At 58.0% G+C, this 55,005-nt stretch carries 55 protein-coding genes and 3 tRNA genes (1 of these 58 only partly in view); 26 read left to right on the forward strand and 32 right to left on the reverse strand.

All coding sequences use genetic code 11. The features are described 5' to 3' along the window. The 7 genes in view from mraY to mraZ are tightly spaced (at most 36 nt apart) and all read right to left on the reverse strand, a layout consistent with a single transcriptional unit that may run on beyond the window. Nucleotides 1-872 carry the 5' portion of a phospho-N-acetylmuramoyl-pentapeptide-transferase gene (gene mraY / locus AC2FJZ_RS03185; protein WP_050602846.1) on the reverse strand. The gene continues 211 nt to the left of window position 1, outside the view, so 872 of the gene's 1,083 nt are visible here — the first part of the coding sequence; it begins with the start codon at nucleotides 870-872; the stop codon falls past the left edge of the window. 36 nt (nucleotides 873-908) lie between these two features. Further along, nucleotides 909-2,303, reverse strand: coding sequence for a UDP-N-acetylmuramoyl-tripeptide--D-alanyl-D-alanine ligase (locus AC2FJZ_RS03190; protein ID WP_496667794.1), 1,395 nt, complete (start codon nucleotides 2,301-2,303; stop codon nucleotides 909-911). Beyond that, nucleotides 2,300-3,799: a UDP-N-acetylmuramoyl-L-alanyl-D-glutamate--2,6-diaminopimelate ligase gene (locus AC2FJZ_RS03195; protein WP_496667793.1), complete on the reverse strand. Its 1,500-nt coding sequence runs from the start codon at nucleotides 3,797-3,799 to the stop codon at nucleotides 2,300-2,302. Before AC2FJZ_RS03195 ends, AC2FJZ_RS03190 begins: the two co-directional genes overlap by 4 nt. 22 nt (nucleotides 3,800-3,821) lie before the next feature. Then, on the reverse strand, nucleotides 3,822-5,609 hold the full coding sequence (locus AC2FJZ_RS03200; protein WP_496776035.1) for a peptidoglycan D,D-transpeptidase FtsI family protein: 1,788 nt from the start codon (nucleotides 5,607-5,609) through the stop codon (nucleotides 3,822-3,824). After that, on the reverse strand, nucleotides 5,606-5,974 hold the full coding sequence (gene ftsL / locus AC2FJZ_RS03205; protein ID WP_496667791.1) for a cell division protein FtsL: 369 nt from the start codon (nucleotides 5,972-5,974) through the stop codon (nucleotides 5,606-5,608). The genes AC2FJZ_RS03200 and ftsL overlap by 4 nt, the downstream gene beginning before the upstream one ends. Further along, complete coding sequence (rsmH, locus tag AC2FJZ_RS03210) at nucleotides 5,971-6,963, reverse strand: 16S rRNA (cytosine(1402)-N(4))-methyltransferase RsmH (protein ID WP_496776036.1); 993 nt, start codon at nucleotides 6,961-6,963, stop codon at nucleotides 5,971-5,973. Before rsmH ends, ftsL begins: the two co-directional genes overlap by 4 nt. Before the next feature lie 4 nt (nucleotides 6,964-6,967). Next, the gene (gene mraZ / locus AC2FJZ_RS03215; RefSeq protein ID WP_083445187.1) at nucleotides 6,968-7,471 is read right to left on the reverse strand and encodes a division/cell wall cluster transcriptional repressor MraZ; all 504 of its coding nucleotides are present in this window, start codon (nucleotides 7,469-7,471) and stop codon (nucleotides 6,968-6,970) included. Between the two features lie 990 nt (nucleotides 7,472-8,461). Here mraZ and AC2FJZ_RS03220 point away from each other — a divergent pair. Then, nucleotides 8,462-8,686 carry a DUF1127 domain-containing protein gene (locus AC2FJZ_RS03220; protein WP_050603022.1) on the forward strand — a complete coding sequence of 75 codons (225 nt, stop codon included), beginning with the start codon at nucleotides 8,462-8,464 and terminating at the stop codon, nucleotides 8,684-8,686. 370 nt (nucleotides 8,687-9,056) lie between these two features. Beyond that, complete coding sequence (locus AC2FJZ_RS03225; protein ID WP_050602854.1) at nucleotides 9,057-9,347, forward strand: DUF1330 domain-containing protein; 291 nt, start codon at nucleotides 9,057-9,059, stop codon at nucleotides 9,345-9,347. A gap of 4 nt (nucleotides 9,348-9,351) precedes the next feature. Here the strand turns inward: AC2FJZ_RS03225 and AC2FJZ_RS03230 are convergent, their stop codons facing one another. Next, nucleotides 9,352-11,751: an ATP-dependent helicase gene (locus AC2FJZ_RS03230; protein WP_496776037.1), complete on the reverse strand. Its 2,400-nt coding sequence runs from the start codon at nucleotides 11,749-11,751 to the stop codon at nucleotides 9,352-9,354. Between the two features lie 180 nt (nucleotides 11,752-11,931). Here AC2FJZ_RS03230 and AC2FJZ_RS03235 point away from each other — a divergent pair, with 180 nt between their 5' ends. The 4 genes from AC2FJZ_RS03235 to AC2FJZ_RS03250 all read left to right on the forward strand — a co-directional run bounded on the left by AC2FJZ_RS03235 (nucleotide 11,932) and on the right by AC2FJZ_RS03250 (nucleotide 18,927). Continuing rightward, a complete protein-coding gene (locus AC2FJZ_RS03235; protein ID WP_496776038.1) occupies nucleotides 11,932-13,707 on the forward strand; it encodes a sensor domain-containing diguanylate cyclase in 1,776 nt (591 codons plus the stop codon). A gap of 39 nt (nucleotides 13,708-13,746) precedes the next feature. Further along, nucleotides 13,747-14,874: an alpha-hydroxy acid oxidase gene (locus AC2FJZ_RS03240; RefSeq protein ID WP_496667786.1), complete on the forward strand. Its 1,128-nt coding sequence runs from the start codon at nucleotides 13,747-13,749 to the stop codon at nucleotides 14,872-14,874. Between the two features lie 153 nt (nucleotides 14,875-15,027). After that, nucleotides 15,028-18,465, forward strand: coding sequence for a pyruvate carboxylase (locus AC2FJZ_RS03245; RefSeq protein WP_496776039.1), 3,438 nt, complete (start codon nucleotides 15,028-15,030; stop codon nucleotides 18,463-18,465). 78 nt (nucleotides 18,466-18,543) lie between these two features. Beyond that, complete coding sequence (locus tag AC2FJZ_RS03250; protein ID WP_496776040.1) at nucleotides 18,544-18,927, forward strand: MAPEG family protein; 384 nt, start codon at nucleotides 18,544-18,546, stop codon at nucleotides 18,925-18,927. A 12-nt stretch (nucleotides 18,928-18,939) separates the two neighbouring features. Here AC2FJZ_RS03250 and AC2FJZ_RS03255 read toward each other — a convergent pair whose 3' ends face one another. Beyond that, entirely contained in the window at nucleotides 18,940-19,092 is a 153-nt protein-coding gene (locus tag AC2FJZ_RS03255) for a hypothetical protein (protein ID WP_496776041.1), read from the reverse strand. Between the two features lie 148 nt (nucleotides 19,093-19,240). Here AC2FJZ_RS03255 and AC2FJZ_RS03260 point away from each other — a divergent pair. The 3 genes from AC2FJZ_RS03260 to AC2FJZ_RS03270 all read left to right on the forward strand — a co-directional run bounded on the left by AC2FJZ_RS03260 (nucleotide 19,241) and on the right by AC2FJZ_RS03270 (nucleotide 20,371). Further along, nucleotides 19,241-19,315: transfer RNA gene (locus tag AC2FJZ_RS03260), tRNA-Gly, on the forward strand. A gap of 33 nt (nucleotides 19,316-19,348) precedes the next feature. Continuing rightward, nucleotides 19,349-19,423 (forward strand) — tRNA-Gly (locus AC2FJZ_RS03265). A gap of 81 nt (nucleotides 19,424-19,504) precedes the next feature. After that, nucleotides 19,505-20,371, forward strand: a complete 867-nt coding sequence (locus AC2FJZ_RS03270; protein WP_496776042.1) for a GNAT family N-acetyltransferase — start codon at nucleotides 19,505-19,507, stop codon at nucleotides 20,369-20,371. Here AC2FJZ_RS03270 and AC2FJZ_RS03275 read toward each other — a convergent pair. Then, nucleotides 20,368-20,607, reverse strand: coding sequence for an Lrp/AsnC family transcriptional regulator (locus AC2FJZ_RS03275; RefSeq protein ID WP_050602861.1), 240 nt, complete (start codon nucleotides 20,605-20,607; stop codon nucleotides 20,368-20,370). The genes AC2FJZ_RS03270 and AC2FJZ_RS03275 overlap by 4 nt on opposite strands. A 154-nt stretch (nucleotides 20,608-20,761) precedes the next feature. Between AC2FJZ_RS03275 and hisB the strand changes: the two genes are divergently transcribed. Continuing rightward, nucleotides 20,762-21,349 carry an imidazoleglycerol-phosphate dehydratase HisB gene (gene hisB / locus AC2FJZ_RS03280; RefSeq protein ID WP_496667783.1) on the forward strand — a complete coding sequence of 196 codons (588 nt, stop codon included), beginning with the start codon at nucleotides 20,762-20,764 and terminating at the stop codon, nucleotides 21,347-21,349. After that, nucleotides 21,350-21,988, forward strand: coding sequence for an imidazole glycerol phosphate synthase subunit HisH (hisH, locus tag AC2FJZ_RS03285; protein ID WP_496667782.1), 639 nt, complete (start codon nucleotides 21,350-21,352; stop codon nucleotides 21,986-21,988). It begins immediately after the preceding gene. 3 nt (nucleotides 21,989-21,991) lie between these two features. Here hisH and AC2FJZ_RS03290 read toward each other — a convergent pair whose 3' ends face one another. Then, a complete protein-coding gene (locus tag AC2FJZ_RS03290) occupies nucleotides 21,992-22,393 on the reverse strand; it encodes a DUF2147 domain-containing protein (RefSeq protein WP_496667781.1) in 402 nt (133 codons plus the stop codon). A 134-nt stretch (nucleotides 22,394-22,527) separates the two neighbouring features. Between AC2FJZ_RS03290 and hisA the strand changes: the two genes are divergently transcribed. Next, entirely contained in the window at nucleotides 22,528-23,247 is a 720-nt protein-coding gene (hisA, locus tag AC2FJZ_RS03295; RefSeq protein ID WP_496776043.1) for a 1-(5-phosphoribosyl)-5-[(5-phosphoribosylamino)methylideneamino]imidazole-4-carboxamide isomerase, read from the forward strand. A gap of 4 nt (nucleotides 23,248-23,251) precedes the next feature. Here the strand turns inward: hisA and AC2FJZ_RS03300 are convergent, their stop codons facing one another. Further along, entirely contained in the window at nucleotides 23,252-23,644 is a 393-nt protein-coding gene (locus AC2FJZ_RS03300; RefSeq protein WP_496776128.1) for a DUF302 domain-containing protein, read from the reverse strand. Between the two features lie 174 nt (nucleotides 23,645-23,818). On the opposite strand from AC2FJZ_RS03300, the gene hisF reads away from it, so the two are divergent. From hisF to AC2FJZ_RS03315, 3 genes are all read left to right on the forward strand, one after another. Continuing rightward, on the forward strand, nucleotides 23,819-24,580 hold the full coding sequence (gene hisF, locus AC2FJZ_RS03305; RefSeq protein WP_496776044.1) for an imidazole glycerol phosphate synthase subunit HisF: 762 nt from the start codon (nucleotides 23,819-23,821) through the stop codon (nucleotides 24,578-24,580). Continuing rightward, a complete protein-coding gene (locus AC2FJZ_RS03310) occupies nucleotides 24,577-24,894 on the forward strand; it encodes a phosphoribosyl-ATP diphosphatase (RefSeq protein WP_496776045.1) in 318 nt (105 codons plus the stop codon). The genes hisF and AC2FJZ_RS03310 overlap by 4 nt, the downstream gene beginning before the upstream one ends. Nucleotides 24,895-24,963: 69 nt before the next feature. Beyond that, nucleotides 24,964-25,536 carry a hypothetical protein gene (locus tag AC2FJZ_RS03315; RefSeq protein ID WP_496776046.1) on the forward strand — a complete coding sequence of 191 codons (573 nt, stop codon included), beginning with the start codon at nucleotides 24,964-24,966 and terminating at the stop codon, nucleotides 25,534-25,536. Here the strand turns inward: AC2FJZ_RS03315 and AC2FJZ_RS03320 are convergent. The 4 genes from AC2FJZ_RS03320 to rlmB all read right to left on the reverse strand — a co-directional run bounded on the left by AC2FJZ_RS03320 (nucleotide 25,533) and on the right by rlmB (nucleotide 27,824). Next, nucleotides 25,533-26,003, reverse strand: coding sequence for a CoA-binding protein (locus AC2FJZ_RS03320; RefSeq protein WP_496776047.1), 471 nt, complete (start codon nucleotides 26,001-26,003; stop codon nucleotides 25,533-25,535). The genes AC2FJZ_RS03315 and AC2FJZ_RS03320 overlap by 4 nt on opposite strands. Before the next feature lie 196 nt (nucleotides 26,004-26,199). Further along, nucleotides 26,200-26,658, reverse strand: coding sequence for a YHS domain-containing (seleno)protein (locus AC2FJZ_RS03325; RefSeq protein ID WP_050603023.1), 459 nt, complete (start codon nucleotides 26,656-26,658; stop codon nucleotides 26,200-26,202). A 98-nt stretch (nucleotides 26,659-26,756) separates the two neighbouring features. Further along, nucleotides 26,757-27,038, reverse strand: coding sequence for a hypothetical protein (locus AC2FJZ_RS03330; RefSeq protein ID WP_496776129.1), 282 nt, complete (start codon nucleotides 27,036-27,038; stop codon nucleotides 26,757-26,759). 15 nt (nucleotides 27,039-27,053) lie between these two features. After that, nucleotides 27,054-27,824 (reverse strand): 23S rRNA (guanosine(2251)-2'-O)-methyltransferase RlmB, encoded by a 771-nt coding sequence (rlmB, locus tag AC2FJZ_RS03335; RefSeq protein WP_496776048.1) that lies wholly within the window; start codon nucleotides 27,822-27,824, stop codon nucleotides 27,054-27,056. 116 nt (nucleotides 27,825-27,940) lie between these two features. Here rlmB and AC2FJZ_RS03340 point away from each other — a divergent pair. Continuing rightward, nucleotides 27,941-28,024: transfer RNA gene (locus AC2FJZ_RS03340), tRNA-Tyr, on the forward strand. Nucleotides 28,025-28,446: 422 nt separating this feature from the next. Here AC2FJZ_RS03340 and AC2FJZ_RS03345 read toward each other — a convergent pair. From AC2FJZ_RS03345 to AC2FJZ_RS03365, 5 genes are all read right to left on the reverse strand, one after another. After that, nucleotides 28,447-28,968 (reverse strand): DUF2478 domain-containing protein, encoded by a 522-nt coding sequence (locus AC2FJZ_RS03345; protein WP_496776049.1) that lies wholly within the window; start codon nucleotides 28,966-28,968, stop codon nucleotides 28,447-28,449. A 69-nt stretch (nucleotides 28,969-29,037) separates the two neighbouring features. Then, nucleotides 29,038-29,703: an NnrU family protein gene (locus tag AC2FJZ_RS03350; RefSeq protein ID WP_496776050.1), complete on the reverse strand. Its 666-nt coding sequence runs from the start codon at nucleotides 29,701-29,703 to the stop codon at nucleotides 29,038-29,040. A 105-nt stretch (nucleotides 29,704-29,808) separates the two neighbouring features. After that, nucleotides 29,809-31,875, reverse strand: coding sequence for an ABC transporter permease (locus tag AC2FJZ_RS03355; protein WP_496776051.1), 2,067 nt, complete (start codon nucleotides 31,873-31,875; stop codon nucleotides 29,809-29,811). Beyond that, on the reverse strand, nucleotides 31,872-32,921 hold the full coding sequence (locus AC2FJZ_RS03360) for a quaternary amine ABC transporter ATP-binding protein (protein ID WP_050602877.1): 1,050 nt from the start codon (nucleotides 32,919-32,921) through the stop codon (nucleotides 31,872-31,874). Before AC2FJZ_RS03360 ends, AC2FJZ_RS03355 begins: the two co-directional genes overlap by 4 nt. A 10-nt stretch (nucleotides 32,922-32,931) precedes the next feature. Next, on the reverse strand, nucleotides 32,932-33,882 hold the full coding sequence (locus AC2FJZ_RS03365; RefSeq protein WP_050602878.1) for an ABC transporter substrate-binding protein: 951 nt from the start codon (nucleotides 33,880-33,882) through the stop codon (nucleotides 32,932-32,934). Nucleotides 33,883-34,300: 418 nt separating this feature from the next. Here AC2FJZ_RS03365 and AC2FJZ_RS03370 point away from each other — a divergent pair, with 418 nt between their 5' ends. Together AC2FJZ_RS03370 and AC2FJZ_RS03375 are read left to right on the forward strand one after the other, a co-directional pair. Next, entirely contained in the window at nucleotides 34,301-34,963 is a 663-nt protein-coding gene (locus AC2FJZ_RS03370; RefSeq protein WP_496776052.1) for a DNA-3-methyladenine glycosylase I, read from the forward strand. Between the two features lie 42 nt (nucleotides 34,964-35,005). Continuing rightward, nucleotides 35,006-35,698: a hypothetical protein gene (locus AC2FJZ_RS03375; RefSeq protein ID WP_496776053.1), complete on the forward strand. Its 693-nt coding sequence runs from the start codon at nucleotides 35,006-35,008 to the stop codon at nucleotides 35,696-35,698. Here AC2FJZ_RS03375 and AC2FJZ_RS03380 read toward each other — a convergent pair. After that, nucleotides 35,689-36,093, reverse strand: coding sequence for a c-type cytochrome (locus tag AC2FJZ_RS03380; RefSeq protein WP_496667769.1), 405 nt, complete (start codon nucleotides 36,091-36,093; stop codon nucleotides 35,689-35,691). The genes AC2FJZ_RS03375 and AC2FJZ_RS03380 overlap by 10 nt on opposite strands. 92 nt (nucleotides 36,094-36,185) lie before the next feature. Here AC2FJZ_RS03380 and AC2FJZ_RS03385 point away from each other — a divergent pair, with 92 nt between their 5' ends. Continuing rightward, complete coding sequence (locus AC2FJZ_RS03385) at nucleotides 36,186-36,623, forward strand: DMT family transporter (protein ID WP_496667768.1); 438 nt, start codon at nucleotides 36,186-36,188, stop codon at nucleotides 36,621-36,623. Here AC2FJZ_RS03385 and AC2FJZ_RS03390 read toward each other — a convergent pair. Next, complete coding sequence (locus AC2FJZ_RS03390; RefSeq protein ID WP_496776054.1) at nucleotides 36,607-37,293, reverse strand: ABC transporter ATP-binding protein; 687 nt, start codon at nucleotides 37,291-37,293, stop codon at nucleotides 36,607-36,609. The genes AC2FJZ_RS03385 and AC2FJZ_RS03390 overlap by 17 nt on opposite strands. After that, nucleotides 37,286-38,581 (reverse strand): lipoprotein-releasing ABC transporter permease subunit, encoded by a 1,296-nt coding sequence (locus AC2FJZ_RS03395; protein ID WP_496776055.1) that lies wholly within the window; start codon nucleotides 38,579-38,581, stop codon nucleotides 37,286-37,288. Before AC2FJZ_RS03395 ends, AC2FJZ_RS03390 begins: the two co-directional genes overlap by 8 nt. A 356-nt stretch (nucleotides 38,582-38,937) precedes the next feature. Here AC2FJZ_RS03395 and AC2FJZ_RS03400 point away from each other — a divergent pair, with 356 nt between their 5' ends. Next, complete coding sequence (locus AC2FJZ_RS03400; RefSeq protein ID WP_496667765.1) at nucleotides 38,938-39,297, forward strand: hypothetical protein; 360 nt, start codon at nucleotides 38,938-38,940, stop codon at nucleotides 39,295-39,297. 116 nt (nucleotides 39,298-39,413) lie between these two features. Here AC2FJZ_RS03400 and proS read toward each other — a convergent pair whose 3' ends face one another. Next, nucleotides 39,414-40,754, reverse strand: coding sequence for a proline--tRNA ligase (gene proS / locus AC2FJZ_RS03405; RefSeq protein ID WP_496776056.1), 1,341 nt, complete (start codon nucleotides 40,752-40,754; stop codon nucleotides 39,414-39,416). A 169-nt stretch (nucleotides 40,755-40,923) separates the two neighbouring features. On the opposite strand from proS, the gene AC2FJZ_RS03410 reads away from it, so the two are divergent. The 5 genes from AC2FJZ_RS03410 (at nucleotide 40,924) to AC2FJZ_RS03430 (ending at nucleotide 46,709) form a co-directional block, all read left to right on the forward strand. After that, nucleotides 40,924-42,288 (forward strand): FAD-dependent oxidoreductase, encoded by a 1,365-nt coding sequence (locus AC2FJZ_RS03410; RefSeq protein WP_496776057.1) that lies wholly within the window; start codon nucleotides 40,924-40,926, stop codon nucleotides 42,286-42,288. Then, nucleotides 42,288-43,262, forward strand: a complete 975-nt coding sequence (locus tag AC2FJZ_RS03415; protein ID WP_496776058.1) for an isopenicillin N synthase family dioxygenase — start codon at nucleotides 42,288-42,290, stop codon at nucleotides 43,260-43,262. Before AC2FJZ_RS03410 ends, AC2FJZ_RS03415 begins: the two co-directional genes overlap by 1 nt. A gap of 89 nt (nucleotides 43,263-43,351) precedes the next feature. Next, entirely contained in the window at nucleotides 43,352-44,425 is a 1,074-nt protein-coding gene (locus AC2FJZ_RS03420; RefSeq protein WP_050602888.1) for an AI-2E family transporter, read from the forward strand. Beyond that, nucleotides 44,426-45,115 carry a P-loop NTPase family protein gene (locus AC2FJZ_RS03425; RefSeq protein WP_496776059.1) on the forward strand — a complete coding sequence of 230 codons (690 nt, stop codon included), beginning with the start codon at nucleotides 44,426-44,428 and terminating at the stop codon, nucleotides 45,113-45,115. It begins immediately after the preceding gene. A 49-nt stretch (nucleotides 45,116-45,164) separates the two neighbouring features. Next, the gene (locus AC2FJZ_RS03430; protein ID WP_496776060.1) at nucleotides 45,165-46,709 is read left to right on the forward strand and encodes a Ppx/GppA family phosphatase; all 1,545 of its coding nucleotides are present in this window, start codon (nucleotides 45,165-45,167) and stop codon (nucleotides 46,707-46,709) included. A gap of 7 nt (nucleotides 46,710-46,716) precedes the next feature. Here AC2FJZ_RS03430 and AC2FJZ_RS03435 read toward each other — a convergent pair whose 3' ends face one another. The 6 genes from AC2FJZ_RS03435 to scpA form a co-directional block, all read right to left on the reverse strand. Continuing rightward, nucleotides 46,717-47,094, reverse strand: a complete 378-nt coding sequence (locus AC2FJZ_RS03435) for a hypothetical protein (RefSeq protein WP_496776061.1) — start codon at nucleotides 47,092-47,094, stop codon at nucleotides 46,717-46,719. 37 nt (nucleotides 47,095-47,131) lie between these two features. Beyond that, complete coding sequence (locus AC2FJZ_RS03440; protein ID WP_496776062.1) at nucleotides 47,132-48,133, reverse strand: endonuclease/exonuclease/phosphatase family protein; 1,002 nt, start codon at nucleotides 48,131-48,133, stop codon at nucleotides 47,132-47,134. Nucleotides 48,134-48,137: 4 nt separating this feature from the next. Continuing rightward, nucleotides 48,138-48,818: a TerB family tellurite resistance protein gene (locus AC2FJZ_RS03445; RefSeq protein WP_496667758.1), complete on the reverse strand. Its 681-nt coding sequence runs from the start codon at nucleotides 48,816-48,818 to the stop codon at nucleotides 48,138-48,140. A 45-nt stretch (nucleotides 48,819-48,863) separates the two neighbouring features. Further along, on the reverse strand, nucleotides 48,864-49,352 hold the full coding sequence (locus tag AC2FJZ_RS03450; RefSeq protein WP_496776063.1) for a GNAT family N-acetyltransferase: 489 nt from the start codon (nucleotides 49,350-49,352) through the stop codon (nucleotides 48,864-48,866). After that, entirely contained in the window at nucleotides 49,349-49,951 is a 603-nt protein-coding gene (locus AC2FJZ_RS03455; protein WP_496776064.1) for a VOC family protein, read from the reverse strand. The genes AC2FJZ_RS03450 and AC2FJZ_RS03455 overlap by 4 nt, the downstream gene beginning before the upstream one ends. A 107-nt stretch (nucleotides 49,952-50,058) precedes the next feature. Continuing rightward, complete coding sequence (gene scpA, locus AC2FJZ_RS03460; RefSeq protein ID WP_496776065.1) at nucleotides 50,059-52,185, reverse strand: methylmalonyl-CoA mutase; 2,127 nt, start codon at nucleotides 52,183-52,185, stop codon at nucleotides 50,059-50,061. A gap of 165 nt (nucleotides 52,186-52,350) precedes the next feature. Here scpA and AC2FJZ_RS03465 point away from each other — a divergent pair, with 165 nt between their 5' ends. Further along, on the forward strand, nucleotides 52,351-52,797 hold the full coding sequence (locus tag AC2FJZ_RS03465) for a DUF4174 domain-containing protein (protein WP_050602896.1): 447 nt from the start codon (nucleotides 52,351-52,353) through the stop codon (nucleotides 52,795-52,797). Nucleotides 52,798-52,873: 76 nt separating this feature from the next. On the opposite strand, the gene AC2FJZ_RS03470 is transcribed toward AC2FJZ_RS03465, so the two are convergent. Beyond that, nucleotides 52,874-54,919 carry an acetyl-CoA carboxylase biotin carboxylase subunit gene (locus tag AC2FJZ_RS03470; protein WP_496776066.1) on the reverse strand — a complete coding sequence of 682 codons (2,046 nt, stop codon included), beginning with the start codon at nucleotides 54,917-54,919 and terminating at the stop codon, nucleotides 52,874-52,876. Between the last annotated feature and the right edge of the window lie 86 nt (nucleotides 54,920-55,005).

Consider the following 55,005-nt stretch of genomic DNA (forward strand, 5'->3'; position numbering starts at 1 on the left):
GCCAGAACCAGCTCGTGCTTGGTGGCCACGGCGATTGCGCCCAGCGCGCCGCCCAAGGCCAGCGATCCGGTGTCGCCCATGAACACCGCCGCGGGTGGGGCGTTGTACCACAAAAAGCCCAAACCGCCTCCGAACAGGGCAGCCGTGAAAATTAGAATTTCGCCGGTTCCGGGCACGTAGTGCACGTCCAGATATTCGGTGAAGTCAACGCGCCCGACCGCATAAGCGATGATCCCAAGGGTCGTCGCGGCAATCATCGCGGGCATGATGGCCAGCCCATCCAGACCGTCGGTCAGGTTCACCGCATTGGCGGCCCCCACGATCACGACGACCGTGAACGGGATGTAGAAAAGCCCCAGATTGACCAGAGTGTCCTTGAACACCGGTACCGCCAGCTGGTTCTGAAGTGCTTCAGGATGATGCAGCGACGCCCAGAGCGAGGCCAGAACTGCAATAATGACGCCCAGCGCCAGGCGCATCTTGCCCGAAACGCCCTTGGTATTCTGTTTCGACACCTTGGCGTAGTCATCCGCAAATCCGATAGCCGCATAAGCCAAGGTCACAAACAGCACCATCCAGACATAAGGATTGTCCCACCGCGCCCAGATCAGGGTCGACGTCACCAGCGCGCCGACAATCAGCAGCCCGCCCATGGTTGGCGTACCTGCCTTGGAAAAATGCCCTTCGGGACCGTCGTCGCGGATCGGCTGTCCTTTGCCTTGTTTCTTGCGCAGCACATTGATCAGGGGTTTTCCGAACAGGAACCCAAAGATCAGCGCCGTCATGAAGGCACCGCCAGCGCGGAAGGTGATATAGCGGAAGAGGTTCCAGAAATCCCCACCGTCCGACAGGGCGGTCAACCAATACAGCATGACAATACCTTTCTCACACGCGGCGTCTGGGCGCGATCACCCATCAAGCGCGCTCCCTTGCCCCATTTTGCGCAGACCGTCAACAATCGCAGCCAATGTCATGCTGAGAGAGCCTTTTGCCAGCACCGTGTCGCCATCGCGGATCAGTGCGGGCAAGTGTTCGGTCATCTCAGCACTGGTTTCGAACCAGAGCCCGCGTTTGTCATCGGGTAGCGCTTGGTGCAGGGCCTGCATCAGCGGTCCAATGCAATGTACCTGATCCACCTGTGCCATGGCTGCAGCGTCCGCCATCGCGGCGTGCATCACCTCTTCTTGCGGGCCCAGTTCTTTCATATCGCCCAGAAATGCGATGCGACGGGTACCTTGCGAGGCGGCCAAGACATCCAGCGCGGCCTCCATCGAGGTTGGGTTGGCGTTATAGCTGTCATCCAGAAGTTCGATCTGACCACCCCCGGACAGCGGCAAGCTTTCGCGCACACCGCGACCCTTGACCGGCGACCACGCACGCAGACCCGAGATGGCTTGATCCAGATCGACACCCAGTTCCACGCATGCCGCCAGAGCCCCAAGCGCGTTCATGGCAAAATGGGTACCGGCAGAGTTGACCTCAAAGCGGATGAGTTGATCGCCGACCACTGCCTGGGCGTTCACTGTGTTGGCCCCTTGCTGCACATCAGTCAGCCGGTATTCTGCTGCATTGCAGCCGAAATCGACGATCCCGGCCCCGTGATCCTGCGCAGTCTGACGCAGGATGTCAGCGTGTTCTATATCTGCGTTGACGATCGCGGCTCCGCCGGGTTCCAACCCCTCGAAGATCGCCGCTTTCTCATGAGCGATGCCTGCGACGGACTCGAAGGCTTCCAAGTGCACCGCAGCCACGGTTGTGACCAGCGCCACGTGCGGTCGGGCCTGTTTTGCCAGCGGGGCAATCTCGCCTGGGTGGTTCATGCCGATCTCGATCACGGCAAACTCAGTATCACGCGGCATCCGCGCCAAAGTCAGCGGTACGCCCCAATGGTTGTTATAGCTGTCCACGCTGGCGTGGGTTTTGCTTTGTGTTTCGAGGATCGTCGCCAGCATTTCCTTGGTCGAGGTCTTGCCGACGCTGCCCGTCACACCCAAAACGCGCGCATCAGTTCTAGCTCGTGCCGCCTGCCCCAACGCTTCAAGACCGGCCTGCACGTCATCAACCTTCAGCAGAGGCGCCCCATCCGGGACATCTTTGGGAATGTGAGAAACCAGCGCCGCCCCTGCGCCTTTTTCCAGTGCCTGCGCCACAAAATCATGACCGTCCCGCGCGGCTTTCAGCGCCACGAACAAATCGCCGGGCTGGATTGTGCGCGTATCAATGGACACACCATTGGCAATCCAGTCACTTGTAGCCTGACCGCCAGTAGCCTCAGCGGCCTCGGATGCTGTCCAGAGCGTCATGCGACCCTCCCGTCCAGCGCGGCGACCGAGATGCTGGCCTGTTCAACGTCATCAAAAGGCAGAACCTGATCCCCGACGATCTGGCCGGTTTCATGTCCCTTACCAGCAATCAGCAGCGCATCGCCCGGTTGCAGCGCGTCGATGCCGCGTAAAATAGCCTCGGCGCGGTCGCCAACCTCAGTCACACTGGCCTGATCTGCGGCCTCAAGCGCACCTTCCATGACGGCCGCACGGATGGCGGCAGGGTCTTCACTGCGCGGGTTGTCATCGGTGACAAACACCACATCAGCATGGTTGGCCGCCGCCTTGCCCATCAAAGGTCGTTTCGTGGCGTCTCGATCCCCGCCTGCCCCGACTATAGCGATCAGTCGCCCCATCACATGCGGGCGCAGCGCCTTGAGGGCGGTGGCCACGGCGTCGGGCGTGTGGGCGTAATCCACAAAAACCGTTGCACCATTATCGCGCGTTGCGGCCAGTTGCATCCGCCCCCGCACGGTCGTCAGATGCGGCAGGGTTTCAAAAACCTGCTCTGGGCTGTCGCCTGCGGCGATGACCAGCGCGCAGGCCAGCAGGATGTTTTCCGCCTGGAACCCACCGATCAGGTTCAGGCGGGTCTGGAACGTTCGGCCCTGCCAGGAAAACCGCAGGTCCTGCCCGGTGGCGTCAAACCGTTGATTGATCAGGCATAAATCGGCGTCACCCAAACCAACGGTCAGAACCGATTGACCCCGAGATTTTGCGACCCGCTGGACTTGAGCGCCTTTGGGGTCGCTCAGATTGATCACCGCTGTACCATCTTGCGACAACACACGGTCGAACAGACCGGCCTTGGCGGCGAAATACGCCTCGAAGGTTTCGTGATAGTCCAGATGGTCTTGAGTGAAGTTGGAAAACCCTGCGGCTGTCAGGTGCACACCATCCAGACGGCGCTGTTCCAGACCATGGGACGAAGCCTCCATCGCGGCGTGGGTCACGCCATTCTCAGCCGCCTCTGCCAGACAGCGATGCAGGGTGATCGGCTCGGGTGTGGTGTGGGCCAGCGGCGCGGTCCAGGCTCCCTCGACCCCGGTGGTGCCAAGATTCACGGCGGCATGGCCCAGCTCGGCCCAGATTTGGCGCACAAACGTGGAAACAGAGGTTTTACCATTGGTCCCGGTAACAGCGACGATGGTCCGCGGTTGTGCGCCAAACCACAATGCGGCTGCCCCGGCCAGCGCTTGACGCGGGTCTTCAACCACTACCAGTGCCGCGCCTGATTCATCCAGCTCGGCCTCAGCTATCGCGGCCCCTTCGGCATCGGTCAGGATCGCAGCGGCCCCCATGCGCAGGGCAAACTGGATGAACTCGCCGCCATGAACGCGCGTGCCGGGAAGGGCCGCAAACAGGAAGCCGTCTTTCACCTCGCGGCTGTCGACGGCCAGACCTGTAATGCCGGGGTTTGCGCCCCCGCGTGCAGTCAGGGCCAGTTGGTTAAGTTTCTTTGTCCTTGTGCCCATGACCCACCTCTTGCCGGACAGCCTAGTTTGAGGTCAGCGTTATAGCAGCGCCCGCCTCAGGCTCAAGCCGGGGACGCAGGCCCAGCAACGGCGCGACGCGACTAATAAGTTCGGCGGCGACCGGCACGGCAGTCCAGCCCGCAGTGCGGCGCTTTTCGCCATATGCCACGATCGAAGGCTCGTCCAACGTGACGATCAGAACGTATTTCGGATCATAGGCCGGGAAGATTGTCGCAAAGGTCGCGATGACCTTGTCATCGTAATACCCGCCGCGCGGCTTGGGCTTGTCCGCCGTACCAGTTTTGCCGGCCACATCGTAACCCTTAACCTCGGCAAAGCTGGCGGTGCCGTCTGTTACCACTTTGCGCAGCATTTTCTGTGCCTGGCGCGCGGTGTTTTCCGACAATACGCGAGGGCCGTATTGCGGGCCGTTTTTGCGCAGAATGGTCGGGCTGACATAGTGCCCGCCATTGGCAATGGCAGCGTACCCGGCGGCCAGATGCATTGGGCTGGTCGATAGACCATGGCCGTAGGAAATGGTCACTGTGCTCAGCTCACCCCATTTCTTGGGCTTGAGCGGCACCCCACCCTTGGCCTCGACAATTTCAAACGGCGTCGGGTCGAACATGCCCAGCGTATTCAGGAATTCCTGCTGCCGCTGCGCACCGATCTGCAATGCAAGACGGCCCGTGCCCCGGTTCGAGCTGTGTACGATCACATCCGCAACGCTGATTTTGCCGTAATTCTTGCCGTTGAACTCTCCAATGGGAAAGCGACCGATCTTCATCGGACCCGATGTGTCGATGATGGTATTGGAATTCACCAGTCCCAGTTGAACAGCCTGCGCCGCAGTGAAAATCTTGAAGACCGAACCCAGTTCGTACACACCTTGCACGTACCGGTTGAACAGCGGGCTGTCTGATGGATCAAAACCCGAAGTCGGCGGGCGCGGGCGGTCGTTCGGATCAAATGAAGGCAGAGACGCAGCCGACACGACCTCGCCCGTATGCGCGTTCATCAAAACAGCCGACGCGCCCTTGGCGTTCATGATCTTCATGCCGCCATACAGCACCTGTTCAACAGCCGCCTGAATTGTCAGGTCCAGCGACAATTGCAGCGGCTTGTTGCCGTTGGCCGGGTCACGCAGATAGTCGTCGAACTGTTTCTCTACACCTGCCACACCGATCACTTCGGCAGCGCTGACGCCTTCACGACCAAAACCGGACCCGCCCAGAATATGCGCGGCAAGCCTGCCGTTGGGATAAAGACGCATTTCGCGCGGACCAAACAGAATGCCCGGATCGCCGATGTCATGGACGGCCTGCTTCTGCTCGGGCGAGATACGTTTTTTGATCCAGAGAAACTTGCGCTTACTGGTGAAATCCTTGACCAAACGCTTTTTGTCCAGATCAGGGAAGATTGCCACCAGCTGATCTGCAGCGGCAATCGGGTCGATCATCAATGGCGGCTGCGCGTAGACCGAATAAGTGTCCAGATTGGTCGCCAGAATACGCCCTTCGCGGTCAACTATATTGGCACGCTGCATGGCAATTGCCGCACCCGGCGCACTTGCCACGGGCTCTTGCGCCTCGGACGTGGCCAGCATTCCCATGCGCACGCCAACAACCGAGAAGGCGCAGAAGAAGAATAACCCCAGCACCAATAGGCGCCCTTCGGCGCGGGCACGGGCGCGGTCTTTCATGTCTTCGTGGCGTTTACGGATGTTTTCCCGCTCGATCGCCTTGGGGTTTTCGCCCCGGGCGCGAGCGTCGAGGATTCGGGCCAGCGGGCGCAACGGCGTGCGAGTCATGGAATCTGCACCTCGCCCAAAGCCTGAATGTCTGTGATGGCCTGCAGTTCAATCGGATCCACGATGGGCAGATCGGGGTCTTCGGCATAGGCAATCTGGTCGGCACGCCCGAATTGTTCTGCCCGCAGCGGCAGCAGAGCCAGGCGTTCAAAGTTCAAATCTGCCAATTCACGCAGCCGGTCGGGGCGGTTCAGATAGGCCCATTCGGCGTTCAGGACAGCCAACCGAACCTGCGCCATACCGATCTCGCGCTGTAGTTTCTGTGTTTCCTTCACCACCTGCTGGGTGCGGTAGTTTTCCTGATAGGCCCAAAGCGCCAATCCAAAAACGGACAGAGCGGTCAACACATACAAAATACTCTTCATCTTGCCCTTCCCCCCAGTTGCGGCATTCCAATCGTACGGGCCTCAATTTCCCCTGATGGTGCCTCGGTTCGGATCGCCACGCGCAGCTTGGCCGAGCGCGCGCGGGGGTTTTCCTGTAGTTCCTGCTCATCCGGCCCTACGGCCTTACGGGTTTTCAGCGTGAATTGCGGCTGGTCCTGCTCGATTTCGGGCGCATATCGGTTCGCACGCCCTGTCTTGCCCGCGCGGGACTGAAAGAACCGCTTTACCATCCGATCCTCGATGGAATGGAAGGTCACCACGGCCAGTTGCCCGCCAGGCTTCAACGCTCTCTCCGCCGCCATTAATCCCTGAAACAGCTCTTCATATTCGGCATTCACAGCGATCCGCAGCCCTTGAAAGCTGCGCGTCGCCGGGTGAGATTGCCCCGGCTTGGGTCGCGGCAAGCAGGATTCGATGATCCCGGTCAGGCGCAAGGTCGTGGTGATTGGGTCTTCGGCCCGCGCCTTGACGATGGCTTTGGCGATTCGACGACTTGCGCGCTCCTCGCCGAAATGGAACAGGATATCAGCCAGTTGCACCTCACTCGCCGCGTTGATCAAATCCGCTGCGCTTTCACCCTCCTGGCTCATCCGCATGTCCAATGGGCCGTCCTTCATGAAGGAAAAGCCACGTTCGGCCTGATCCAGCTGCATCGAAGACACACCAAGATCCAGCACAACGCCGTCCAGATCCTGTGCGTATTCGTCCATCCGCGAGAACACACCGGGCTGCATCACCAGCCTGTCGCCATACTCTCCGGCCCAATCCGTGGCCATTTCAAAGGCTAGTGGGTCACGGTCCACGCCGATGACTTTGTCAGCCCCCGCATCTAACAACCCGCGCGTGTACCCGCCTGCCCCAAAGGTGCCGTCCAACCAAACGCCGGACACCGGAGACACCGCGGCCAGCAATGGACGCAGCAAAACAGGAATATGAGGTTTATCGGAGGGAGGGACAGCGCCGGACATGCCGTTACGCGTCCCCGACGCCATCGAGATAGACCATCGGGTCGAAATCGTCGGGCAGATCGTCCATCCATTCTTCGGCTTTGGCCAGTTCCTCGACCTCGTAGGTCTCGGGCTTCCAAATCTGGAACGTGTCACCGGCAGCAATAAAGAAGGCCTCACTCTCCAGATCGATCTTGGTGCGTAGCTTGGCGGGCAGAACCAGACGCCCGGTTTCATCCACGTTTGTCGGGAAAGACTGACCGTGGAACATGCGTTGCAACATCTTGCGCTCCATCGAGCCACGCGGAAGCGCGTCGATTTTGGCATCGACCTCGTCAATCGCCTGCATGGTATAACATTCAAGGTATTTGCGACGGTGATCGCCGTACACAATCACGAGTTCAGGATTGTCACCAGGCTGCCAGTTGGGATCGGAAGCTTCAAGCACACGGCGAAACGAGGCCGGGATCGAGACCCTGCCCTTCGTGTCCACCTTATGGTGGCTTTCACCTCTAAACCTGCGCGCCAAGACGACTGTCCCTTTCGCTTGCGCCCCATTTAAAATTCACGTCCCCAGAAGGTAAAAACGGCGGGTTGATCTGCTGCCACTGATCAACCCGCCGCATTGACCCGCTTTGCGGGATGTCCAGCTGCACGCGCCACCTGGGGGGATGTCTGCTCGCCCGCGCGCCGGATCTCTTGATTGATGAAAGCGAGATGCCTGTATGAAACCTGATTAGTATTTTTGGTTCGGGGTCGTTTGGTGCCCCTGCTGCCTCGTCCTCATCGGATGTACAAGGGATGCCATGGGAATTCATGGAAATCAATAGGAAATTTTTTGATCGTGTCGCTTGAAGCACGGCATATCTATACTGAAACGGAAGAAATTCGGCATCAAGACACCATAATTAGAAGCGAACTGCCCAACAATATCAACATATAGAAAAAACGTACCGGCGAAAATTTCCCACGTTTTCCCAAAAAAATTTGAGATTTCTTATTCGGACTGGATTTTCTGGCCCACTGCAAGCAACCGGCCCATAGAATCGACTAAAGCAAAAGGGGGTTATAGGTGTCATTTCCCCACCTACACCAACACCGCCCACGATTTCCCATACGCAGTCACTTGCGACCGCAAAAGCGAGTCCCCGACCTGACTCCACCCCGAAAAACTGGAATCAACGAGACGATGCTACGCCTCCAAACGGCCAGTCGTTGGTGTCCTCCGGCACTTCAATGATCTGATGTCAGCATTTCACGTCGCACAAATTCACGCCGAACATGCTCAATTCAAAGGCACACCGCCGCGTGGCGTTTTTCCAGGCCCTGAGGGCGCCTCAGACAATACCTATATTTCAAAGGCGTATTTCACCGCTACGAAAAACCCGAACCAATCTATGCATTTGCTGCATGGCAGCATTGACGATGTGACCTATTGTGCAATCGCAGCATTTGCCTATTTTCAGTCTCAAGCAAGGGCCGAGTGATATCGGTAACACAAGACAGACGGATGATGAAAATGGCAGTCGCAGGCACACATACAGCACATAAAAGCACAACGGCGTTTGGATTGGCCGCATTGGTTGAGACCGCCAAGACCCGTTTTGTGCGCTATCGCATGTATCGCCAGACAGTTAACGAACTGTCCGGGCTGTCAAATCGTGAACTGACCGATCTGGGCCTGCACCGCTCGATGATCCGCCGGGTCGCGTTGCAGGCCGCAGAAGACCACACCGCGCGTTAAGCGCAAACAGATACAGAGATCAGGCCCTTCCTCCTCCCTTTGGGTCTGTAATCAGCGGCAACGTCTTTCCTCCTCCCTGACGTTGCCGCACCTTATACCGGCCTCAAGATGCCGGAACCTGATACATCAGGGCTCTCCTCCTCCCTGCCTTGATGTTGAAAGCGCGCGGCGACGCATTCCTCCTCCCTAGCGTCGCCGCGTCTTCCTCATACCGGGCTCAGACCCGGGTTCGCATACGTCAGGGCTCTCCTCCTCCCTGCTCTGATGTTGACAAGACGGCGGTTCCCTTCCTCCTCCCTGGGAACCGCCGTTTTTTGTTTTTTCGACACTGGTGTAAGATGGCCTTCTGATTTCTGATCCGGAGGACGCCATGGCAGCCTATTTCATCGCGCAGATCGACATCCACGACCCTGACGGGTATCAGGATTATCTGGCGGGCTTCATGCCAATCTTTGACCGCCACGGAGGCCGTTTGCTGACGGTCTCGTCGAAATCGGTCGAACAGATTGAAGGCGGTTGGCCGGAAGGTGGAATTGTGCTGATGGAGTTTCCAGACCTTGCTGCGGCGAAAGCCTGGAAAGACGACCCCGATTACATCGAGCTAGCGAAGATCCGGCAAGCCACCGCCTCGACCAACCTAGTTCTGGTCGAAGGAATCTGACGCCTCAGAACGGGACGTCATCCTTGTTGGTCAGGAAACGCGAGACCACTTTCTTGGTTCCCGCCTTGTCAAAATCGACCTCGACCTTGTCGCCCTCGATCCCGATCACCGCGCCGTAGCCGAATTTCTGATGGAAAACACGCTCACCCAGCGTGAAACTGGCCAATGCGGTGGCGTCAATCACCGTGCTCCGGCTTTCTTTCGGCTGCGACATGCCATATTGACCTTGCCGCGCCTGCAACCGTTTCCAGCCTGGTGAGTTGTAGACATTGGCTTCGGCTGCGCGGGTTTCGATTCCCGCGGTCCGGTGCCCGCCGCCATAAAGACCAGGGGGCGTCAGCACCTCAACGTGGTCTTCCGGCAATTCATCGATGAAGCGCGAAGGCATGGAGTTCTGCCATTGCCCGAACACCCGCCGATTGGCAGCAAAGGAAATCGTACATACCTCTTCAGCGCGGGTGATGCCGACATAGGCCAGACGGCGCTCTTCCTCGAGCCCTTTGAGGCCGGATTCGTCCATTGACCGTTGCGACGGGAACAAGCCGTCCTCCCACCCCGGCAGGAAGACAACTGGGAATTCAAGCCCCTTGGCTGCGTGCAGGGTCATGATCGACACCTTCGCTCCGTCGCTGTCTTGTTCGTTGTCCATGACAAGGCTGACATGTTCCAGAAACCCTTGCAGGTTTTCGAAATTGTCCAGCTGGTTGACCAGCTCTTTCAGGTTTTCCAGACGCCCCGGCGCTTCGGGGGTCTTGTCGTTCTGCCAATGAGAGGTATAGCCGGATTCATCGAGGATGATCTGCGCCAGTTCGATATGCGTATGTTCGGGGACTTCTGACTGGATTGAGGTCATTCCAATGTCCTCAATCACCAAATCTTCATCTGAAGCGACTTTTGGTCCCCGAGAAAATTCATTCCAGCGCGCCAATCCATCGATCAGTTCCCTTAGCGCTTTAGCGCCTTTGCCTTTGATCTGGCCACTGTCTACAGCAATCCGCGCTCCGTTAACTAAAGAGACACCATACTCCCGGGCCACAACCTGAATCGTCTGCTGGGCCTTGTCGCCAAGGCCGCGTTTCGGGGTGTTTACGATGCGCTCAAAGGCAAGATCATCCTCAGGGCTGACGACCAGCCGGAAATAGGCCATGGCATCGCGGATCTCCATCCGCTCATAGAATCGCGGGCCGCCGATCACCTTGTAGGGCAGACCGATGGTCAGGAACCGATCCTCGAAAGCGCGCATCTGGTGCGAGGCACGGACCAGAATAGCCATCTCATCAAGGTTCACAGGGCGTATACCGCGTGTCCCGCCCTGCATCGCGTCGATTTCTTCGCCGATCCAGCGGGCCTCTTCCTCGCCATCCCAATGGCCGATCAGGTTGACCTTGTGGCCATCATCCGCATCAGTCCAAAGCTCTTTGCCCAGACGGTTTTCATTGCCCCGAATAACGTTCGATGCAGCCGCCAGAATATGCGGGGTCGAGCGATAGTTCTGCTCCAGCCGCACCACATATGCGCCAGGGAAGTCCTTTTCGAACCGCAGGATGTTGCCTACCTCGGCCCCGCGCCAGCCATAGATCGACTGATCGTCATCACCCACGCAGCAAATGTTTTTGTGCCCCCCGGCCAGCAACCGCAGCCACAGGTATTGGGCGACGTTTGTGTCCTGATACTCATCCACAAGGATGTAGCGGAACCAGCGCTGGTATTGCTCCAACACGTCCGGGTGGGTCTGGAAGATCGTGACCACGTGCAGCAGCAGGTCGCCGAAATCCACCGCGTTCAACTCACGCAGACGGGTCTGGTATTGAGCATAAAGCTCAATGCCTTTGTTGTTGTAGGCCCCGGCATCTGCGGTTGGCACCTTCTCCGGTGTCAGCGCGCGGTTCTTCCAATCGTCGATGATCCCCAGCAGCATCCGCGCTGGCCAACGTTTGTCATCGATATTGGCGGCCTGTACCAGTTGTTTGAGCAGGCGAAGCTGATCATCAGTGTCCAGAATGGTGAAATTCGACTTCAAGCCAGCCAGCTCCGCATGGCGGCGCAACAGCTTGACGCAGATCGAATGAAACGTGCCCAGCCACGGCATCCCTTCGGCAGGCTGACCCAGCAGGCGACCGACCCGTTCTTTCATCTCGCGCGCGGCCTTGTTGGTAAACGTCACCGACAGAATCTCATTCGGACGGGCCCGCGCCGTATTGAGCAAATGCGCGATCCGGGCTGTGAGGGCCTTGGTCTTGCCCGTCCCTGCCCCGGCCAGCATCAGAACCGGACCGTCCAGACGCTCAACTGCGTCCCGCTGCGCCGGGTTCAACTCATCCAGGTAGGGCGAAGGGCGCACGGCCATTGCCCGCGCCGACAGCGATGCGCCTTCGAAGGCGTCCATTTCGTCAAAACTGCTCATGAATCCAAACTACGCCGGATGCGCGCCAAGGGAAAGAGTTTGTTCACGGCTTGTTCACAAGCTTTTCGCACTTCTTTTTCCATTCAATCCTAAACAAATACGCCGCTGCCCTGAGCGCCTGTTAACCCTCTGTCAAATCTTGGATCGGATGCTTGTCTGAGTGTTGTGGGAGCGGAAAAAATGGAACAGGTGGAACCGACAGGTCAGTCATCAAGGCTGAAAATGGTGGGTGTGACCGTAATGATGCTTGCGCTGACGGCAGCAGCAGGCTGGGGAATCTATGCCGTTCCCGCACCGGTGGTTGATCGCATGCTGGAATCCGACCTGCGAAAAAGGGCAATGCAGATGAGCCGTCAGGTCGAAAGCCACCTGAGCGATCTGAATGCTACTTTCCGTTTTCACGCATTGACCGAGCATGATGAAGAATTTCTGGAGCTGTTGCCCGAAACCTCGGACATTTATCGCTTCAAGCTGTTTGATGCTTCGGGGCACGTTTTCTGGTCGACACGTACAAATGATATTGGAACCGTGAACACACAACCGTTCTTCCAGTTGGTCGTCGCGGCCGGCGGTCTCTATTACAAACACGAAGAGAAACCGATCACGGAAATAGATTCGTTTGATCCCGATCATGCCGGAGATACAGGCCTAAGCAGTCGTCACGTGGCCGAGGTTCACACACCGATCATCAAGGATGCGGTGTTTCTGGGGGCTATAGAATTCTATTCGGATATTACAGACCTGAGGAACCTGTTTATCTCCCGCGTCCGCATTTCTCTGGCGTTTTTGAGCGGAGTCGCCTTGCTGGCACTGACCACCGTCATCCTGATTGTCCACCGCACCAACCGCCGTCAGGTGCGTGATCTGCGCAAACGTGCCGAAAAAGAACGTGAGCTGATGGATGAACAACTGCGCCTGGCTCGAGAGGTTCGCCTGCTCGGGGAATTGAACGAATGGTTGCAATCAAGTCGATCACTGGACGAGCTTTTCGAAATGGTCTCACGCTTTATGACCCACATTTTGCCTGAGTCGGAAGGCAGTGTTTATGTCTATTCGAACTCTCGCGATGTGCTGGATGGCTGCGCCAGCTGGAATGGCGGCGCGCACAAGGCGCATATCCATCCTGAAGGATGCTGGGGCTTGCGGCGCGGCAGGACCTATGAGTTCGGCGCATCCGAGATCGATTTTGTCTGCGAACATGCCGAACCGCATGACGGCCGACCCTATTTCTGCTTTCCCATTCTGGCACATGGCGAAACAGTTGGTCTTCTGCACCTTAGGGCAATCGAAGGGCGTGAGGATTGTTTCAACAAAAGCCGTAAATTGGCTCAATTATGCGCCGAACAGATCAGCATGGCGATTGCCAATGTCCGCATGCGGGATCAGCTTCATGACCAATCGGTACGCGACCCGCTGACCGGATTGTTCAATCGCCGCCACATGACCGAAACGCTGCGCAAATCCATCAGCCGCTGCCAACAGACGGGCGCTGCGCTGAGCCTGATTGCGGTGGACGTCGATCACTTCAAGAAGTTCAACGATACACATGGGCATGATGCCGGTGACATGGTCTTGCGCGCGGTCGGCGCCGCGCTGGAGCAAGGCTGCGACAGGGACGAAATCGCCTGCCGCATCGGCGGCGAAGAATTCATGCTGATTCTGCCCGACAACAGCCCCGAAGACGCCGTAACTCGTGCCGAACAGTTGCGTCAGGCGGTCGAAGCCGTAGCTGTACGCTATGGCGAGAAGGCTCTGCCCCGCATCACGATGTCGGTTGGGGTCGCGCATTACCCGGCCCATGGCACCATTCCACAGGACCTGATGCGTGCTGCCGACGACGCACTGTATGTTGCCAAGGATAAGGGTCGCAATCAGGTTCAGGTTGCCTGCGGAACCACGGATCCGGCTAAACGCGCAGGGCCTGAAAGCAAGCATCCCTCGACAGATGCAGCATAAAAACCTTGCCGAATCGCGTGGCGGATCGGATCAATCTGCATGGATCTGCACAGCACCTATCCCGGCATTCCGGACCTGAAACGACGCGCGCGCCGCCGCCTGCCGCATTTCGTGTGGGAGTATATCGACAGCGGAACCGGTATTGAAACGACGTTAAACCGCAACCGCATAGCGCTGGATGATGTCCGCCTTTCCCCCTCGATCCTGCACGGTGAGCTGGAGTTCGACACATCAAGGACGTGTCTGAGTACCGCTTGCCCATTGCCCTTCGGAATCGCCCCCATCGGGATGTCTGGACTGGTCTGGCCCGATGCGGAACGGCTGTTGGCGCAGGCCGCCGCGCAGGCGGGTATTCCCTATACCCTGTCCACCGTTGCCAGCCAAAGCCCCGAAGATTTGGCCCCGCATTTGGGACCAAACGCGTGGTTTCAGCTTTATCCACCGCGGGACCCCGAAATTCGCAAGGATATGCTGGATCGGGCGCGCCGGGCCGGATTTCGAACTCTGGTGCTGACCGTGGACGTCCCTGTTGCCTCGCGCAGGGAACGGCAAACCCGCTCAGGTCTCAGGCAGCCGCCAAAGCTGACGCCGCGCTTGCTGGCACAGATTGCGGCAAGACCCGCCTGGGCTATGGGGATGTTGCGCAACGGCGTGCCGCACATGCGCACTCTGGACAAGTACATCGAAAATCCCGGAGATCTGCCTCCGACAGCCCATGTCGGATACCTGTTAAGGACCTCGCCAGGGTTGGACTATGTCTCTTGGCTGCGCGATCATTGGGACGGACCTTTTGTGATAAAAGGCATCCTGCGCGCCGAAGACACAGAGCGTCTGGAACAGATCGGGGTGGACGCCCTTTGGGTCTCGAATCACGGTGGGCGTCAGTTTGACGCCGCTCCTGCCAGCATTGAGGTTCTTCCCTCGATCCGCAACACAACCCGCCTGCCCCTGATCTTTGACAGCGGTGTCGAAGGCGGGCTGGATATTCTGCGTGCGCTGACTCTGGGAGCGGATTTCGTCATGCTTGGGCGCGCATTCTTGTACGGATTGGCGGCACTTGGCGCGCGCGGACCCGCCCATGTCATCGATATTCTAAGACAGGATCTGCACGCAAATATGGGTCAGATGGGCCTGGCAGATTTGTCTCAATTTGAGAGAAAACGCTAAGTATTTGATGCTGCGGCGCGGCATAAGTATAAGAGCGCAGCGACCAAGGGCGTTTGCGAGCGGTAACATGCCGGTTCTACCCAGAAGAACGGATATACCTGCGCGTATTGTTCGCCCAAAGAGACGCCCAACCACAAAAGACCGGGACCTATTATGACAGACTTCTCCAAGATCCTGATCGCCAACCGCGGCGAGATTGCCATCCGCGTTATGCGCGCAGCAAATGAGATGGGAAAACGAACCGTCGCCGTTTACGCCGAAGAGGACAAACTGGGCTTGCACCGGTTCAAGGCGGACGAGGCGTATCAGATCGGTGAGGGCATGGGGCCGGTCGCGGCCTATCTGTCGATCGATGAGATAATCCGTGTTGCCAAGCAATGCGGCGCAGACGCGATCCACCCAGGCTATGGCCTGCTGTCCGAGAACCCGGATTTCGTAGATGCATGCGTCAAGAATGGCATCACTTTCATCGGCCCCAAGGCGGAAACCATGCGTGCACTAGGCGACAAGGCCAGCGCGCGGCGTGTCGCAATCGCGGCGGGTGTACCGGTCATTCCGGCAACCGAAGTGCTGGGCGATGACATGGATACCATCCGCAAAGAGGCCGCCGAGATCGGCTATCCGCTGATGCTCAAAGCCAGCTGGGGCGGTGGTGGTCGGGGAATGCGCCCGATCCAGTCGGAAGATGAGCTGGAAGAAAAAGTTCTGGAAGGTCGCCGCGAGGCCGAAGCCGCCTTTGGCAACGGCGAGGGATATCTGGAAAAGATGATCATCCACGCCCGCCATGTCGAGGTACAGATCCTGGGCGACAAGCATGGTGAGATCTATCACCTCTATGAACGCGACTGCTCGGTCCAGCGCCGGAACCAGAAAGTGGTCGAACGCGCCCCCGCCCCATACTTGAGCGAAGAGCAACGCGCCGAGATCTGCGAGCTGGGCCGCAAGATTTGTGCCCATGTGAACTATGAATGCGCTGGCACGGTCGAATTCCTGATGGATATGGAAACCGGCAAGTTCTACTTCATCGAAGTGAACCCGCGCGTACAGGTGGAACACACCGTGACAGAAGAAGTCACCGGCATCGACATTGTGCAGGCGCAGATCCTGATTGCGGAAGGCAAAACACTGGCCGAGGCCACCGGTGCAGCAAGTCAGGCAGACGTACATTTGACCGGTCATGCTCTGCAGACCCGGATCACGACCGAAGACCCGCAGAACAACTTCATCCCCGATTACGGCCGCATCACCGCCTATCGCTCGGCCACCGGCATGGGCATTCGTCTGGACGGCGGCACGGCGTATGCAGGCGGTGTGATTACGCGTTATTATGATTCGCTGCTGACCAAGGTAACGGCCAAAGCGCCGACCCCCGAGGCAGCGATTGCCCGCATGGACCGTGCGCTGCGCGAGTTCCGTATTCGTGGCGTCAGCACCAATATCGACTTCGTCATCAACCTGCTGAAACACCCGACCTTCCTGTCGAATGAATACACCACCAAGTTCATTGACACGACGCCGGACCTGTTTGCCTTCAAGCGCCGCCGCGATCGGGGCACCAAGGTTCTGACTTATATCGCCGACATCACGGTGAACGGTCACCCCGAAACAAAGGATCGGCCAGAGCCGCGCGCCGATCTGAAAGAGGCCAAGCCCCCCGCGCAGAAGGCAGAGCCGCAAATGGGCACTCGCAACCTGCTGGAGCAGAAGGGCCCGCAGGCCGTGGCCGACTGGATGAAAGCGCAACGTCAGCTGCTGATCACCGATACCACCATGCGCGACGGGCACCAGTCGCTGCTGGCAACCCGTATGCGCTCGATCGACATGATCAAGGTGGCACCCACCTATGCCGCAAACCTGCCGCAGCTGTTCTCGGTCGAATGCTGGGGTGGCGCGACCTTCGACGTGGCCTATCGCTTCCTGCAGGAATGCCCGTGGCAGCGCTTGCGTGACCTGCGCGAAGCGATGCCGAACCTGATGACCCAGATGTTGCTGCGCGGCGCGAACGGTGTGGGGTACACCAACTATCCCGACAACGTAGTGCAGGAATTTGTGCATCAGGCGTCCAAAAATATCGACGTGTTCCGTGTGTTCGACTCGTTGAACTGGGTCGAGAACATGCGTGTGGCGATGGACGCCGTGGTAGAAAACGGCAAAATCTGCGAAGGTACCGTCTGTTACACCGGTGACATTCTGGACCCGGATCGCGCCAAATATGACCTGAAATATTATGTCGGCATGGCGAAAGAGCTGCGCGATGCCGGTGCGCATATTCTGGGCCTGAAGGACATGGCTGGCTTGCTGAAACCGGCCTCAGCCAAGATCCTGATCCGCGCGTTGAAGGAAGAGGTCGGTCTGCCGATCCACTTCCACACCCATGACACTGCAGGTATTGCCAGCGCGACCATTCTGGCGGCGTCCGAGGCGGGCGTCGACGCGGTGGATTGCGCGATGGACAGCTTCTCGGGCAACACCAGCCAGGCAACGCTGGGCACCGTAGTCGAGGCGCTGCGCCATACCGACCGCGACACCGGGTTGGACATCAAAGCGATCCGCGAAATCAGCGATTACTTCGAGGTTGTACGCGGCCAGTACGCGGCCTTTGAATCCAGTCTCCAGGCTCCGGCATCGGAAGTCTATCTGCACGAGATGCCCGGAGGCCAGTTCACCAACCTCAAGGCGCAGGCGCGCAGCCTGGGGCTGGAAGAGCGCTGGCATGAGGTGGCGCAGATGTATGCGGACGTGAACCGGATGTTCGGCGATATCGTGAAGGTGACACCGTCGTCCAAGGTTGTTGGCGACATGGCACTGATGATGGTCAGCCAAAACATGACCCGCGAACAGGTCGAGGACCCGGGCACCGATGTGGCCTTCCCTGACTCGGTCGTAGACATGATGCGCGGCAATCTGGGCCAGCCTCCGGGCGGGTTCCCCGACACTATCATAAAGAAGGTGCTCAAGGACGAAGCCCCCAACACCAAACGCCCCGGCAAGGACGTTCCTGCGGTTGATCTTGAGGCCACCCGCGAAGAGCTGTCCAAGCAATTGGAAGGCAAAGAGGTCGATGACGAGGACCTGAACGGATACCTGATGTATCCCAAGGTCTTTTTGGACTACATCGGCCGTCACCGGGTTTATGGCCCGGTCCGTACCCTGCCCACGCGCACCTTCTTCTACGGCATGGAGCCGGGCGAAGAGATCACGGCGGAAATCGACCCGGGCAAGACGCTGGAAATACGCTGCCAGGCCATTGGCGAAACGGATGAAAAGGGCGAGGTTAAAGTGTTCTTTGAACTCAACGGCCAGCCGCGTGTCATCCGGGTTCCGAACCGGATGGTCACATCGACCACGCAGGCTCGGCCCAAGGCCGAGGTCGGCAACCCAGATCATGTCGGAGCCCCCATGCCGGGTGTTGTGGCCACTGTCGCCGTTACTGCGGGCCAACAGGTCAAGGAAGGCGACATGCTGCTGACCATCGAGGCGATGAAGATGGAAACCGGTATCCACGCCGAGCGCGACGCGACGGTCAAAGCCGTTCATGTGCAGCCCGGCGGCCAGATTGACGCAAAGGACCTTCTGGTCGAGCTGGAATAAGCTGCAGAACCTTCTAAAGTTCAAAGGGCCGCGCGGGAAACTGCGTGGCCCTTTTCTATAATGGAACGGAGATACACCATGCTTGCAATCACCCCGATCTACGCGGCCCTGATCGCACTGCTTTATGTGACGCTCAGCGTCAAAGTGATCCTGCAGCGCCGCAGCGACAAGATCTCAGTCGGGGATGGCGGCAGCAAAATGATGATCAAAGCGATACGGACGCATTCCAACTGCGCCGAATACGCACCCATCGGCCTATTGCTGATCGCAATGGTGGAGTTGCAGGGCGCAGGTGGCGTGCTTTTGCATGTGCTGGGCTTGTTGTTGCTGGCTGGACGTTTGCTGCACGCTTATGGGTTTGGCAGAACGCCACAGATCGTCATCCTGCGACAGATTGGTATGGGGCTGACTTTCACGGCGATATTGGTCGCTGCCATTGCGAATCTGGTTTTGGCGCTCTGACCGATTGCGGGTTTAACCCGCCAAAACCCGCGTTTCGATCAGCGGGGCTTGCATCAGGGTTGGCTCGACTTCTGCCACCCTGTCTTCGCCGCGCGCGCAGATCAGTGTTGTAAGCGTAATCAAGGCAGCCAACACCGCCATTTTCAGGTCCGCTGTATTTGTCATTTTCTTCTCTCAGCCCCTCTTGTTTTGTGATGCTCTGGATTTAGAACGCTTCAACCCTAGATTTCCGTCGAAAGATTTTTCCGCTTTTTTGCGTTTTTCCGCTTGCAGCCCCGCGTGGGAATTTATACATCCCTCCTCACTCAACGGCGCGGGCGTAGCTCAGGGGTAGAGCATAACCTTGCCAAGGTTAGGGTCGGGCGTTCGAATCGCCTCGCCCGCTCCATTGAGAGGTCTTTGGACCACATATGTATCTGATGCGGGCGTAGCTCAGGGGTAGAGCATAACCTTGCCAAGGTTAGGGTCGGGCGTTCGAATCGCCTCGCCCGCTCCAGATACCAAACTCTCCAAACATGCTGGTTCTTTGCTGGGCGTTGCGCCATTCTGGCCGCATTACGCAATGCAGGATTACCCTATGTCTGATTACATCATCCGCCCGCTCACTGCCGCCGAAGTTCAGCACGCCGTCGATTGGGCCGGGCGCGAGGGCTGGAACCCGGGGGTTCATGATGCCGAGTGCTTTCGTCCGACGGACCCCGACGGCTTCTTGGGAGGTTTTCTGAACGGAGAGATGATCGCATCAGTTTCAGCGGTAAATTATGACGATCACTTTGCTTTCCTGGGCTTCTACATCGTCAAACCCGAATTCAGACACCATGGCCACGGGCTTGAGATCGCGCAGCATGCGCTGGCCCATTGCACCGGGCGCAACATGGGTCTGGACGGCGTGGTCGAGCAACAGGACAATTATCGCAAGTCCGGGTTCACCTTCGCCTATAACAACTATCGGTTTGCCGGAACGAAAACTCGGATGTTGGCGAAACTGGACACATCTCCGAATGATCGCATCGCGGATCTGAACAACGCATACGTCGCATTGAAGGCTTATGACCGCAAACTGTTCCCTGCGCCACGTGACCTTTTTTTGGATAGTTGGCTGAGCGCTTACAGCCATGTCTCGAAGGTTTATACTGAGAATGGCGAGATCAGAGGCTACGCTACGCTGCGCCCTTGCCTCACGGGCTATAAAGTAGGGCCTCTGTTTGCGGACACCACCGATATCGCAAAGGCGTTGTTGAACGCTGTCTTGTCCTCGATCCCCGAGGACCACAATGAACACGAGGTTTTCGTAGATATGCCTCAGCCCAACGCATCAGCCTTCGCATTGGCCGACGAGCTTGGGCTGGATAAAGTCTTTGAAACGGCCCGGATGTATTCCGACCACGAGCCGGATATCGATCTGAACCGCATCTTTGGCGTCACCACGTTCGAACTCGGTTAAAACGCCTTGAACGTCATCGTCGTCAGCGAACGTTCGATGTTGGGAATCACCAACAAATGTTCGTTGATGAAATGACCTACATCCTCGGTTTCGGGGATGTAGAGTTTGAGCAGCAGGTCGTATTCACCGCTGGTGGAATAAAGTTCCGAATGAATTTCGCGCAGAGCGATTTCCTCGGCCACCTTATACGTGGTGCCGGGTTTGCAGCGGATCTGGATGAAAACGCAGGTGGACATGGTGTAACCCTATCGGTTCGTGTTGCTTGCAAGCTGACACGGGGCACAGCCGGGTGCAATCCCCTGCAACAGTTTGCCGTGAAAGCCACCTATGGTCTGGATAAGGCAACCCAACCCCGTCTATAAGCGCGCCTGTAGCAAAAGGAATTCGCCCATGCGCAGCGCTTCGATCAGCCGCAAGACCGCCGAGACCGAAATTTCGGTTCAGGTCAATCTGGACGGCACCGGCACCTATGACAACCAGACCGGCGTCGGGTTCTTTGACCATATGCTGGATCAGCTGGCGCGCCATTCGCTGATCGACATGACGATCAACGCCAAGGGCGATTATCACATCGACGACCACCACACGGTCGAGGATACCGGTATTGCGCTGGGTCAGGCACTGGCGCAGGCTTTGGGCGACAAGAAAGGCATCCGTCGTTATGGCGAATGTCACCTGCCCATGGACGACGCACAGGTACGCTGTGCGCTGGACCTTTCGGGCCGTCCCTTCCTGATCTGGAACGTTGATCTGCCGACACAGAAGATCGGTACATTCGATACCGAGTTGGTGCGCGAGTTCTTTCAGGCGCTCAGCACCCATGGCGGCATCACGCTGCATATCGATCAACTGCACGGTTTCAACAGCCACCACATCGCCGAAGCTGCCTTCAAGGCCGTTGCACGCGCCCTGCGGGATGCGGTTGAGACCGACCCCCGCAAGGCGGACGCTATTCCGTCAACCAAAGGCGCGCTGTAAATGCTGACCGCAATTATTGATTACGAAAGCGGTAACCTGCATTCGGCCGAGAAAGCGTTTCAGCGCATGGCGCGCGAGGTGAACGCGGGCGAGGTTGTTGTAACCTCGGACGCGGATGTTGTCGCGCGAGCGGATCGTCTGGTTCTGCCCGGTGACGGGGCATTTCCGGCCTGTGCTGCCGAGCTACGCGGCCACAAAGGTATCTATGATGCGATGGTCGAGGCAGTCGAGCAGAAAGGCCGCCCGTTTCTGGGTATCTGCGTCGGCATGCAACTCATGGCAACAACAGGCCATGAATATACTGATACGGATGGTCTGGACTGGGTTGCCGGTGATGTGGTCAGGATCGAGCCTTCGGATTCAACTCTGAAAGTACCCCATATGGGCTGGAACAATCTGGTTCTGGAAAGCGATCACCCCGTGTTCAACGGGGTGAAATCGGGGGATCACACCTATTTCGTGCACTCCTATCACTTCCGCGTCACAGATCCGGCGCAGCGGCTGGCTTATGTGGAGTATGGTCAGGAAGTAACGGCCATGATCGGCCGCGACACGATGGTTGGGATGCAGTTCCACCCCGAGAAAAGCCAGGACGTTGGCCTGCGTCTGTTGGGCAATTTCCTGACCTGGAAACCCTGACGCTTACTGGACCCTTGTCCAGGTCTGACCCCGGCAGATCAAACCGCCCGCCACACAGCCTTTGACAGTCAGATTGTTCTGGCCGTCCAACGACATTTTCGAGTTATAGGTCTTGTCGCGGTCCGGGGCCCAGATCTTGCCGCTGTCATAACTGCCGCCACCCTCGGGCACCATGTCCCAGATGATCTGTTTACCCAGATTTTCATATTCCAGCTGCTGGTTGCCATCCGCGTCGAACGCACTGTCGATGGTACCGCAAATCGCGCTGCCGCATTCTGAAATTGTTACGTGCAGATATCCGCCTGTATCACCCGGTGCGGTCTTCCACAGACCATCGACGGGATCAGCGGCCATTGCCCCGGTTGCAAGAAGCGTCAAACCCGCTGCAAAAGTAAATCTCTTCATGGTTTTCTCCCTGTTTTGAGGACAGTCTGACCCGCCAATGGGCGACGGGCAAGAATGACCCAGCGTCGCGTTGCATCCCCTGCCCTGCTTGTGCGATATCCCGCGCGTGTAACAGTGATATAGGGCCGCCCGAAATGATCCTCTACCCCGCCATCGACCTCAAAGACGGCAACGCCGTCCGCCTTCTGCGCGGAGAAATGGACAAGGCGACCGTTTTCAACGAAGACCCCGCCGCACAGGCCCGCGCCTTTGTCGAGGCGGGATGCGAGTGGCTGCATCTGGTCGATCTGAACGGCGCATTCGCGGGTGAGCCAGTCAACGCAGCCCCCGTCGAGGCGATTTTGAAAGCGTGCAATGTGCCCGCTCAGCTGGGCGGTGGCATCCGCGACATGGCCACCATCGAGACCTGGATAGACAAGGGTCTGGCCCGGGTCATTCTGGGCACGGTTGCTGTCGAAAACCCCGATCTGGTGCGGGAAGCCGCCAAAGCCTTTCCCGGTAAGGTCGCTGTGGGTATCGACGCGCGCAACGGGATGGTTGCCACCAAAGGTTGGGCCGAAGAAACCGACGTACAAGTCACCGACCTTGCCCGCAGCTTTGAGGATGCCGGTGTCGCCGCAATCATCTATACCGATATCAACCGCGACGGCGCCATGCAGGGTCCGAACATCGAGGCCACCGCCGCGCTGGCACAGGCTGTATCAATCCCGGTCATCGCCTCGGGCGGTGTCAGCTCTTTAGAAGACCTGATTGCCCTGCGCGACTGTGGTGTCGAACTGGACGGCGCGATCTCGGGTCGGGCGCTGTATGATGGCGCGATTGACCTGGCCGAGGCCATTCGCGCCCTGTCTTGATAGGTTACTGCGCGGCAGCGGCGGTCAGTTTGGCCAAAGCGCCGCGCATCTTTTCGATGACGGGTGACTTTTCGACTTCATCCAGCTCATCCATTGTCTCTTTGGGGTCTTCATAAGCCAGCCAGACCTGACCGTTGGCATCTTCATAGGCCTGAACCTTGAGCGGCAGGAACAGCCCGGAACGTGGATCAATCTGCATGGCTGGTGTGCCCAGCGCAGGATTGCCGAAAATCAGCACCTGATTGGCGGGAATGGGTGTGCCGACCTTTTCCGCCCCGGCCGCATGGTCGATACGTGCAAACACGGTGGCCCCGGCGTTGCCGACCGCTGCTTCCAACGCGTCCAGCGCCTCAGCCACGGATTTATTTGTTTGAACTTTGATAATGTCGTCAGCCATGGCGGATAGTGCGCCCCCGAATGTTAGAATTGAAGCCAGAAGAAGATGTTTCATCTCGATAATCCTTTTCATGAATTTCACCTCTAATTTCCATGGCTTCACGATGGATCGCAATCACAAGTCTGGCATCGGCGGGGCTTTGCCGCTAAAGGTCCGGCAACGAAGGACGCCCAGATGCTAAAAACCCGGATCATTCCTTGTCTTGATGTTGCTGATGGCCGCGTGGTCAAAGGTGTAAATTTCGTCGGTCTGCGCGATGCAGGCGACCCGGTGGAATCGGCCAAAGCCTATGACGCTGCCGGTGCAGATGAGATCTGTTTTCTGGATATTCACGCGACCCATGAGAACCGAGGGACCATGTTCGATGTGGTGCGACGCACGGCCGAGCAGTGCTTTGTGCCGCTGACAGTGGGCGGTGGCGTACGCACCAAGGATGATGTCCGTGCCTTGCTTTTGGCAGGGGCGGACAAGGTCAGCTTCAACTCGGCCGCCGTTGCCAACCCGGATGTGATCGCGCAAGCAGCGGACCAGTTCGGAGGCCAGTGCATTGTCTGCGCCATCGACGCCAAGACGGTCAGCCCCGGCAAGTGGGAAATCTTTACCCATGGCGGACGCAAGCCCACCGGCATTGATGCTGTGGAATTTGCAAAAACTGTCGTTGCCAAAGGGGCCGGAGAAATCCTGCTGACCTCGATGGATCGTGACGGCACAAAGGCTGGGTTCAACCTGCCCCTGACCCGCGCAATTTCCGGTGCAGTGGACGTGCCGGTGATCGCCAGCGGCGGTGTCGGCAATCTGGACCATCTGGTGGAAGGCGTCACGAAAGGCCGGGCGAGTGCGGTACTCGCTGCTTCAATTTTCCACTTCGGCGAATACACCATCCGCGAAGCCAAGGAACACATGTCCGCCGCTGGTATCCCGATGAGGCTGACATGAACATTCTGCACGACCTGGCCAATACAATTGAGGCTCGGAAGGGTTCTGACCCGGACGCGAGCTGGACGGCCAAGCTTCTAGCCAAAGGCCCAGAAAAATGCGCCGAGAAATTCGGCGAGGAAGCCATTGAGGCGATCATCGAGGCTGTTAAAGGTGACAAAGCCAAGCTGACCTCTGAGGCGGCGGATGTTCTGTATCACCTTCTGGTCATGTTGGCCGCACGGGACGTGGCGCTGGATGATGTCTTGGCCGAACTGGCCCGTCGTCAGGGCGTCAGCGGCATCGCGGAAAAGGCATCCCGCTCCGACGGGTAACGCCTGGGTTCCGCGCCGCTGTTTTGACCGCTATACTCGGGCGTCAGATTGGCAGGCCGAGGGCGCGATATGATCCGAGTTTTGATGCTTGTGGCAACGCTTGCCATTGCTGCGGCCTGCTCTGCGCCACCTGCCTCGACCGGGGACGAGGTTCAACGACTGTCAGCCGAAATTCAGGCGCTGGGTCCTGATATCGACCCAGAAGAAGCCCGACGGGCTGCGCAAGTCGCTTATGCCTACACCGCGCAGCTTGTCGATGAATACCAGATCACGGATCCGCCATTGATCCACAACGCAAAAGTCAACAAGGGCCTGCGCCCGCGCGGGCTGTGCTGGCACTGGGCCGAAGACATTGAGCGTCGCCTAAAGCAGGAAAACTTCCAAACGCTGGAGATGCACCGCGCCATCGCCAATGCAGACAACCCGCTGAGGATCGACCACAGCACTGCAATCATCAGCCGTAAGGGGGAATCGTTGTATGACGGCGTTGTACTGGATCCGTGGCGCTACGGCGGGATTTTGTTCTGGTCTCCGTTGGTTGAGGACACCCGGTACGAATGGGTGCCGCGCGACGTGGTTTTGGAGAAGCGGCGTCAGGAACAAGTGGCCCGGCTGAAACCGTATCAGCCGACAACGCCTTAAAGCTTGGATGAGATGATTCCGGTCGAAAACCCACCCATGCGCAGCTCGCCAAACAGGCGTTGATACTCGATCTTGGGACAGCGGTTCATCACGACGTCCACACCTCGCGCTTCAGCCTTTGCGGCTGCTTCGGGATGTTCAACCCCGATTTGCATCCAGATTGTACTGAGTGAAGGGAAGGCCGCTAACGCTTCGTCAACGATGGGCGGCACAGCTTCGGACCACCGGAAAATGTCGACCATGTCCACCGGCTCGGATAACTCCGACAAGCTGCCACGCACCGTCTGGCCAAACAGTTCCTTACCCGCATGTCCCGGATTGACCGGGATCACATCGAATCCTTTCAGCGACAGATAACGCGCCACGTAATAGCTGGGTCGCACCGGGTTCATGGATACCCCAACAACGGCGACCGTCTTGGTCCGTTGCAGAATGGCTTTCAGATATGGGTCAGAATACTGAGGCATGCCTCATCCTTAACAGGGTTCCAAAAAGAAAAAAGCGCCCAAGAAACCTTGGGCGCCAGTTGTTGGAACGAGGGACAGTGAAATGACCCGCGGCAGTTCCGTTCCGCGGTCACTGTGACATTTAGGCATAAGTTTGGGGAAAAAAAGAGGGGGCGCGCATTTTTGTGATGACTTTTCACAATCAGCTGATTCCCGCCTAATCCTGATACAGGACAATCGGCCAGTTTTTTTCTGCCATTTCAATGTATTCGGCCCTGTCCTGCCGCCACATCGCCTCGATCTGTGGGGAATGCGTCAAATACAGGCGACCATCGACCAACTGCCACGCATTGGGATCGGTGCTTTTCAGGACCCCCTTGGCCATCGCATAAGAACAATACCCGCCAAACTGCGGGGCAAAGGCGCGTGGGTTGCTTTCAAAGCGCTCACGGTTTTCCGCAGATGAGAAATGCCACTTGGCCCCTTTCCACATCACCGCATTTTCAGCTGCGCCCATGACAGGCGTCGAACCTTCAAAATAGGTCACGGGATCGTACCCGGCCAATGCCACGCCTTCGGTGACAAAATAGACCGGTTTGTCCTGCGCGAATGCCGCAGAAGTCAGGAAAACGGCACTCAGCACGCCAAGGATGGTACGTCGGATCAACATCGTCATTTCAGAATCTGCAATCTTGAAGGTATCAAGATGCAAGTTTTTTCCGGCAACGGAAGCCCTGTTGACATGGATGTGATCAGGGTTCAGCGCCGCTGCCCTTAGTCAAAGATGTCCTCGATCACATCCCAGGCTTCGTCAAACACCCGCGAGAGCATAGTTTTCTTCTTCTTTTTGCGTTTCGCCTTAGTTGGTGACACATGAGAACCGGCCGATCGTGCTTTTGCGGTTTTCCCGGTCTTTCGCTTGGGCAGCATCTTCAAATCATGCAACGGCGCCCCGCAGTTTGAACAGCTGAGCTCGTGTCGCTCTTTGCCCTTCAGGACCAGGGCCGCGCGAGTCCCGCAATAACAGCAGGTGGCGATTTTGGATGGACCGGAAATGGCGCTCTCCTTTGCTCAGGGGCGAGATGCATATAAGGCGATTGCCGCCGCGTTTGAGACATTCAGTGACCCAAACCCACCTGCTGCGTCAATTTTCACCAACTGATCCACGGTTTCCTTGGTCTTCTGCCGCAAACCCGGGCCTTCCGCACCAAGCACAAGCGCCACGGGGCGAGCACGTCCCTCGCCCAGCGCGCCTTCGATTGTCACCTCGGCTTCGCCGTCCAGTCCAAGAACCAGAAAGCCCATGCCCTGAAGTTCAATGATCGCGTCCGCAAGGTTGCGCACCCGCAGATATGGTTGGCGCTCTAGCGCGCCGCTGGCAGTTTTGGCCAGCGCTCCCGTTTCGGGTGCAGAATGATGGCGCGTACCAATCACGGCGCTGGTCCCAAGAACTTCGGCCGAGCGCAGAATCGCCCCGACGTTATGCGGATCGGTCACACGGTCCAACAGAATGACTCTCGGGTTTTCCCGTCCAATACAGTTTTCGGCCAAACCACCCCAATCCAACGGCTTGACCTCAAGCGCAGCACCCTGGTGAACCGATCCCGCATCGATGGGAGCGGTAAATTTGCGCGGATCAACCATGTCGACCTCGATCCCTGCAAATTCAATCGCTTCGGCCAGTTTGTCACGCGCGTTGCGTGTCACGATCAGGTGCAGTTTCTGACGATTTGGGTTCATCAGAGCGTCGCGCACCGCGTGCAGGCCAAACAGCCAGACGGTTTCGGCCGCAGCAGCTTTGCGCGCCTGTTCCTTTTCGACGACCCATTTGGGTTTCTTCATTTTAAGGGCCTCCGGGCCGAGATTTCGGTTTCCTGCGTCAAAGCGAAATTTTCCTGTTGACGCTCCTTTGGTGCGCTAGTAATCACGCCTCCACGTCAGGTGCAACGCCTGACAGTGGGCGACAGGCCGCAAGGTGTGGCAGGGGACTGTAACTCCCTCGCGGAGACGCACGCCTGGTTCGATTCCAGGGTCGCCCACCATCTTCCAAAGTATCTGAAATCATGTTGAAAATCCTTTTTTTCAGAGATTTCCATTCAGAGCTCGTCGCAAACCCGGGCACTTTCAAGCGGGTTCAGTGCTATCGCACCAGTTGGTTCTGACCGTCAACAATCCACTACAAGGGCAAACGTTCTGGAACGACCTTTATCACCCGTTTGGCCCCAACACGGTTTGGCGTAAAGATTGGGGCCCTGGTTATCGGATAGACAACCTGAACGTCACCCTGGCACCTGTTCCCTTGCCCGCCAGCGGCCAGTTGTTGTTGGGTGCCGTGATGGCACTTGGCGGATATTGCAGACTTAGGGCATCGTAGTTGCAACCAATACCCAAAAAGGCCGCGCTGATTGATTATCAGCACGATCTTGTTTGCGTTTGCCACTGTGTGTCTTGCGATTTGACGCGCCTATTCCGCCGCCGTACGCAGCTCTGAGACCCTTTCGAACCAGGCCTCAATCGCATCCAGATCGGCAGGCAAGACCTCGGCAGCACCGTCTGCGAAGGCCTGGAACTTCTCCTCGTTCAATCCGTTCACACCGACCAGAACCGGGATGTCCATCGTCAGTGCTTCACCGATCACAGGGCGGAATCCGCGCCCATCGGATTCATGCTTTCCGAATTTGTTGATGATCAACAGTTGGGGCGCATCTTCAAGCGAGGCTGTCACATATCCCACGGCCTGTTCCAGCGCCGCCGGATCCAGACGGCAGCCGCGCGACTGGGTTCCCAGCGATTGCGAGATGCGGATGGTTTCACCCTCTGGCAGCACGCGTACATCCATATCGCATTTGCTGCTGTCGGCGCATTCGGTGTTGGTCTGAACAACGCCCGCCAATTTAACGCCCGAGGCCAGTAGACGTTCTGCGACAGCGCTCAGCAGGCGGTCGGTGGCGCCGCGATCGGTGGTGGTGACGTAGGCCAGATTCATCTTGGACCTCTTGTTTTTCATTGCGACATTTCAAATAGCACGCCAAGGCGCATCCGACCACTCCCCTAGCTACGGAAGCGTAGACAGGCCGATCACAGGTGCGTGCAGGTGAAGAAGTACTGCGTATACGGCAATCGCCGTCAGCCAGGCCCCGGGACGCGGCCAGGGACGCGGCGCGCGGAGTGAAAACCGTGCAGTGTTTCGAGACAAGCGGACCCACTCAAAACCCATTTCGCGGGATTTGCGCCGGTCGATCAGGCCCATGCCCATTGCCGCGAACCCGGCAAAAAGACCGAACAGGATCACATGAGAAAGGCTGCCATTGGCCAGCAAATGCGCCACCGCCCACAGCATAAGCGCGGCAAGAATGGGATGGCGGGTTGTGCGTAGAATACCGGGCTGTTCTGGATCAAACCGTCGGTTGCCCAGCCCACCAAACGAGAACGGGTTTTGGATGGCCAGCCCCACAACTGCCAGCCAGCAGACAACCGGCATGATCAGGATCGGAACCCAGCGCAGAACCGCAAACGGTGGAATGACCTCCACATACGGTGCGTTTGCGGCAGCAATGATCAGCCAGGCCAGCACAGCCAGCGACAGGATGGAATACCCTGCAAAATACCCGCGATGCCCCAGCGTTCCGATCAGCCACCCGCGCACTGCGGGCCGCACGGGAATCACGTGGCTGAGGAGGAATGTGATAAGCGCTGCAAGGAATAGGCCCCAACCGGTCATGGTGATCTCCGAATGTATTAGGATCGGTCTAGTTCAGGACGGCGGCGGCTTCCTTGTCCGAAATCAAGTTTGGAACAGGGGCAGATGAAATGCCCCTGCCCTGTTTTATAACCCAAGTGCAGCGCGGCGTTCTTCGGCAAAACCTTGCACGATGCGATCAGCAATCAGTGCCAGAATCGCCATCGCCGCGCCCGCCGAGATACCAAGCCCCACATCCGCCTGACCCAACGCCAGATAGATCGACTGACCCAGACCTGTGGTCCCGATCAGGGCGGCAATCACCAACATTGCGAAGGCATAAAGGATGGTCTGGTTCAGCCCCAGCAGTATGGTCGGCGCTGCATAGGGTGCTCGCACGTCCCGCATGATCTGCCACTCGGTCGCACCGCTGGAGATCGCGGCCTCCATCATTTCCTCTGGCGTGTTGACCAGCCCGTGCCGGGTGTAGCGGATCATTGGGACGATCGCGTAGGCGCATATTGCTAGGAAGGCCGAGAATTCGCCGATTTGAAACACCATCAGGACCGGGATCAGGAACACGAACAGCGGGATCGTCTGCAGCATATCGCAGATCGGGCGGACCACTTTCCACACTGGTTCCCATACCGCGCTGGCAAGACCGATCAGGCCGCCAAGCACGGCGCAGGAAAACACTGCCGCGCCGCTGAGGTAGAGTGACAGAAGCGCTCTTTCCCAAAGGCCCGAAACAAGGATGGTGCACAGCAGACCCACACAGAGCGCGGCCAGACGCCAACCGCCCGCGACCCAGCTCAGCGCGGCAACACTGGTCAGGACAAAAGGCCACGGCAGGTTGGCGACGCCAGTTTCCAGCATTCCAATCAGGATCAGAACGATCAAGCCACCCGTCAACCGTCCGCGCCAAGCCATCAGCAGGGCAATCGCGGCACCAGCGGCGAACAAGCCAGCGCTCATGGTCGACGTCCACTGAAAGCCCCAAGTGAAGGGCAGCACCGCCTGATCCAGACCGATCCGTAACGGCAGCAGCACATAGAACAACGAGTTGTTCTTGAACGCATCCAGCCAAGGGCCGTTGGCTTGTGTGAACGCGGTCAAGCCGCTGTCGACAGCCTCGGCCATCGGGTCCAACAGGGTCAGTTCGGACGGATTCGGCAACCAATTGCGGAATGCCAAAGTAAACAACACGGCAAAGCCCAGCATCGCCCAGACAACACGGCTGTCATAACGTTTGCGTTCGGTTGCAAGGGTGCCACTCATTCGGTCGATCACCACGGCAAAGACCACGATGACCAGACCGGCCATCAGCGATTCACCGAACTGAGCTTTGCGCATGGTCAGCAAAACCTCCCAGCCGATATCGTTGAAGCCACCGATAACGGCGGCGATGATCACCATCGACAAGGCGGCCATAAGGCATTGGTTTACACCGACCATGATCTGCGTTGTGGCGGCGGGGATTTCGACCTGAAACAGTTGCTGGAACCGTGTGCCGCCAGACATGATAGCGGCCTCTTTGATCTCGGGCTCCACGCGCTCCAACCCCAGCATCACGTTGCGCGCCATAGGTGGCGCTGCGTAGATGGCCGAGGCGATCAGGCCGACAACGGGTCCAAAGCCAAAAAGCAGCAACAGAGGCGTTAGATAAGCGAAGGTTGGCACTGTCTGCATGACATCCAGAACAGCCTGTACCAAGGATTTTACCTTGGGCACCTCATTAGCGAGAATGCCGATACCGCCGCCCATGATCAACGCCACAGGGACGGAAACGGCAACAAGAGCCAAGGTGTTCATGCTCTCGGCCCAATAGCCCGACGCCAGTACAAAGCTGAGACCCAAAAAACCCAGTGCTGCCATCGGCAAGCCGCCAAGGTACCAGCCTAGTGCGGTCACGATTCCAATCAGGATGGGCCATGGCGTATTGCCCAGCACGTAATTGGCCCAGTCCATCGGATAGGTCATCAGGTCTGAAAACAACCGCATCGCCGGTTTGATCAGGTTCAGAAACCAGTCCAGAAACGCGCCAACCCATTGGGTTGCAGGCAATTCCCACGCAGTTGGCCATTTCACCAGCCATGGGGCGATACCTTCAAGCACAAGGCAAACGGCGCCGACGATGACCGTGATAAGGGCGGCCTTTGCCCCCGCCGTCAACTGCGCGCTGTTTTGCGTCGGCAGGTCGGTTACAGCCGTCATGATTCGTCCACCTGCAACGCGGCAGCAAGATCAGATGGATGCACCGTACCGACGACATTGCCGTCGGCATCCCGCACCGGCACGGGCTCATACAACTCCATGCAATGCGCAAGGGCCGCGTCCAACGTCATCGAAGTGGTCAGGCCAGGATCGTCCGGACCACAGTCCGCCTCGCTCCGCATAACCGAGGCGACCTTGGCGTGCTGACCCTTGGCCACGTCTTTCGAAAATTCGCGAACGTAGTCATCTACGGGGCGCAATACGATATCTGTCGGCGTTCCGATCTGGACGATCTTGCCATCGCGCATGATGGCGATGCGGTCGGCCAGTTTCAGTGCTTCTTGGATATCGTGGGTAATAAACACGATTGATTTCTTCAGCGTCGCCTGAATGCGCAGAAACTCGTCCTGCAGCTGTCGGCGGATCAGTGGATCAAGGGCCGAGAACGGTTCATCCAGAAACCAGATATCGGGGTTCACGGCGAGGCTGCGTGCGATGCCCACACGCTGACGCTGACCACCAGAAAGCTGACGAGGAAAGCTGTCTTCGCGCCCGTCAAGACCGACCAGTGAGATTACTTCCTGCGCGCGGTCCAGCCGTTCCCTTTTGCTCACGCCTTGAACACGCAACGGATAGGCCACGTTTTCGGCCACGGTCATATGCGGGAACAGACCGAAATGCTGGAACACCATACCCAGCTTTTTGCGGCGCAGGTCCGTCATCACCTTCTTCGAAGCACCAATGACGTTTTGATCATCCACACGAATCTCGCCGCCCGTGCCGGGCAGCAGTTGCGAGATACAGCGGATCAACGTGGATTTACCCGAGCCTGACAGGCCCATAATGACGAACAGCTCGCCCTCTTTGACCTCGAAATTGGCGTCTTGCACCGCCGGGATGAACCCGTTTTCCCGCAGGTCGGTGGCGGCTTTGTCAGCGTCATTCCCTGACCGAGACAGCGCGTCGGTCAGGGCTTTGTCAGCGCCGGGGCCAAACACCTGCCAGAGATTCCGGCAGGCGATGGCTGGCATAGTCGCGTCAGTCACTTACGCGCGCTCACTGCGTTGCTGCGTCAACAACCGGACGCCACTTGCCTTCGTTTTCGGCCATCCATGCGGCAACGACCTCTTCGACCTGTCCGCCATCAACATCGATCGCGCCCATCATCGGCTGCTGGTCTTCGACCGCCAATTGGTAGTTCGACAGGATCTCATAGGCAGCGGGCCACTTGTCTTCCATGCCGCTCCAGCTGGCTTTGAAGATGCGCGACGGCGAGAAGTCGCAATCGTTGATCGCATTGGGGTTCGGACCCCATGCCGGATCGTTGAAGCACGCCTCTTCACCCGCTGGCAGGTCGACGAACTGGACGTCATAGGCCGACATCGCCCAGTGCGGCTGCCAGAAGGTGATCAGCAGCGGCGACTTACGCTCAGTCGAGGCGCGCAGTTCAGCGATCAGAGCACCTTCGGAACCCGCAGGCACAGCTTTGAACGGCAGTTCCAGACCGGTCATACGATCTGCGCCAGGCGTCCCCCAGTCGGCCGGATAGTCAACCAGACGGCCACCGGGCAGAGTTTCGGCGGTTGCGAAGACCTGCGCGCAGTCTTTCAGCGCCTCCCAGGCGGGAAGGCCCGGGCACAGATCAGCGACGTGCGCCGGGTATGCGATGCCTTCCTTGGCAGCCAGGCCCAGATCGCCGATTTCGACAACCGTGCCTTCGTCGATCTTCTTGGCATATTCGTCTGATACGTTGGACGACCAGATTTCCAGCGTCGCGTCGATGTCGCCATCGGCCAGCGCCTGGAACTGGTTCATCATGCCCGCAGTCACAAACTCGACGTTATAGCCTGCGGCCTTGAGCATCTCACCCGCCACATGCGTGGTCACGTGCTGACCAGTCCATTCATTGATCGCCAGCTTGATCGGTTCGTCCACGGCACCCATATCCGCCGCTTGCGCCGCACCAGCAACGGTTAGGGCCATAAGGCTTACACTTAGTTTTTTCATGGATTTTCTCCCTGTCTTATTTGTTTTGCCCACCCCGGCGGACTTGTTTCCGCCGGCATACTTGTCTGACGACAATACCATGTCGCAACATGCACAAATTTAGCCGGAAAAGGAAAGTAATCAGTTTGTAACAGACGACGTTAATCGTACGGCAAACCGTGGATATTTCCTTTCAAGTACCCCTAACGCACCCGGCATGGCCAATCATTAACCCTTGTACAAAACGCGGATCGTTGACTGACGAGTCAATCACAAACTATTTTGCCCCCGTTTGTCGAGGATTTCTTTAACACTTCTGCCCTTTTTTCACTCGGGTCAGAAATGTCAGCACAACAGCTAAGAAGCACTATTTCAAGTTTGCCATTGCCAAACCGGAACAAAAGACAAACATTCGAGGAGTGATTTTGAGGTTTGGCTTATGCGTACATTTGACGAAATCTTCGACATTTCAGCAGCACGACATGGCGGGCCGGATGCGTTGGAGGCGATGCTGCACAAACCCAAGAGCCCTGAGGAACTGGCCGCAATGCCGGAAGATCGCTGGCTGGCCATTATCACGAAATGCGTTTTTCAGGCCGGGTTTAACTGGAAGGTCATCGAAAACAAATGGGACGGCTTCGAGGTCGCGTTTGATAGTTTTGATGTAGGTCGATGTGCCTTTATGGATGACGATAAATTCGATGCGTTGCTGCAGGATACGCGAATCGTGCGCAATGGAACCAAGATCGCGGCAGTGCGGGACAACGCTGCGTTTCTGATGGAGCTGCGTGAAGAAGGTGGTGCGGGCAAAGTACTGGGGGGGTGGCCCTCGACGGATTACATCAACTTGCTTGCACTGCTGGCCAAGCGTGGGTCACGTCTGGGTGGCGCTTCAGCCCAATACGCGATGCGATTTTCCGGACGGGACAGTTTCATTCTGTCCCAAGACGTTACAGCGCGACTGATCGCAGAAGGTGTGGTCGACAAACCCGCCACGTCCAAGAAAGCTATGCTGGCCGTTCAACATGCCTTTAATACTTGGATGGACCAATCCGGGCGATCCCTGAGTGAAATCAGCCGGGTTCTGGCCATGAGCCTGTGAAAACGGTTTGCGGAACAGGCGCAGCGGACTAGGATTCAACTCATGGTTCTGCGTGTATTTCTTGTTACACTCTTGTTTCTGTCTTCCTGCGGTCGCCCACTGACCGAACCGGAACGCGTGTTTGCAGAGAGCATTCAAGGCGACACACTGAACTTGAATAATGTGCGATTGGTCGAAGGTGCCCCGGTGGCAACGGTCACGTATTTCCGCGAGGAACGCCCGCGTCTGGCCTGCCGCGAGCTTATTCTGCCGCCAGTCGAGGCCGGGCATGTGACAGGCAAGCCCGCGGCCGTAGCCCTTTTCAACAAGGTCTATTTCGCGCGCGACTGGTATTTAGAAGACTATATGACCGACTTCCCCGATCAGATGAACCTGATTGCCGCTATGTTGTTGGCTCATGAACTGACACATGTCTGGCAATGGCAGAATCGCGCAACCACCGGCTATCACCCTCTGCGGGCGGCAGCAGAGCATGGCGGACGGAGAGATCCGTATCTGTTCAATCTGGACACCTCGCCTGACTTTTTATCCTACGGCTTCGAACAGCAGGGCGCGATTGTCGAGGAATACGTGTGCTGTCGCGCGCTGGACCCTCAGGCCAAGCGCACCAAGAGGCTGCACACCATGCTGGGCGAAAATTTCGACTTGTCACCCTTGCCGGAAAACGGACGTGAACGGGCGGTTCTTTTGCCTTGGAGCGAGGCGGAAGTAGACGGAATTTGCAGTCAGTCCTGAAGCGTTTCCAGATAGGCCACCAGATCCACAATAGGCTGGCTGGTCAGGATAGGCTGACCCCGAGGTGTTTTCATGGACGTGTCCTGCCCGTCAAAAAACGGTCCATAAACCGGCATAGGGCTGCCGTGGCTGACCAATGGATCTCTGCCATCGATCCGGGCGACCACACGAGCGGTCGGGAACAGGCCATCCTCATCGGTCAAATTGGTCAAATCGGTTGGCTGTACAACCAAAACGCTGGCCATAGGCCCCTGCCCGGTTGCATCAATCCCATGACAGGTTGCGCAATAATGCATGTAAAGCTCCTCTCCGGTCTTGGCATCCTGCGCCGAAACCGCCTGTGAGGTGGCGACCGAAAACCCAAACACCAGCATCCTAAGAGTTGCCCTGAACATCATATCCTCCTGCCACGATAGACATTTGCAGGGTTGCCCGGTCGACGTCTTGGCGCAATGATCCAGATCAACGCAGGCGGAGGGTACGGGCAATGACACAATACGCAGCCATTATGCTGGCGGCAGGGATCGGCGTCCCTATTCTTGCGGCTTTGAACGCGGCCCTGGGCAAGCTGATCGGATCGCCAACCACGGCCGCCGTGATTCTGTTCGCGATCGCCTTCGCGGCGTCGGTCCTGGTGATGCTGCTATTTCCGGGTTTCGAAGCGCTTTCCAAGGTGGCCGCAGCGCCGAAACATCTGTTACTGGCCGGTGTCCTGATCGCATTCTACGTTCTGTCAATCACCCACGTCGCCCCTCATTTCGGGGTTGGCAACGCCGTGTTCTTTGTATTGCTGGGGCAATTGATCAGCACGGCGGCTATTGACCATTTCGGCCTGTTTGGCGCTCAGATCACGCCACTGACTTGGATACGGGCCGGTGGTATTGCCGTGATGGCCATTGGTGTCGCGATCACTCAACTGGCCTGAGCACCCCGCCCTCAAGCCTGACCATCCGGTCCATACGCGCCGCAAGATTCAGGTTGTGGGTCGCGATCAAGGCCGACAGCCCTTCGTCGCGTACCAGAGCCATCAGCGCATCAAACACCTGATCCGAGGTTTCGGGATCCAGATTGCCGGTCGGCTCATCCGCCAATAATACACGCGGTTCGTTGGCCAGAGCCCTGCAAAAGGCGACACGCTGCTGTTCGCCGCCGGACAATGCTGCGGGCCGGTGGCTGGCGCGCGGGGCAACGCCGACCCGATCCAACAAATCCATGGCCCGTACCTGCGCGGCCTTTTCTGAAATGCCGTTCGCCAGTTGCGGCAGGGTGATGTTTTCCAGTGCCGTAAACTCAGGCAACAGGTGGTGGAACTGATAAACGAACCCGACATCCTGACGGCGCAGCGCGGTTCTGGTGCGATCGCCCTTGCCGGTCACGCTCTGCCCGCCAATCTCGACCGAGCCTTCATCGGGCTTGTCCAACAAACCGGCAATGTGCAGAAGCGTTGATTTGCCCGCGCCTGACGGGGCAACCATCGCCACGGCCTCCCCCGTGCGCAGGTCCAGATCGACACCGCGCAGAACCTGTACTTCGCCTGGCGTACCTTTGAGGTAAGTCTTTGTCAGACCATTCAGACGCAATGTGACATCATTCATAGCGCAGCGCCTCGACCGGGTTCAGCCGCGCCGCGCGGCGAGCTGGAAAATAAGTGACGATGAAGGACAGGCCAAGCGACAGGCCGATGGCTTTGAGTACATCGCTCAGATGCAATTCGGCCGGCAAAGCATAGATGCCCCGGATCGACGGGTCCCATACGCCGCCGCCCATCACGTAATTCACGAACGAGAAAATCGGATCGATATAGATGGCAAAGAGGCATCCCAGAATAACACCCATCGCCGTTCCGATCAGGCCGGTGAAAGCCCCGCATATGAAAAAGATACGCAGAACTGACCCCTCGCTCAGCCCGATGGTGCGCAGGATGCCGATATCGCGCCCCTTGTTTTTAACCAGCATGATCAGGCCGGAAACGATATTCATGGCGGCAATGAGAACCAGGATCGAGAGGATGATAAACATCACGTTGTCCTCAACCTCCAAGGCCCGCAGAAAGCCACCGGATGCGTCCTGCCATGTCCAGATCTGGCTGCGTTCACCCGAGGCCTCAATGATCGAAATCAGGATTGGACCCAGACTTTCGGGTTGCTGCACCATCACTTCGATCTCATCCGCCACACCTTCGCGGTTGAAAAAACTCTGGGCCTGCGAAAACGGCATATAGACGCGGGTTCGGTCGATGTCATAGCGACCCGCCGAGAACACATAGACGACACGATACGCGTTTACACGCGGCGAGGTACCAAAGGCGGTTTTGACCCCATTGGGCGACGTCAACTTGACGACATCGCCCACGGTGGCCCCGATACTGCGTGCAACGCCAGATCCGATGGCGATGACATCTTCACCGGTTTGAAACTCTGTCAGGTCGCCTGCGGCCTGCTCCGCATGCGCAACACCCGGCAAATCAAAAAGATCATAGGGGTGGATGCCGAACACCTCAACTCCGCTGCTGCGGTCGCGATTTGTGATCAAAACCTGCCCTTTGACCAAAGGCGCAGCTCGCTCAACTCCGGCGACCTGCGCGATCCGGGCCGCACGATCTTCATAATCAGCTATCGTTCGGTCGACCCGACCCTGATCATCAATTTCCCCCGACGAATAGACCGTCACATGTGCGTTGGCACCCAGAATGGTGCCCACAAATTCCGAGCGGAAGCCGGACCGGACCGCCAGTGTCGCAATCAGTGCAAACACTGCCAGGGTGATCCCGATCAAGGAAATCCACGTCATCACACTGACACCACCTTCGGCCCGGCGGGCCCGCAGGTAACGCCAGGCGATTTTCCATTCAAATTGGGCAAAGGGCGGGGGTGTTTTGGCCATGCCTGCTCCGGGGTGTTCTTGTTTGCGGGGACAGTTTCGGCATTTCACCCAATGGTCAAGCCGGTTGTCACTTTGACCCGGTTCCTCAGCCCGAATGAGCCGAATCAATACGGCGGACAACTGTAGCGTTACGGCCAAACAGATGACTTGGATATCAAGCGCTACACCATGAGTTGTGAACCGCATCACAGACAAAGCCGGATTGTTTCATCTATGAAGTTAATCATCGCGCTTCGTGATGTCCTGAATCCAAAAGGCAACAATAAGTGCGAAATATTATTACTCTTTTTGATTATTTTCAGAAACTTTGTCACCCTGACTGTGGGGGAACACATTTAAAGAGCGGGGGTCGCTCAATGAATTTTCAAATCTCAACCAATGGAGCGGGGGTTATTCCGTCCCGCCAAGCATCAACAGAACTGGATTGCGAAACAGCGGCACTGCTGCGCGCGGCCATTCGACCGATCTTTGCCAGCGCAGCAAGCTGGAGCAACCTGACAGATATCCTGAAAGAAAAAGGATACCGGCTGGTGTTCCGTCAGGGCCGTTTGTGCATCACGGATCGGACAACCGACGCACGTGTTTGCGGGCTGCGGTTTCTGGGTCTTGAGTTTCGTGAACTGGTCAGCCGTCTGGGCCGACCGATCGTGGTCGCACGCGGCGACGACGCCAATGGCGATATTTTGGCCGAGCGCCCGACGCCAGACCGAAACTAAAGGCTAAGCCAAGCGCCTTGCTCCGGCCGCAGACGGCGGCCAGTTCAAGATTCTGTCCGTCAAACTCGTTCAGATCAGTTTCAGGTGCCGGTCAGCGCGGCACCCGACAATCGTGATCAGGCGATCTGCTCATAGATTTCAGCAACTTTGGTGACAGCCGCTTCCGGGCTCAGCTCATCGCTTTCACCAGTGCGGCGGCAAGTCAGTTCAACAACACCGTTCTTCAAACCACGCGGGCCCACGGTGATGCGCCAGGGCAGACCGATCAGGTCCATGGTTGCAAACTTGCCCCCTGCACGTTCGTTGCGATCATCATATAGCGGCTCCAGACCCAAGGCGGTCAACGCCGCATAGATCTTGTCACAGGCCGCATCGGCTTCCTCATCACCCTGCTTCAGGTTCACGATACCGCAATGGAACGGTGTCACGCCCTCTGGCCAGATGATGCCTTTGTCGTCATGGCTGGCCTCGATGATCGCGCCAATCAGGCGGCTGACACCGATACCGTGGCTGCCCATGTGAACCGGAACCGGTTTGCCGTCGGGGCCCTGTACAGTCGCGCCCAATGGTTCGGAGTACTTGGTGCCGAAATAGAAAATCTGCCCAACTTCGATACCACGTGCCACGCGACGGCGCTCATCCGGGATCTGGTTGAACAGCACTTCGTCATGAGTTTCGTCAGTCCGCGCGTATTTCGAAGTAAACTCTTCCAGAATAGCCTGACACTGTCCGTGGCTGTCATAGTCGATCTCACGGTCACCGAAGGTAAGATCAGTGACGGCACTGTCATAGAAGACCTCGGATTCACCAGTATCAGCCAGCACCAGGAACTCATGGGTATCATCGCCGCCGATGGGGCCTGAATCGGCGCGCATCGGAATCGCCTGCAAACCCATGCGTTCGTAGGTGCGCAAGTAGCTGACCAGATGGCGGTTATACGCGTGCAACGCATCTTCCTTGGTCAGGTCGAAATTGTAGCCATCCTTCATATAGAACTCGCGTCCCCGCATCACGCCGAAGCGGGGGCGGATTTCATCGCGAAACTTCCACTGGATCTGATACAGCGTCAGCGGCAGATCTTTGTAGCTGTTCACGTGACCACGGAAGATATCAGTCACCAGTTCTTCTGCCGTCGGCGTAAACAACATGTCCCGGTCATGCCGGTCCTTCATGCGCAGCATTTCCTGACCATAATCATCATAACGACCGGATTCGCGCCACAGATCCGCCGATTGGATTATGGGCATCTGGATTGCGATGTGTCCCGCGCGCGCCTGCTCCTCATGCACAATGTTTTCCAACTTGCGCAGCACTTTGAAGCCCAGCGGCAGCCATGAATAAATCCCGGCGGCGGCTTGTTTGATCATGCCCGCGCGCAGCATCAGCCGGTGGCTGACGATCTGGGCCTCGGAGGGGTTTTCCTTGAGAACGGGCAGAAAGTAACGGCTGAGGCGCATGGGTGGACCTTCAAAGGTAAGAATTCGACTGCACAGGTGATTATTCCAAAGCCCCGCCGGGGGCAATCGGACATTGGTGATTTTACGACTTCACGTCAGTCGGTTTTTTGATTGACCCGCCAATCGAGAGTTTCAATTGTAACAGAATTGCTAAATCCAAGAGGCGCCAATGCAAACGATTCAGGAACCAGCCCGCCAAGTCCCTGTGATCCATCAGACCGATGTTTTGGTTGTGGGTTCCGGCCCCGCCGGGCTGGCCGCTGCACTGGCCGCTGCACGAGCCGGGGCCGAGGTGTCTCTGGTTGACCGGTTCGGCTGCATGGGCGGCAACATCACAGCGGTCGGCGTCGAAGGATTCGCCTGGTACCGGCACGAGAAAACCGTTGAAGCAGGCGGTATCGGGATGGAGTTCGAAACCCGGGCCAAAGACATGGGGGCTGCTGTCCCGGAGAGTCAATCCCTGAGTTATGAGCTGGACAGCGAAGGGTTCAAACTGGTCGCCGACAAACTGGTCGAAGAGGCGGGCGTGCATCCCATGCTGCACCGTCAATTCGTTGCCCCCATCATGGAGGGCGATCGGATCACCGGCATCATCACCGAATCCAAGGCGGGGCGCGAGGCAATCCTTGCCAAGGTTGTGATCGACGCCACCGGTGATGCGGATGTGGCCCATCGCGCGGGGGCGCCGACCTACAAAACCCCACGTGAAGACATGATGGCCGCCTCGGTCATGTTCCATCTGGCAGGTGTCGACAAACGCGCCTTTATGGAAGGCGTGAAAGCAGACCCGCAGACCTACAAGGATTGGGGCGGTGGCGGTGAGTGGAACATCGAAACCAGCGGAAAAGAGGACAACATGTTCTCGCCCTTCGTAAAAAAGCCGTTCCAGCAAGCGATAGACGAAGGTCTGATCCCCCCGCATCTGAACACGATCGCGGGCACTTGGGGCGCGATGCATGACACGGGTGAGCTGACCTATATGAACCTCATCCACCTGGCCGAGATCGACGGGACCGATCCTGACAGCCTGACGCGCGGTGAAATCGAGGGGCGGCGCCAGTCGATGTTGGCCATCGATGCCCTACGAAGGTTCATGCCCGGATGCGAGAACGCGCGGTTGCGGAATTTCGGGATGACCATCGGTATTCGTGACACCCGCAAGATCGATGCCGTGTACACCATGACCGAAAACGACGCCCGCCATCAGGGCCGGTTCGAGGATACGATCGGCATCTACCCCGAATTCATCGACGGCTATGGCATTCTGATCCTGCCCACCACGGGGCGATACATGCAGGTTCCCTATCGCTCGATGCTGCCGAAGGGGATCAAGGGCCTGCTGGTCGCAGGTCGGTCCCATGGCGCGGACCGCGTGGCCCATGCCGCCACGCGCAACATGGCCTGCTGCGCCGTCATGGGTCAGGGCGCAGGCGTTGCGGCAGCCCTGTCTTTGAAAAGCAATCAGGACCTGGACCAGTTGAATCTGACACCTGTTCACACGGAACTACGGCGTCAGGGGGTCAGGATTCACTGATGGACAGCATTCCGACCATCGACATCTCGCCATTGGCTGAGCCGAATACTGCGGCGTACGATGCGACTGTACAGCGCATCATTGAGGCTTGTACCGGGATCGGGTTCATGTCCATCACCGGGACAGGCGTGCCTCGGCAAACCGTTGATATGGTCCGGCAGGCGACCCGAGAGATTTTTGCCATCGAAGAGACCCGCAAATGGGAACAGGCCATCACCCGTGAGAACTATCGCGGTTATATTCCCATGGGGTTCTTCACGCCCAATGATGGGTCAGGCAAGGCCGACAAGTATGAAGGCTACAAACTGCATCACGAGGTCGCGGAAGACGCGCCGGTACGCGCAGATTGTACTTTGTACGGACCGAACCTGTGGCCAGATGAGGTGCCCGGCGCCAAAGAGATCATTCTGGGCTATTGGGCCCAACTGGATCGCGTAGCCGATCTTTTGCTGGGCGCCTTAGAGGCTGGCCTGAACCTGAAACCTGACACGCTGCACAGTGCCTTTCGGGACCCGATGACCAACATGACCCTGCTGCACTACCCTCCGCAGGAGGAGGATGAGGCAGGCTATGGCATCCACCCGCACAAGGACACGGACGCGCTGACCATCATCGCCCCCGATCCGGTTGGCGGGCTTGAGGTGCAAACCCGCACCGGCGGATGGATCACACCGGACTGCCCGCCCGGCGGCTTTGTGGTCAATATCGGCGACATGCTGGAGCTTTGGTCCGGTGGACGATTGAAGTCCACACCACATCGTGTGGTCAACCGGTCAGGCAAGGAACGATACTCCTTCCCTTACTTCGCCGTCCCCCGCCATGACGTCATTGTTGAACCGATGTTGCCTGCCCTGCCCGGTTTTGACCGCCCTGCCGTCCATTGCGGCCATTGGTCAGCGGAAATCTGGCGTACCAACTGGCCAGATGAAGCCGCAGACGTGAACACTCCGGAACTCGGGACACTGCACGTCTGAACGCTGCAAAGCCCGGTCAAATGAAGCGCTTGCATCATGGGCTTTGATACGCCAAGAACACCAGCAACGGCCTGAACAAGGGGATCGCCATGGCTTTGCCGGTTAAGGATCAACTGAGATACTGGAGCGTCGCCGCTGCGGTTTTTGTGCTGATCCTCTGGGCTTTGGGGGATGTCCTGCTGCCCTTCGTCATTGGTGGGGCCATTGCCTATTTCCTTGATCCTGTTGCAGACCGACTTGAGCGGATTGGCCTGTCGCGCATGGCGGCCACGGCCATCATCACGGTGGTGGGCGTGCTGGGATTTGTGCTGGCAATTCTGATGGTAGTACCCGCTCTGATCACTCAGTTGCTGGACCTAATTGATGTCCTACCCGACCTGTTCAAACAATTGCGCGGCTTTATCGAAAAACAGTTTCCCTCCCTATTGGACCGGGAATCAAGCACACACCAAATGCTGGTGTCTTTCGGTGAAACGCTGAAATCCAAGACTGGGGATGTCTTGCAAACGGTGCTGACCTCATTGGGTTCAGCACTCAACATCGTGGTGCTTCTGGTGATCGTACCAGTTGTGGCTGTCTACCTGCTGCTGGATTGGGATCGCATGATCGCCCGCATCGGAGAGTTGCTGCCGCGCGACCATGCCCCCGCCATCAAGCGACTGGCGGGCGAGATCAACGTGGTGCTAGCCTCTTTTGTGCGTGGGATGGGAACCGTCTGTTTGATCCTCGGCACCTACTACGCGGTTGCCCTCATGCTGGCCGGTCTGCAATTCGGGCTGATCGTGGGTTTCATCGCCGGACTGGTCACGTTCATTCCCTATCTGGGTGCTTTGATCGGTGGCTCGCTGGCCATTGGGCTGGCGCTGTTTCAATTTTGGGGCGATTGGGCACATATCGGCTTGATCGCGGGCATCTTTGCTATTGGCCAAGTCACCGAAGGCAATTTCCTGACGCCCAAGCTGGTAGGCAACTCTGTTGGGCTGCACCCGGTCTGGCTGCTGCTGGCGTTATCGGTCTTTGGTGCGCTTTTCGGCTTTGTCGGTATGCTGATCGCCGTTCCGGTCGCCGCCGCGTTGGGTGTGCTGGCCCGGTTTGGTACATCACTGTATCTGGACAGCAGACTTTACACCGGTCTTGAAAGCCAGGATCAGGAAACCGACTAAATGGCCCAACAACTCAGCTTTGACCTGCCCGCCAAAACTGCGCTTGGGCGTGAGGATTTCTTTGTCTCGCCTTCTAATGCTCTGGCCGTTGCAATGATCTCGGCCACGTCCTGGCCCGGCAACAAGCTGGTGCTGAGTGGCCCGGCGGGCGCGGGCAAAACTCATCTGGCGCATGTATGGGCCGCCGAAACCGGCGGTCGGATCATTCAGGCGGCAGACCTGCATTATGACGACGTGCCTGATCTGGCGCGCAAGCCGATCGCTGTTGAAGACGTGCCCATGGTTGCGGGGGACTTGGAACAGCAGAAAACACTGTTTCACCTGCACAATCTGGTTCTGGCCGAAGGGCATGCCCTGCTTATGACCGGCAGGCTTGCGCCGAAGTTCTGGGAACTGCCGCTGGCGGATCTGCAAAGCCGCGTGGAAGGGGCCCATCACGTCGCGTTGGATCCACCTGATGACGCGTTGCTGGGCGCGGTGCTGGCCAAACTGTTTGTGGACCGGCAGCTGAATCCCGGCCCCGAGGTCATCGCCTATCTCGTCAAGCACATGGATCGACGGTTTGAAACCGCCGCAAACGTTGTCGCGCAACTTGACCATTTGGCGTTGGCAGAAAAGCGTGACATCACACGCGCCTTGGCGGTCCGGGTCTTGAACACACACCCGGATGAGATCGAGACGGATGATTGACCCGCAAGCCCCAATTTCGCATCCTCTGACTGCAGTATCTGGAAGACACATGGATCAGACCGTCGAAACCGACATCCCGGACTGGGGACCTTTCGGAAAACCTCTGTTCGACGACCCTGGCACACGGGCCCTGTCGCGGGTCGGGGTGGTCGATGTGGGGTCGAACTCGGTTCGGATGGTGATCTTCGACGGGGCGGCTCGGTCGCCCGCTTATTTCTACAACGAAAAGGTGATGTGCGAACTGGGCGCGGGCCTGTCCGAGACAGGTCGGCTGAACCCGCGCGGGCGCGACCGCGCGCTGGCGGCGCTGCAGCGGTTCCAGCATTTGGCAATGGACCTGGATTTGCCCGGGCTGCACGTGGTGGCCACGGCTGCGGTGCGCGAGGCCGAAGACGGCCCGGATTTCTGCGCGCAGGTCAAGGCAGAAACCGGATTGCATGTGGCTGTGATCGACGGGGCCGAAGAGGCGCGTCTGTCAGCGCAAGGCGTGTTGTTGGGCTGGCCCGGCGCTTATGGCCTGATCTGCGACATTGGCGGCTCATCCATGGAGTTGGCGGAAATCGGCGATGGTCAGGTCGGTCGTCGCGTGACATCAGCCCTCGGGCCACTGAAGCTGCGCGACATCAAGGGCGGGCGGCGCGCGCGCAAAGCGCACATCAAGTCAACTATGGAAGACCTGCGCGATCAGATGGGTCCGCAGCGCGATCGCCTGTTTCTGGTCGGAGGCAGCTGGCGTGCCTTTGCCCGGCTGGACATGCTGCGACGGGGTTATCCGCTGAACGTGCTGCACGAATACCGCATGACCACCAAACAGGTGCGCGAGACGATCAAGTTCATAGAAAAGAGCGACTATGAAAAACTGCGCAGCGAGGCCGGGGTCTCAAGCTCGCGTATGTCGCTGATCCCTTATGCGATGGATGTTCTGGCCCGGCTGATCCGTACGTTCAAACCAAAGGATATCGCGATCTCAAGCTACGGCATCCGCGAGGGGTTGCTGTATGAACAGATGCCGCAGGAACTGCGCGACCGCGACCCGTTGATCGAAGCCAGCCGTTTTTCCGAAGCCAAAGACGCGCGTATACCCGGTTTTGGCCGCAGTTTGTATGACTTTGTAATGCCGCTGTTCAATTCAGCCCCCCCAAGTCGAGTGCGCTTGATCCAGGCGGCGTGCCTGTTGCATGACGTCAGTTGGCGCGCCCATCCCGACTATCGGGCCGAGGTCTGCTTTGACAATGTCACCCGCGCCAACCTTGGGGGTCTGAAACACTCGGAACGTGTCTTTATCGGGCTGGCACTGCAACATCGCTACAAGAACAAGCGCGAGGGCAACAGGTTTGCACCCCTATATGCGTTGCTGGACGAAAAAGACCAGAAACAAGCCGAGATTCTTGGCAAGGCCATGCGTTTTGGCGCGATGCTGTGGATGCATAACGACGCCAGTATGGGACGTCTGAAATTCTATCCCAAAAAGCGCGAACTTGAGCTGTATCTGCCCCAGGCTGCGGCCCCTTTGTTCAGCGAAGTGGCCGAAGCCCGCCTGAATTCGCTGGCAAGCGCGCTGAAATCCGAGGCGCAGGTGATCATCAAGAGCTGAGGCGGGCTCAGATGTCGGTTGTGCCCTCGGGGATCTCTTCGTCGTCCTTGTCTTCAGGTTGAGGCAGCTCTTCAACCGGCTTTTTGCGGATGATGATGTCGCCATTGGGCAGGACTTCAGGCGCTTCATAGGCGCTCCAATCCTTGACCTGAGCCGCCAGCTCCGCCAACGCAGGGCCCATTTCCTGCAAAAAGGACTGCATGGCGGGACCAAACTCATCCGCCAGCCCCAGCAAGTCATCCAGCGCCGGTTCCATTTCCTTGCGCAGCCCTTCGAAAAACAGCTCGGCCCCCTGCTCCATCAGGGATTTGTCCGTGTCTTCTTGCGCCGAAGATGGCATCGCAATAGACGCCGATAAGATGCTGATCAGAACAATCTGTTTCATAGCCTTGATATAACCTCTCGAGCACAGGCTGCAAAGGTCACAGGTCAATATCCAAAGTGACCGGAAAATGATCCGAAGCTGTCAACAGCGCCTGCCGCAATTCGGGTTCAGACCAGCAGGCGACATCCCGAAACGGGTGCCATATGCGCCAGGTGGGATCATAGGTACGCAGATCGTCGGATATCATGATGTAATCCAATAGCGCCTCAAGATACCGGCCTTCGTCTGGGCGCGCAAATCGCGCGGTAGCAGGTAGAGATCCCGGCCGGAATTCATGAGCCCTGACCGCGTGCGGATCAAACAGCCCCGCTTGCAGCAAGATCTCAACCGACGAGCGGCCAAAGAGGTGTTCGAACTCATCCAGCCCCGGACCGTCATTCAGATCCCCCAGCAAAATGACAGACTCGTCCTGCGCCAAATGCCCCTCGACCCTTCGGGCCAACCAGACCGCCTGCGCAAGCTGCTTGCGGCGATTGGCAATCGAAATGCGGATCGCCTCGTCCCTGGACCCTGCCCCATGCGGCGCTTTGGACTTTAGATGCGCCCCAATAAGCCTGATGTCCTTGCCAGCTTGTGTTGTCAGCGCCAATTCCAATGGCGGTTTAGAAAACCGAACGATGTCCTCGGTCGCATCAACATCCAGGTCGATTCTGAATTCGCCATCGAACCGGGGGGCAGACCTGTCTGCGATGTCCCCTTGCGGATCGTGACGCGTGCTCAGAACAGATCTGTCATATAGCAACGCGAGTTCCTGATGCGTGTCATTGGCAAAGCCCATCACTGCGTCAGTGGTGCGCAGATCAAATGCCTCGGCAAAGGCCTGCAACGCACGAACCGTGTTCTGGCGTTTGCCGGTGTTCGGGGCCTCGACAATCAGCACCGCATCGGCATCCATCGCGGTCAAAACCTTGGCAATAGCCTCGACTTGCTGAGCTTTGGTGACGTCGTGCCGGCCCGACCAACTGCCATCGACAATGAGGGCGTCATTTTTGTCGAAGAGATTGGCAAACCATTCGATATTGTAGGTCGCCAGCCGCATCTCCTTAGGCCGCCGCGCCGTTGATCTCGTCCCAGGCGCGATTGATGTCGATCATCTTCTTTTCTGCCAACCGGATCGCTTCTTCCGGGACCCCGCGCGCCATCATGGCGTCCGGGTGAGTCTCACGAACCAACTGACGCCAGACTTTGCGAATCTCAGCCATGGGCATATCCCGAGACACACCCAGCACCACATATGGGTCGTTGGGCGCATCCGTTACAAACCGTGCGCGCAAGGCCAGAAACTGCGCATCTGTCTGGCCAAAAATGCGACTGACGTCTTCCAAAAACTCATTTTCGTTGGGATGATAGAAACCGTCGGCCATCGCAATGTGGAACAACCCCTCCATCAGGTCGCAAAGCGTGGTGCTGTCTTCGGAAAACATCCGCGCGATCTTGCGGGCATAGTCCTGATACCCGGCGACATCCGTGCGCGCCATATTGAAAACCCGCGCCGCGCCCTCTTCATCCTCGCGGGCGATCTGGAACACGTCGCGGAAGGCCGTGACCTCATCCCGCGTCACTTGCCCATCGGCCTTGGCCATTTTTGCACCCAGTGCAATCACGGCAATCGTGAACGCCACCGAGCGTTCAGGTGGTGAGCGCAGTTTTTCAAAAACGGCGGTCAGGCTTTCGCCTTGGGCAAGGGCGCTGAGCGCGTCGGATATGCGAGTCCAAATCGACATGGGCGTACCCTAGCGCCACAATAAGGGACTGTCAGGTGCGATAGATCATCCCGGTGAAAGAATTTTCTGCATCAGCACAAGATCCAGCCATTGCCCCCATTTGTAACCAACCTGAGGCAAATGCCCGACCTGTTCGAAGCCCAGCGCCGCGTGGAATGCAACAGCAGCAGGGTTTGCGGACGAGATACCCGCAACCAGCACGTGGATGCCCTTGGCCCGCGCTGCCTGCTCAAGCGCGGTCATTAAGGCGCGGCCCGCGCCTTTGCCGCGCGCGTCGCGTGCCAATTGGATCGAGTGTTCGCAACTGTGGGCATAACCGGGGCCAGAGCGGAAAGGTCCAAAGGTTGCAAACCCGACCACGTGATTGTCAACTTCTGCAACCAGAAACCCCGGACCTCGGGCGTGGATATCTTGGGCGATACTCTCAGCGCTGCGGGTATCGGTTGTAAACGTCACCAGCGTCTCGCGAATGATCTGATTGGTAATCTCGGCAATCGCGGGCGCATCTGCTGGCTGAGCAGGGCGAACCTTCATTCCAACACGCGCAGACCGTGCGGGGTTTCAACCTCGGCCCGCAGGGCGGCTGGGCCAGTGTCAAAAACCACCCCGTCGAGCGCGCCAAGATGCGTGGCCAATGTCAGCGCATCCGGGTGGTACACAACCAACCTGCGCAGGCGGCAACCGCTGTCTTGCAACATCTGTGCTGGGTGCAGATCACCCTGCCACTGGATCAGTGCAGGAAACAGGTTATCAAAAGGAAGACGACCAGTCGGTGGCACGGCCATGCGCCAACTCAGGGCCCCGCGGTTCAGATCGACAGGCGTTCCGACACCATCGGGAAATACTGACAGCGAAGCTTCGATATCGGGCACGCGGCAAATCCAGTTGGTCAAGCGAGGGTTGCCTGTAAACCGGTCCAGATCGAACCAGCGGGTCCGTTCCGGTGTCGGCGCGTCGGGGTCAATTGCAATCGCCTCAAGATACAATCCATCTTTGAGGCCCAATAATCGGTTATAGGTGCCAAACTTCTCGTGCTTGCCGCCCGCCTGCAGCGCCACGCCCAATGCCTGTTCGATATGCGCGGACGCTTCCTCCAGCGTTTCGCCAGCGACAGCCAGATGATCGAGCAACATGCGCCCCTCCTGAAAAAATTACGACCAGACCCAAGCAGGTCTGGTCGCATGTTTCCGACATTAGCGCAGGATCACAAGATTTTTCGACGGAAAATCTTGGCCAATGGTTAGTCGCGAGCTTCGCTGATCAGGCGCAGGATGTCCTGGGCCGCTTCGGGGATATTGGTGCCCGGACCAAAGATCGCTTTCACACCGTGGTCGTACAAGAACTGGTAATCCTGCTGCGGGATCACGCCGCCGCAGATCACGATAATGTCCTCGGCCCCGGCCTTTTTCAGTTCTTCCACCAACTGCGGGGCCAGCGTCTTGTGCCCCGCAGCCTGCGAAGAAATCCCGACCACATGCACGTCATTGTCCACTGCGTCCTGCGCGGCTTCGGCAGGTGTCTGGAACAAAGGCCCGACATCGACGTCAAATCCAATGTCCGCAAAGGCCGTCGCAATAACCTTGGCACCCCGGTCGTGACCATCCTGGCCCATTTTCACCACCAACAGGCGGGGGCGTCGTCCTTCAGCTTCGGCAAAGTCTTCAATGGATTTCTGGATCGCGGCAAAGCCTTCGTCACCTTCATAAGCCGCGCCATAAACACCGGCCAGCGTTTTCACTTCGGCGCGGTGACGGCCGAATTCTTTCTCCATTGCCATGCTGATCTCTCCTACGGATGCGCGGGCACGGGCGGCCTCAACCGCGGCAGCCAGCAGGTTGCCACCTTCGCGGGCGGTTTGGGTCAGATTGTCCAGTGCCGCTTGGCACGCACCCTCGTCACGGGTTGCACGGATACGTTCCAGTCGCGCGACCTGCGCTTCGCGCACGGCGACGTTGTCGACGTCCAGAATGTCGATTGGGTCTTCCTGTTCCTTGCGGTACTTGTTGACACCGACGATCACCTCATCACCACGGTCGATCATGGCCTGACGGCGCGCGGCGCTTTCCTCGATCCGTAGCTTGGGCATACCTGAAGCGACGGCCTTGGTCATGCCGCCCATCTCCTCGACCTCTTCCATCAGGGCCCAGGCCTTTTCGACCAGCTCGTTGGTCAGGCTTTCGATGTAATAAGAACCGGCCAGAGGGTCGACCACATCGGTCACGCCGGTCTCTTCCTGCAAAACCAATTGGGTGTTGCGCGCAATGCGGGCCGAAAAGTCAGTCGGCAGCGCAATCGCCTCGTCCAAAGCGTTGGTGTGCAGCGACTGGGTGCCGCCCAATACCGCGCTCATCGCCTCATAGGCTGTGCGGATCACGTTGTTATAGGGGTCCTGCTCTTGCAGCGACACGCCAGACGTCTGGCAGTGCGTGCGCAGCATCTTTGAACGGTCGGATTTAGCGCCGAACTCGGTCATCACGCGATGCCACAGGGTCCGCGCGGCGCGCAGTTTGGCAATCTCCATGAAGAAGTTCATGCCGATGGCAAAGAAGAACGACAGACGGCCCGCAAACTTATCCACGTCCATACCAGACTGTGTCGCGGCGCGTACATATTCGCGCCCGTCGGCCAGGGTATAGGCCAGTTCCTGCACCAGGTTCGCCCCGGCCTCTTGCATGTGATAGCCTGAGATCGAGATCGAGTTGAACTTGGGCATTTCGTTCGAGGTGTACTCGATAATGTCCGAGATGATCCGCATCGATGGCTCGGGCGGATAGATATAGGTGTTGCGCACCATGAACTCTTTCAGAATGTCGTTCTGAATGGTGCCGGACAGCACGGATTTGTCATGACCCTGCTCTTCGCCTGCTACAATGAAGCTGGCAAGGATCGGGACCACCGCCCCGTTCATGGTCATCGAAACCGAGACCTTGTCCAGCGGGATACCATCGAACAGGATTTTCATGTCCTCGACGCTGTCGATGGCCACACCCGCCTTGCCCACGTCGCCGACAACGCGAGGATGGTCGCTGTCATATCCGCGATGCGTGGCCAGATCGAAGGCGACCGAGACACCTTGCTGACCCGCAGCGAGGTTGCGGCGGTAGAAGGCGTTCGATTCCTCGGCAGTCGAAAAGCCTGCATATTGACGGATCGTCCAAGGGCGACCGGCATACATCGTTGCCTTCACCCCGCGCGTAAACGGACCAAACCCGGGCAGAGAGCCCATGTGCGGCAGATCAGCCGTATCTTCCTGCGTATAAAGCGGTTTAACGTCGATGCCTTCCAGCGTTTCTTTCGTTAGATCATCCAATGGTCGTCCGCGCAGCTCTTTCTCTGCCAGCGCACGCCAGTCCTTTGTGTCGGTCATTGAGGGGTCCTCTTGTCAATTCGGATCGCAGGCAACTGTAATCCGTGCGTATGGTTGATCAGCGTCGGGTCCACGGGGGCAACGCGCGACAAATTGAGCAGCTTGTGCAATTCGTCAGTCGCATTCGCGCGCGCAAGGGTTATATTCAACGGAACAGGAGGCCCTATGAACAAAACGCTTGCCTTTGTTTTCTCGGCACTAATACCGCTGGCAGCGATGGCCGCCGATGGGTCCGCGCCCGCTGATGATGAATTTGTCCGCCCTGTAGGCGACAGTGAGTTAAGCGATTTTTTGTGGACGCACCGGCCCATAGTCGTTTTTGCAGACACACCTGCCGATCCCAGGTTCCAGCAACAGATAGATATGCTTCTGGACGGGGAGGCGACCATGCGAGACCGGGATGTGGTGGTCCTGACCGATACCGACCCGTCGGCGCGATCCCCGATCCGGGCGCAACTACGCCCGCGCGGGTTCCAGATGGTGTTTGTCGACAAGGACGGTGTGGTCAAACTGCGCAAACCAAGCCCTTGGAGCGTGCGAGAGATCGGCCGGTCCATCGACAAGACCCCCCTGCGTGAGCGTGAAATCCGCGACCGACGCGAAGGCGGTTGAGCGCTTTCACAGCACCCCGTAGCCCCGGCGCAGAACGCCGGAGACTTTTGGAGATATGTTGAAAGCGCAGTCATGATCACTCGAACTCGATGATCACTTCGTCCACGGCGAGGCTGTCGCCGGGACCCGCATTGATCTTGGCAACCGTGCCTTTCTTCTCGGCGCGCAGGATGTTTTCCATCTTCATCGCCTCGATGGTGCAAAGCGCCTGACCTTCCTGCACCTCCTGTCCCACTTCGACATCGATTTTAACGACCAGGCCAGGCATCGGGCAGAGCAGCATTTTCGAAGTATCCGGCGGCAGTTTTTCCGGCATAAGCTTGGCCAGCTCGGCCTGGCGCGGACGCCGCACCCGCACCTTCATATCGGCACCGCGGTTGCGGATGCGGAACCCGCCCGAAATCTTGCCGACTTTCAGAACCAGCGGGCTGCCGTCAACGTCCAACATCGCCAGTTGATCACCCGGCGTCCAATCAGAAGAAACGCGAATGGTTGTATCATCTTCGAACTTGACCGTTGCGCCTTCTTTGTCAGCGTTAACCTGAACCGGAAACTCGAGACCTTCCAGCGAAACGACCCAGCGCTTACCGACTTTGCGTTCATGGTTGTCCATGCGGCCCGAAACTCGAGTGCGACGAATTTCTTCGACACGATGCATCGCTGCGCAAGAAGCTGCTATCCGACGAAGATCAAGTTCAGGCAGCTCTACACCTTCGAACCCGTCCGGATATTCTTCGGCAATGAAAGCGGTGGTCATGTCGCCACTGATAAATTTCGGGTGATCCATCACGGCCGACAGGAACGGAAGGTTGTGACCGATCCCTTCTACCTCGAAGCTGTCCAGCGCCACGCGCATCGCCTCGATCGCCTGTTCGCGAGTTGGCGCCCAAGTGCAGAGCTTGGCGATCATCGGGTCGTAATACATGCTGATCTCGCCGCCTTCATAAACGCCGGTATCATTACGCACCGCGGCCTCACCTTCCGGCGCATCGCCTTGCCATTTGCCGTTAACCAGCATCGGGCCAGCCGCTGTTTCTTGCGGAGGCCGATAACGCGAAAGGCGACCAATCGACGGCAGGAAGCCCCGATACGGGTCTTCAGCATACAGGCGATTCTCAATGGCCCAGCCAGTCAATGTGACCTCATCCTGCGTGATCGTCAGCTTCTCGCCCGCTGCTACACGGATCATCTGTTCGACCAGATCGACGCCGGTGATCAGTTCAGTAACGGGGTGCTCCACCTGCAAACGGGTGTTCATTTCGAGGAAGTAGAAGTTCTTGTCTCCGTCCACGATGAATTCGACCGTGCCTGCGCTGGCGTAGTTCACAGCCTGGGCCAGCGCGACAGCTTGTTCGCCCATCGCCTTGCGGGTTTCCGGATCAAGGAAGGGTGATGGTGCCTCTTCAACCACCTTCTGGTTCCGGCGCTGGATCGAACATTCACGCTCGCCCAGATAGATGCCGTTGCCATGGCTGTCACACAGGACCTGAATTTCGATGTGGCGGGGCTGAGTGACGAACTTCTCGATAAAAATCCGGTCATCACCAAACGAGTTTGCAGCCTCGTTCTTGGACGATTGGAACCCTTCGCGGGCTTCTTCGTCGGTCCACGCAATTCGCATGCCCTTACCACCGCCACCAGCACTGGCTTTGATCATGACAGGATAACCGATTTCGTTCGAGATCTTCACCGCCTCGTCCGCGTCTTCGATCAGGCCCATGTAACCGGGAACAGTTGAAACACCGGCCTCTTGTGCAATCTTTTTCGAGGTGATCTTGTCGCCCATGCTTTCGATCGCACCAACCGGAGGGCCGACAAAGGCGACGCCTTCAGCCTCGAGTGCTTGAGCAAACTTCGAGTTTTCCGACAAGAACCCATAACCCGGATGTACCGCCTGCGCGCCGCTTTGACGAATGGCGTCCATGACCTTGTCGATCACGATGTAGGACTGGTTGGCGGGCGGTGGGCCAATATGAACGGCCTCATCTGCCATCGACACATGCAGCGCGTTCTTGTCCGCGTCCGAGAATATGGCGACGGTGCCGATACCCATCTTGCGGGCGGTCTTGATGACCCGGCAGGCGATTTCGCCCCGGTTGGCGATCAGGATCTTATTGAACATGGAACGTCCTTTGGCTTGGTGTTCTGGAAACGCAAAACGCCGCCGCAGGGAACGATCCCCACGACGGCGTGATGCGCGATGACGGA

The organism is Ruegeria sp. CDSA079 (genome assembly GCF_059612245.1).

Bases quoted from the DNA above. Each gene is read 5' to 3' on its own strand.
- AC2FJZ_RS03190 (WP_496667794.1), bottom strand. From the start codon at position 2,303: ATGACGCTCTGGACAGCATCCGAGGCCGCTGAGGCTACTGGCGGTCAG.
- AC2FJZ_RS03195 (WP_496667793.1), bottom strand. From the start codon at position 3,799: ATGGGCACAAGGACAAAGAAACTTAACCAACTGGCCCTGACTGCACGC.
- AC2FJZ_RS03200 (WP_496776035.1), bottom strand. From the start codon at position 5,609: ATGACTCGCACGCCGTTGCGCCCGCTGGCCCGAATCCTCGACGCTCGC.
- ftsL (WP_496667791.1), bottom strand. From the start codon at position 5,974: ATGAAGAGTATTTTGTATGTGTTGACCGCTCTGTCCGTTTTTGGATTG.
- rsmH (WP_496776036.1), bottom strand. From the start codon at position 6,963: ATGTCCGGCGCTGTCCCTCCCTCCGATAAACCTCATATTCCTGTTTTG.
- AC2FJZ_RS03220 (WP_050603022.1), top strand. From the start codon at position 8,462: ATGGCAGTCGCAGGCACACATACAGCACATAAAAGCACAACGGCGTTT.
- AC2FJZ_RS03225 (WP_050602854.1), top strand. From the start codon at position 9,057: ATGGCAGCCTATTTCATCGCGCAGATCGACATCCACGACCCTGACGGG.
- AC2FJZ_RS03230 (WP_496776037.1), bottom strand. From the start codon at position 11,751: ATGAGCAGTTTTGACGAAATGGACGCCTTCGAAGGCGCATCGCTGTCG.
- AC2FJZ_RS03235 (WP_496776038.1), top strand. From the start codon at position 11,932: ATGGAACAGGTGGAACCGACAGGTCAGTCATCAAGGCTGAAAATGGTG.
- AC2FJZ_RS03240 (WP_496667786.1), top strand. From the start codon at position 13,747: ATGGATCTGCACAGCACCTATCCCGGCATTCCGGACCTGAAACGACGC.
- AC2FJZ_RS03245 (WP_496776039.1), top strand. From the start codon at position 15,028: ATGACAGACTTCTCCAAGATCCTGATCGCCAACCGCGGCGAGATTGCC.
- AC2FJZ_RS03250 (WP_496776040.1), top strand. From the start codon at position 18,544: ATGCTTGCAATCACCCCGATCTACGCGGCCCTGATCGCACTGCTTTAT.
- AC2FJZ_RS03255 (WP_496776041.1), bottom strand. From the start codon at position 19,092: ATGACAAATACAGCGGACCTGAAAATGGCGGTGTTGGCTGCCTTGATT.
- AC2FJZ_RS03270 (WP_496776042.1), top strand. From the start codon at position 19,505: ATGTCTGATTACATCATCCGCCCGCTCACTGCCGCCGAAGTTCAGCAC.
- AC2FJZ_RS03275 (WP_050602861.1), bottom strand. From the start codon at position 20,607: ATGTCCACCTGCGTTTTCATCCAGATCCGCTGCAAACCCGGCACCACG.
- hisB (WP_496667783.1), top strand. From the start codon at position 20,762: ATGCGCAGCGCTTCGATCAGCCGCAAGACCGCCGAGACCGAAATTTCG.
- hisH (WP_496667782.1), top strand. From the start codon at position 21,350: ATGCTGACCGCAATTATTGATTACGAAAGCGGTAACCTGCATTCGGCC.
- AC2FJZ_RS03290 (WP_496667781.1), bottom strand. From the start codon at position 22,393: ATGAAGAGATTTACTTTTGCAGCGGGTTTGACGCTTCTTGCAACCGGG.
- hisA (WP_496776043.1), top strand. From the start codon at position 22,528: ATGATCCTCTACCCCGCCATCGACCTCAAAGACGGCAACGCCGTCCGC.
- AC2FJZ_RS03300 (WP_496776128.1), bottom strand. From the start codon at position 23,644: ATGGCTGACGACATTATCAAAGTTCAAACAAATAAATCCGTGGCTGAG.
- hisF (WP_496776044.1), top strand. From the start codon at position 23,819: ATGCTAAAAACCCGGATCATTCCTTGTCTTGATGTTGCTGATGGCCGC.
- AC2FJZ_RS03310 (WP_496776045.1), top strand. From the start codon at position 24,577: ATGAACATTCTGCACGACCTGGCCAATACAATTGAGGCTCGGAAGGGT.
- AC2FJZ_RS03315 (WP_496776046.1), top strand. From the start codon at position 24,964: ATGATCCGAGTTTTGATGCTTGTGGCAACGCTTGCCATTGCTGCGGCC.
- AC2FJZ_RS03320 (WP_496776047.1), bottom strand. From the start codon at position 26,003: ATGCCTCAGTATTCTGACCCATATCTGAAAGCCATTCTGCAACGGACC.
- AC2FJZ_RS03325 (WP_050603023.1), bottom strand. From the start codon at position 26,658: ATGACGATGTTGATCCGACGTACCATCCTTGGCGTGCTGAGTGCCGTT.
- rlmB (WP_496776048.1), bottom strand. From the start codon at position 27,824: ATGAAGAAACCCAAATGGGTCGTCGAAAAGGAACAGGCGCGCAAAGCT.
- AC2FJZ_RS03345 (WP_496776049.1), bottom strand. From the start codon at position 28,968: ATGAATCTGGCCTACGTCACCACCACCGATCGCGGCGCCACCGACCGC.
- AC2FJZ_RS03350 (WP_496776050.1), bottom strand. From the start codon at position 29,703: ATGACCGGTTGGGGCCTATTCCTTGCAGCGCTTATCACATTCCTCCTC.
- AC2FJZ_RS03355 (WP_496776051.1), bottom strand. From the start codon at position 31,875: ATGACGGCTGTAACCGACCTGCCGACGCAAAACAGCGCGCAGTTGACG.
- AC2FJZ_RS03365 (WP_050602878.1), bottom strand. From the start codon at position 33,882: ATGAAAAAACTAAGTGTAAGCCTTATGGCCCTAACCGTTGCTGGTGCG.
- AC2FJZ_RS03370 (WP_496776052.1), top strand. From the start codon at position 34,301: ATGCGTACATTTGACGAAATCTTCGACATTTCAGCAGCACGACATGGC.
- AC2FJZ_RS03375 (WP_496776053.1), top strand. From the start codon at position 35,006: ATGGTTCTGCGTGTATTTCTTGTTACACTCTTGTTTCTGTCTTCCTGC.
- AC2FJZ_RS03380 (WP_496667769.1), bottom strand. From the start codon at position 36,093: ATGTTCAGGGCAACTCTTAGGATGCTGGTGTTTGGGTTTTCGGTCGCC.
- AC2FJZ_RS03385 (WP_496667768.1), top strand. From the start codon at position 36,186: ATGACACAATACGCAGCCATTATGCTGGCGGCAGGGATCGGCGTCCCT.
- AC2FJZ_RS03390 (WP_496776054.1), bottom strand. From the start codon at position 37,293: ATGAATGATGTCACATTGCGTCTGAATGGTCTGACAAAGACTTACCTC.
- AC2FJZ_RS03395 (WP_496776055.1), bottom strand. From the start codon at position 38,581: ATGGCCAAAACACCCCCGCCCTTTGCCCAATTTGAATGGAAAATCGCC.
- AC2FJZ_RS03400 (WP_496667765.1), top strand. From the start codon at position 38,938: ATGAATTTTCAAATCTCAACCAATGGAGCGGGGGTTATTCCGTCCCGC.
- proS (WP_496776056.1), bottom strand. From the start codon at position 40,754: ATGCGCCTCAGCCGTTACTTTCTGCCCGTTCTCAAGGAAAACCCCTCC.
- AC2FJZ_RS03410 (WP_496776057.1), top strand. From the start codon at position 40,924: ATGCAAACGATTCAGGAACCAGCCCGCCAAGTCCCTGTGATCCATCAG.
- AC2FJZ_RS03415 (WP_496776058.1), top strand. From the start codon at position 42,288: ATGGACAGCATTCCGACCATCGACATCTCGCCATTGGCTGAGCCGAAT.
- AC2FJZ_RS03420 (WP_050602888.1), top strand. From the start codon at position 43,352: ATGGCTTTGCCGGTTAAGGATCAACTGAGATACTGGAGCGTCGCCGCT.
- AC2FJZ_RS03425 (WP_496776059.1), top strand. From the start codon at position 44,426: ATGGCCCAACAACTCAGCTTTGACCTGCCCGCCAAAACTGCGCTTGGG.
- AC2FJZ_RS03430 (WP_496776060.1), top strand. From the start codon at position 45,165: ATGGATCAGACCGTCGAAACCGACATCCCGGACTGGGGACCTTTCGGA.
- AC2FJZ_RS03435 (WP_496776061.1), bottom strand. From the start codon at position 47,094: ATGAAACAGATTGTTCTGATCAGCATCTTATCGGCGTCTATTGCGATG.
- AC2FJZ_RS03440 (WP_496776062.1), bottom strand. From the start codon at position 48,133: ATGCGGCTGGCGACCTACAATATCGAATGGTTTGCCAATCTCTTCGAC.
- AC2FJZ_RS03445 (WP_496667758.1), bottom strand. From the start codon at position 48,818: ATGTCGATTTGGACTCGCATATCCGACGCGCTCAGCGCCCTTGCCCAA.
- AC2FJZ_RS03450 (WP_496776063.1), bottom strand. From the start codon at position 49,352: ATGAAGGTTCGCCCTGCTCAGCCAGCAGATGCGCCCGCGATTGCCGAG.
- AC2FJZ_RS03455 (WP_496776064.1), bottom strand. From the start codon at position 49,951: ATGTTGCTCGATCATCTGGCTGTCGCTGGCGAAACGCTGGAGGAAGCG.
- scpA (WP_496776065.1), bottom strand. From the start codon at position 52,185: ATGACCGACACAAAGGACTGGCGTGCGCTGGCAGAGAAAGAGCTGCGC.
- AC2FJZ_RS03465 (WP_050602896.1), top strand. From the start codon at position 52,351: ATGAACAAAACGCTTGCCTTTGTTTTCTCGGCACTAATACCGCTGGCA.
- AC2FJZ_RS03470 (WP_496776066.1), bottom strand. From the start codon at position 54,919: ATGTTCAATAAGATCCTGATCGCCAACCGGGGCGAAATCGCCTGCCGG.